This is a genomic window from Nocardia caishijiensis NBRC 108228 (assembly GCF_001612825.1).
GTDB lineage: Bacteria > Actinomycetota > Actinomycetes > Mycobacteriales > Mycobacteriaceae > Nocardia > Nocardia caishijiensis.
On the sequence record NZ_BDBE01000038.1, the window covers coordinates 173,014 to 230,684 of the forward strand.

General features: G+C 66.8%; 51 protein-coding genes (1 of these 51 running past the window's edge). 33 read left to right on the forward strand and 18 right to left on the reverse strand.

Features of this window, described 5'->3' with window-relative positions:
- Positions 1-28 precede the first annotated feature (28 nt).
- A complete protein-coding gene (locus tag NC7_RS21050; RefSeq protein ID WP_067985741.1) occupies positions 29-742 on the forward strand; it encodes an MBL fold metallo-hydrolase in 714 nt (237 codons plus the stop codon).
- 49 nt (positions 743-791) lie between these two features.
- On the opposite strand, the gene NC7_RS21055 is transcribed toward NC7_RS21050, so the two are convergent.
- Positions 792-1,889 carry a branched-chain amino acid aminotransferase gene (locus tag NC7_RS21055; protein WP_067985743.1) on the reverse strand — a complete coding sequence of 366 codons (1,098 nt, stop codon included), beginning with the start codon at positions 1,887-1,889 and terminating at the stop codon, positions 792-794.
- Positions 1,890-1,915: 26 nt separating this feature from the next.
- On the reverse strand, positions 1,916-3,016 hold the full coding sequence (gene gcvT, locus NC7_RS21060) for a glycine cleavage system aminomethyltransferase GcvT (RefSeq protein ID WP_067985745.1): 1,101 nt from the start codon (positions 3,014-3,016) through the stop codon (positions 1,916-1,918).
- A gap of 100 nt (positions 3,017-3,116) precedes the next feature.
- Between gcvT and NC7_RS29295 the strand changes: the two genes are divergently transcribed.
- From NC7_RS29295 to NC7_RS21070, 3 genes are all read left to right on the forward strand, one after another.
- Positions 3,117-3,296: a hypothetical protein gene (locus tag NC7_RS29295; protein ID WP_157102109.1), complete on the forward strand. Its 180-nt coding sequence runs from the start codon at positions 3,117-3,119 to the stop codon at positions 3,294-3,296.
- Positions 3,297-3,390: 94 nt separating this feature from the next.
- Entirely contained in the window at positions 3,391-4,941 is a 1,551-nt protein-coding gene (locus NC7_RS21065; protein ID WP_236573691.1) for a bifunctional phosphatase PAP2/diacylglycerol kinase family protein, read from the forward strand.
- Positions 4,942-5,030: 89 nt separating this feature from the next.
- A complete protein-coding gene (locus tag NC7_RS21070) occupies positions 5,031-5,672 on the forward strand; it encodes a nucleotidyltransferase domain-containing protein (RefSeq protein WP_067985748.1) in 642 nt (213 codons plus the stop codon).
- Here NC7_RS21070 and NC7_RS21075 read toward each other — a convergent pair.
- On the reverse strand, positions 5,662-6,693 hold the full coding sequence (locus tag NC7_RS21075) for a glycoside hydrolase family 18 protein (RefSeq protein ID WP_067985750.1): 1,032 nt from the start codon (positions 6,691-6,693) through the stop codon (positions 5,662-5,664). The genes NC7_RS21070 and NC7_RS21075 overlap by 11 nt on opposite strands.
- Before the next feature lie 121 nt (positions 6,694-6,814).
- On the opposite strand from NC7_RS21075, the gene NC7_RS21080 reads away from it, so the two are divergent.
- Complete coding sequence (locus NC7_RS21080; protein ID WP_067643043.1) at positions 6,815-7,066, forward strand: hypothetical protein; 252 nt, start codon at positions 6,815-6,817, stop codon at positions 7,064-7,066.
- 50 nt (positions 7,067-7,116) lie between these two features.
- Here the strand turns inward: NC7_RS21080 and NC7_RS21085 are convergent, their stop codons facing one another.
- On the reverse strand, positions 7,117-8,154 hold the full coding sequence (locus tag NC7_RS21085) for a hypothetical protein (RefSeq protein WP_236573692.1): 1,038 nt from the start codon (positions 8,152-8,154) through the stop codon (positions 7,117-7,119).
- Positions 8,155-8,272: 118 nt separating this feature from the next.
- Complete coding sequence (gene msrA, locus NC7_RS21090) at positions 8,273-8,785, reverse strand: peptide-methionine (S)-S-oxide reductase MsrA (protein ID WP_067985752.1); 513 nt, start codon at positions 8,783-8,785, stop codon at positions 8,273-8,275.
- A gap of 201 nt (positions 8,786-8,986) precedes the next feature.
- On the opposite strand from msrA, the gene NC7_RS21095 reads away from it, so the two are divergent.
- From NC7_RS21095 to NC7_RS21105, 3 genes are all read left to right on the forward strand, one after another.
- Complete coding sequence (locus NC7_RS21095) at positions 8,987-9,403, forward strand: carboxypeptidase-like regulatory domain-containing protein (RefSeq protein WP_159372902.1); 417 nt, start codon at positions 8,987-8,989, stop codon at positions 9,401-9,403.
- 106 nt (positions 9,404-9,509) lie between these two features.
- Entirely contained in the window at positions 9,510-11,465 is a 1,956-nt protein-coding gene (locus NC7_RS21100) for an FAD-dependent oxidoreductase (protein ID WP_067985755.1), read from the forward strand.
- A gap of 38 nt (positions 11,466-11,503) precedes the next feature.
- Positions 11,504-13,015, forward strand: a complete 1,512-nt coding sequence (locus tag NC7_RS21105) for a leucyl aminopeptidase (protein WP_067985758.1) — start codon at positions 11,504-11,506, stop codon at positions 13,013-13,015.
- Here NC7_RS21105 and NC7_RS21110 read toward each other — a convergent pair whose 3' ends face one another.
- On the reverse strand, positions 13,016-13,366 hold the full coding sequence (locus NC7_RS21110) for an oxidoreductase (protein ID WP_067985760.1): 351 nt from the start codon (positions 13,364-13,366) through the stop codon (positions 13,016-13,018).
- 257 nt (positions 13,367-13,623) lie between these two features.
- Between NC7_RS21110 and sucB the strand changes: the two genes are divergently transcribed.
- The 4 genes from sucB (at position 13,624) to NC7_RS21130 (ending at position 18,249) form a co-directional block, all read left to right on the forward strand.
- Positions 13,624-15,369 carry a 2-oxoglutarate dehydrogenase, E2 component, dihydrolipoamide succinyltransferase gene (gene sucB / locus NC7_RS21115; RefSeq protein ID WP_067985762.1) on the forward strand — a complete coding sequence of 582 codons (1,746 nt, stop codon included), beginning with the start codon at positions 13,624-13,626 and terminating at the stop codon, positions 15,367-15,369.
- A gap of 12 nt (positions 15,370-15,381) precedes the next feature.
- Complete coding sequence (locus NC7_RS21120; protein WP_067985764.1) at positions 15,382-16,278, forward strand: TIGR01777 family oxidoreductase; 897 nt, start codon at positions 15,382-15,384, stop codon at positions 16,276-16,278.
- 8 nt (positions 16,279-16,286) lie between these two features.
- Positions 16,287-16,793, forward strand: a complete 507-nt coding sequence (locus tag NC7_RS21125; protein WP_067985900.1) for a GNAT family N-acetyltransferase — start codon at positions 16,287-16,289, stop codon at positions 16,791-16,793.
- Positions 16,794-16,905: 112 nt separating this feature from the next.
- Positions 16,906-18,249 (forward strand): TIGR01777 family oxidoreductase, encoded by a 1,344-nt coding sequence (locus NC7_RS21130; protein WP_067985766.1) that lies wholly within the window; start codon positions 16,906-16,908, stop codon positions 18,247-18,249.
- Positions 18,250-18,267: 18 nt separating this feature from the next.
- On the opposite strand, the gene NC7_RS21135 is transcribed toward NC7_RS21130, so the two are convergent.
- A complete protein-coding gene (locus NC7_RS21135) occupies positions 18,268-19,161 on the reverse strand; it encodes a MerR family transcriptional regulator (RefSeq protein WP_067985768.1) in 894 nt (297 codons plus the stop codon).
- A gap of 252 nt (positions 19,162-19,413) precedes the next feature.
- On the opposite strand from NC7_RS21135, the gene NC7_RS21140 reads away from it, so the two are divergent.
- The 7 genes from NC7_RS21140 (at position 19,414) to ppnP (ending at position 24,266) form a co-directional block, all read left to right on the forward strand.
- Positions 19,414-19,995: a lipocalin family protein gene (locus NC7_RS21140; protein ID WP_067985901.1), complete on the forward strand. Its 582-nt coding sequence runs from the start codon at positions 19,414-19,416 to the stop codon at positions 19,993-19,995.
- Positions 19,992-21,335 (forward strand): cryptochrome/photolyase family protein, encoded by a 1,344-nt coding sequence (locus NC7_RS21145; RefSeq protein ID WP_067985770.1) that lies wholly within the window; start codon positions 19,992-19,994, stop codon positions 21,333-21,335. Before NC7_RS21140 ends, NC7_RS21145 begins: the two co-directional genes overlap by 4 nt.
- 83 nt (positions 21,336-21,418) lie before the next feature.
- Positions 21,419-22,168: a lipoyl(octanoyl) transferase LipB gene (gene lipB, locus NC7_RS21150; RefSeq protein WP_067985903.1), complete on the forward strand. Its 750-nt coding sequence runs from the start codon at positions 21,419-21,421 to the stop codon at positions 22,166-22,168.
- Positions 22,165-23,187: a lipoyl synthase gene (gene lipA / locus NC7_RS21155; protein ID WP_067985772.1), complete on the forward strand. Its 1,023-nt coding sequence runs from the start codon at positions 22,165-22,167 to the stop codon at positions 23,185-23,187. Before lipB ends, lipA begins: the two co-directional genes overlap by 4 nt.
- Before the next feature lie 64 nt (positions 23,188-23,251).
- Entirely contained in the window at positions 23,252-23,551 is a 300-nt protein-coding gene (locus NC7_RS21160) for a nucleotidyltransferase family protein (RefSeq protein ID WP_201449937.1), read from the forward strand.
- Positions 23,538-23,927, forward strand: coding sequence for a HepT-like ribonuclease domain-containing protein (locus NC7_RS21165; protein WP_067985774.1), 390 nt, complete (start codon positions 23,538-23,540; stop codon positions 23,925-23,927). The genes NC7_RS21160 and NC7_RS21165 overlap by 14 nt, the downstream gene beginning before the upstream one ends.
- Positions 23,928-23,954: 27 nt before the next feature.
- Positions 23,955-24,266, forward strand: a complete 312-nt coding sequence (gene ppnP, locus NC7_RS21170) for a pyrimidine/purine nucleoside phosphorylase (RefSeq protein WP_067985776.1) — start codon at positions 23,955-23,957, stop codon at positions 24,264-24,266.
- A 36-nt stretch (positions 24,267-24,302) separates the two neighbouring features.
- Here the strand turns inward: ppnP and NC7_RS29300 are convergent, their stop codons facing one another.
- From NC7_RS29300 to NC7_RS21185, 4 genes are all read right to left on the reverse strand, one after another.
- Complete coding sequence (locus NC7_RS29300) at positions 24,303-24,746, reverse strand: hypothetical protein (protein WP_157102110.1); 444 nt, start codon at positions 24,744-24,746, stop codon at positions 24,303-24,305.
- A 91-nt stretch (positions 24,747-24,837) separates the two neighbouring features.
- A complete protein-coding gene (locus NC7_RS21175; protein ID WP_067985779.1) occupies positions 24,838-25,566 on the reverse strand; it encodes an SDR family oxidoreductase in 729 nt (242 codons plus the stop codon).
- 73 nt (positions 25,567-25,639) lie between these two features.
- Positions 25,640-26,173: a hypothetical protein gene (locus NC7_RS21180; protein WP_067985781.1), complete on the reverse strand. Its 534-nt coding sequence runs from the start codon at positions 26,171-26,173 to the stop codon at positions 25,640-25,642.
- A gap of 104 nt (positions 26,174-26,277) precedes the next feature.
- Positions 26,278-26,814, reverse strand: coding sequence for a VldE C-terminal domain-containing protein (locus NC7_RS21185; RefSeq protein WP_084458657.1), 537 nt, complete (start codon positions 26,812-26,814; stop codon positions 26,278-26,280).
- Positions 26,815-27,309: 495 nt separating this feature from the next.
- Here NC7_RS21185 and NC7_RS21190 point away from each other — a divergent pair, with 495 nt between their 5' ends.
- The 3 genes from NC7_RS21190 (at position 27,310) to NC7_RS21200 (ending at position 30,892) form a co-directional block, all read left to right on the forward strand.
- On the forward strand, positions 27,310-27,525 hold the full coding sequence (locus NC7_RS21190) for a hypothetical protein (RefSeq protein WP_067985908.1): 216 nt from the start codon (positions 27,310-27,312) through the stop codon (positions 27,523-27,525).
- Positions 27,522-29,030, forward strand: a complete 1,509-nt coding sequence (locus NC7_RS21195; protein WP_067985782.1) for a hypothetical protein — start codon at positions 27,522-27,524, stop codon at positions 29,028-29,030. Before NC7_RS21190 ends, NC7_RS21195 begins: the two co-directional genes overlap by 4 nt.
- A 62-nt stretch (positions 29,031-29,092) precedes the next feature.
- Positions 29,093-30,892 carry an outer membrane protein assembly factor BamB family protein gene (locus tag NC7_RS21200; RefSeq protein WP_157102111.1) on the forward strand — a complete coding sequence of 600 codons (1,800 nt, stop codon included), beginning with the start codon at positions 29,093-29,095 and terminating at the stop codon, positions 30,890-30,892.
- Positions 30,893-30,904: 12 nt separating this feature from the next.
- On the opposite strand, the gene NC7_RS21205 is transcribed toward NC7_RS21200, so the two are convergent.
- Positions 30,905-31,501, reverse strand: coding sequence for a hypothetical protein (locus NC7_RS21205; protein WP_157102112.1), 597 nt, complete (start codon positions 31,499-31,501; stop codon positions 30,905-30,907).
- Between the two features lie 187 nt (positions 31,502-31,688).
- Here NC7_RS21205 and NC7_RS21210 point away from each other — a divergent pair, with 187 nt between their 5' ends.
- From NC7_RS21210 to NC7_RS21225, 4 genes are read left to right on the forward strand one after another with little or no spacing between them, the layout of a single operon-like run.
- Positions 31,689-32,465, forward strand: a complete 777-nt coding sequence (locus NC7_RS21210) for a hypothetical protein (RefSeq protein WP_067985788.1) — start codon at positions 31,689-31,691, stop codon at positions 32,463-32,465.
- Entirely contained in the window at positions 32,462-33,547 is a 1,086-nt protein-coding gene (locus NC7_RS21215) for a hypothetical protein (RefSeq protein ID WP_067985789.1), read from the forward strand. The genes NC7_RS21210 and NC7_RS21215 overlap by 4 nt, the downstream gene beginning before the upstream one ends.
- Positions 33,544-35,007: a hypothetical protein gene (locus tag NC7_RS21220; RefSeq protein WP_067985792.1), complete on the forward strand. Its 1,464-nt coding sequence runs from the start codon at positions 33,544-33,546 to the stop codon at positions 35,005-35,007. Before NC7_RS21215 ends, NC7_RS21220 begins: the two co-directional genes overlap by 4 nt.
- Positions 35,007-36,314: an AAA domain-containing protein gene (locus NC7_RS21225; RefSeq protein WP_067985794.1), complete on the forward strand. Its 1,308-nt coding sequence runs from the start codon at positions 35,007-35,009 to the stop codon at positions 36,312-36,314. Before NC7_RS21220 ends, NC7_RS21225 begins: the two co-directional genes overlap by 1 nt.
- A 273-nt stretch (positions 36,315-36,587) precedes the next feature.
- Here the strand turns inward: NC7_RS21225 and NC7_RS21230 are convergent, their stop codons facing one another.
- Together NC7_RS21230 and NC7_RS21235 are read right to left on the reverse strand one after the other, a co-directional pair.
- Entirely contained in the window at positions 36,588-37,994 is a 1,407-nt protein-coding gene (locus NC7_RS21230; RefSeq protein WP_067985796.1) for a serine/threonine-protein kinase, read from the reverse strand.
- Entirely contained in the window at positions 37,991-38,305 is a 315-nt protein-coding gene (locus tag NC7_RS21235) for a hypothetical protein (RefSeq protein WP_157102113.1), read from the reverse strand. Before NC7_RS21235 ends, NC7_RS21230 begins: the two co-directional genes overlap by 4 nt.
- Before the next feature lie 611 nt (positions 38,306-38,916).
- Here NC7_RS21235 and NC7_RS21240 point away from each other — a divergent pair.
- The 3 genes from NC7_RS21240 (at position 38,917) to NC7_RS21250 (ending at position 46,947) form a co-directional block, all read left to right on the forward strand.
- Positions 38,917-41,781, forward strand: coding sequence for a helicase-related protein (locus NC7_RS21240; RefSeq protein WP_067985799.1), 2,865 nt, complete (start codon positions 38,917-38,919; stop codon positions 41,779-41,781).
- Positions 41,782-41,783: 2 nt separating this feature from the next.
- The gene (locus tag NC7_RS21245) at positions 41,784-46,385 is read left to right on the forward strand and encodes an Eco57I restriction-modification methylase domain-containing protein (RefSeq protein WP_067985910.1); all 4,602 of its coding nucleotides are present in this window, start codon (positions 41,784-41,786) and stop codon (positions 46,383-46,385) included.
- Between the two features lie 109 nt (positions 46,386-46,494).
- A complete protein-coding gene (locus tag NC7_RS21250) occupies positions 46,495-46,947 on the forward strand; it encodes a DUF4352 domain-containing protein (RefSeq protein ID WP_067985801.1) in 453 nt (150 codons plus the stop codon).
- Between the two features lie 18 nt (positions 46,948-46,965).
- On the opposite strand, the gene NC7_RS29305 is transcribed toward NC7_RS21250, so the two are convergent.
- Positions 46,966-48,402 (reverse strand): hypothetical protein, encoded by a 1,437-nt coding sequence (locus NC7_RS29305; protein ID WP_157102114.1) that lies wholly within the window; start codon positions 48,400-48,402, stop codon positions 46,966-46,968.
- A gap of 656 nt (positions 48,403-49,058) precedes the next feature.
- Complete coding sequence (locus NC7_RS30585) at positions 49,059-49,955, reverse strand: YbaB/EbfC family nucleoid-associated protein (RefSeq protein ID WP_084458659.1); 897 nt, start codon at positions 49,953-49,955, stop codon at positions 49,059-49,061.
- A gap of 182 nt (positions 49,956-50,137) precedes the next feature.
- Here NC7_RS30585 and NC7_RS21265 point away from each other — a divergent pair, with 182 nt between their 5' ends.
- From NC7_RS21265 to NC7_RS29310, 3 genes are read left to right on the forward strand one after another with little or no spacing between them, the layout of a single operon-like run.
- Entirely contained in the window at positions 50,138-50,449 is a 312-nt protein-coding gene (locus NC7_RS21265) for a hypothetical protein (RefSeq protein ID WP_157102115.1), read from the forward strand.
- Complete coding sequence (locus tag NC7_RS21270; protein ID WP_067985808.1) at positions 50,446-51,642, forward strand: hypothetical protein; 1,197 nt, start codon at positions 50,446-50,448, stop codon at positions 51,640-51,642. The genes NC7_RS21265 and NC7_RS21270 overlap by 4 nt, the downstream gene beginning before the upstream one ends.
- Positions 51,639-52,079, forward strand: coding sequence for a hypothetical protein (locus NC7_RS29310; protein WP_157102116.1), 441 nt, complete (start codon positions 51,639-51,641; stop codon positions 52,077-52,079). The genes NC7_RS21270 and NC7_RS29310 overlap by 4 nt, the downstream gene beginning before the upstream one ends.
- A gap of 155 nt (positions 52,080-52,234) precedes the next feature.
- On the opposite strand, the gene NC7_RS29315 is transcribed toward NC7_RS29310, so the two are convergent.
- Together NC7_RS29315 and NC7_RS21280 are read right to left on the reverse strand one after the other, a co-directional pair.
- Complete coding sequence (locus NC7_RS29315) at positions 52,235-52,684, reverse strand: hypothetical protein (RefSeq protein WP_157102117.1); 450 nt, start codon at positions 52,682-52,684, stop codon at positions 52,235-52,237.
- Positions 52,685-53,123: 439 nt separating this feature from the next.
- Complete coding sequence (locus NC7_RS21280) at positions 53,124-53,561, reverse strand: hypothetical protein (protein ID WP_157102118.1); 438 nt, start codon at positions 53,559-53,561, stop codon at positions 53,124-53,126.
- 361 nt (positions 53,562-53,922) lie between these two features.
- On the opposite strand from NC7_RS21280, the gene NC7_RS21285 reads away from it, so the two are divergent.
- Positions 53,923-57,671, forward strand: the 5' portion of a protein-coding gene (locus NC7_RS21285; protein WP_067985813.1) for a DEAD/DEAH box helicase. The gene runs 2,581 nt beyond the window's last position; 3,749 of the gene's 6,330 nt are visible here — the first part of the coding sequence; its start codon is at positions 53,923-53,925; its stop codon lies off the right edge, out of view.

Here is a 57,671-nt window from a genome sequence, read left to right on the forward strand (position 1 = left end):
GCACACCGGTGGCAATACAGTGGACGCTATGTCTTCCGAGCGCCTCTACTTCCGTCAGCTGCTGTCGGGCCGGGATTACGCCGTCGGCGATCCGATCGCGACACAGATGCGCAATTTCGCGTATCTCATCGGCGACCGGGAGACCGGCGAGACCCTCCTCGTCGACCCCGCCTACCAGGCCGCCGACCTCGTCGACGTGGCCGCCGCCGACGGCATGCGCGTCAGCGGCGTGCTCGCCACCCACCACCACCCCGACCACGTCGGCGGAACCATGCTCGGCTTCACCCTCGGCGGCGTGCGCGAATTACTCGAGAAGACCAGCGTGCCCGTGCATGTGAACAAGCAGGAACTCGACTGGGTCGCCAAGACCACCGGCATCGCCCCGAGCGAACTGACCGGCCACGACAACGGCGACACCGTCTCGGTCGGCGCCTTCGACATCGAACTGCTCCACACCCCGGGCCACACCCCCGGCAGCCAGTGCTTCCTGTTCGACGGCCGTCTCATCTCCGGTGACACCCTGTTCGTCGACGGCTGCGGCCGCACCGACTTCCCCGGCGGCGACTCCGAGGAGATGTTCCGCAGCCTGCGCCACCTGGCCGGGTTGAGCGGCAATCCCGTTGTCTACCCGGGACATTGGTACTCCGAGGCGCCGAGCGCCGAGCTGTCCTCGATCCGCGACAACAATTATGTGCTGCGCCCTCAGTCGCTGCAGCAGTGGCAAGCCCTGATGCCGGGTTGACAGATGAAAAGAGCGGGCCCACGATCAGGGCCCGCTCTTTGTCTGTCGATTACAGCGTGCGCAGCCACCCGTGGGTGTCGGCGAAGGTGCCACGCTGGATCCCGGTGAGCGTGTCGCGCAACGCCATCGTCACCTCACCGGGCTCCCCACCGCCGATCGCGAATTCGCCGTCGTGGGAACGCACCCAGCCGACGGGGGTGATCACCGCGGCGGTTCCGCACGCGAAAACCTCACTGATCTCACCGGATTCGGCACCCTTGCGCCATTCCTCCACCGACACCTTGCGCTCCTCCACCGGGTAGCCGGAGTCGGCGGCCAGGGTGAGCAGCGAGTCGCGGGTGATGCCGGGCAGCAGGGAACCCGACAGTTCCGGGGTCACCAGCCGGGCCTGCGATCCGGTGCCGTACACGAAGAACAGGTTGTTGGTGCCCATCTCCTCGACGTAGCGCCGCTCGCACGCGTCCAGCCACACCACCTGGTCGCAGCCCTTCTCGGTGGCTTGGGCCTGGGCGAGCAGGGACGCGGCGTAGTTGCCCGCCACCTTGGCCTCACCGGTACCACCCGGCGCGGCACGCACGTACTCGGTGGACAACCACACCCGCACCGGCTTCACCCCGCGCGGGAAGTACGCACCCGCGGGCGAGGCGAGCAGCAGGTACTTGTAGGCGGCGGCGGGCTTCACGCCGAGACCGGCCTCGGTGGAGAACATGAACGGACGCAGGTACAGCGAGTCCTCACCACCGGCGGCGGGCACCCAGTCGGCGTCCACCTCAAGCAGCTGCCGCACCGACTCGATGAACAGTTCCTCGGGCAGTTCCGCCATGGCCATTCGGGCCGCCGACCGGCGGAACCGCGCCGCGTTGGCGTCGATCCGGAAGGTGGCGATGCCGCCGTCGGGCTGACGGTAGGCCTTGAGACCCTCGAAGATCGCCTGCCCGTAGTGGAAGACCATGGTGGCCGGGTCCATCGACAGCGGGCCGTAGGGCTCGACGCGCGCGTTGCCCCACTGGCCGTCGGTGTAGTCGATCGACACCATGTGATCGGTGAAGTACCGCCCGAAACCGGGCGCCGCCAGTACCTGTTCCCGCTGCTGCGCCGAGATGGGCGCGGGGTGCGGAATACGGGTGAACTGTGCAGCGACTGTCATGATGCGATCCTATCCGGCGGTAACTGTTACTTGGTGTTGGTGTCGACGAACGGCGGCTTGACGACCTCGCAGCGCAGGCGGCGCCCCCGCACGTCGACCTCGACCTCGTCGCCGGGCGCGAGTTTCGCGTCGGTGTCGAGCAGGGCGAGCGCGATGCCGACCTTCAATGAGGGCGAGAACGTCCCCGAGGTGGTCTCACCGACCGGTGCGCCGTCGCGCAGCACGCTCTGGCCCTGTCGCAGCACGCCACGGTCGAGCGCTTTGAGACCGAGCAGGGTGCGACGCGGTCCGTCGGCCTTCTCCTTCGCCAGCGCCTCCTTGCCCCAGAACTGCGGCTTCTGCCAGCCGACGGCCCAGCCGGTGCGGGCCTGGTTGGGGGTGATGCCGAGGGACAGTTCGTGGCCGTGCAGGGGGTAGCCCATCTCGGTGCGCAGCGTGTCGCGGGCGCCGAGCCCGGCGGGCTGACCGCCCGCGGCGCGCACCTGGTCGACCAGCGCGCGGAACACCGGTTCGGCGTCGTCCCACGTCGGCAGCAGCTCGTAGCCGTGTTCGCCGGTGTAGCCGGTGCGGCACACCCGCACGGGCCGACCATCCCATTCGGCGTCGGCGTAGGCCATGTACTCCATGTCGGTGGGCAGGCCCAGCGCGGCGAGCACCTCGGTGGATTTGGGCCCCTGCACCGCGAACACCGCGTAGTCCCGGTGCTCGTCGGTCACCGTCACGCCCTCGGGTGCGCTCTTGCGCAGTTCGGCGACGACCGCCGCGGTGTTCGCGGCGTTCGGGACGAGGAACACCTCGTCGTCGCTCACGTAGTAGGCGATCAGGTCGTCGATCACGCCGCCGTCCTCGGCGCAGCACAGCGTGTACTGGGCCTTGCCCGGGCGGATGCGACCGAGATCGTTGGTCAGCGCCGAATTCACGAATCGCGCGGCGCCCGGCCCCGCCACCGTCGCCTTGCCCAGGTGACTCACATCGAACAGGCCGACCGCCGTCCGCACCGCGGTGTGCTCGCCGACGGTGCCCGCGTACTGCACCGGCATCTCCCAGCCGCCGAACGGGGCGAAGGTCGCCCCCAGTTCGACATGAACGGCATGGATGGGACCTTCGAGCAGGACGTTGTCGGTCATGGGGCGAGCTTATCCGGCGGACCCGACATCGCGGCGTGCCCCTGCATTTGGGGGCTCTCACCAGGCATCTCGGCACACCGGAGCATGCGAGGATCACGCCATGAATCTCCGTAGACCCGTCTCCGTCCTGATGTTCGCCAGCGCGGCGGTGCTGCTGACCCAGCCGGTCGCGCACGCCGAGACCGGCAGCAGCCAGATCAATGTGGGCTGCATCCTGCAGTCGCTGTCCGGCGAGAGTCCGACCGCCGACTGCGACCCCGTCCAGATCCCGGTCCCCTGATCGACAACCGTCGTGACCCGGCTTCGAGGGGTGCGCGGGTCGCGACGGTCGCGAGCGAAAGATGAAGACGGGCAACGGCGGTAGTGTTCTCGGTGTGAGTGATCTGCCCCGCGCCCGGTTCGGTCATGTCGCCCGGATGGACGAGACCATGAGCCGGGCAGTGTCCCGCATTCCCGAAACCGCCATCGATCGCGGCATGCTGCGGCTGACCCGCTCGGCGAACACCGGCGGCCTGTGGCTGGCGACGGCGGCGGTGCTCGCGGCCACACCCGGCCCGCCGCGCCGGGCCGCGCTGCGCGGGGTGATCGCGCTGGCGGGCACGAGCATCGCGGTGAATCTGGTGCTCAAGACGCTGATCCCCCGGCGTCGGCCACCGGCCGAGTTGATGCCGCACGGTCGTCGGCTCGTCGACGCGCCGGTGTCGTCGTCGTTCCCGTCCGGGCACAGCGCCAATGCCGCCGCGTTCGCCACCGCCGTCGCGCTCGAGAGCCCGCGCACCGCGCTCGCCGTGGCGCCGGTCGCGGCGGCGGTCGCCTATTCACGCGTCCACACCGGCGCGCACTGGCCCTCCGACGTGCTGGTCGGCGCGAGCGTCGGTACCGCCGTCGCGCTCACCACCCGCCGCTGGTGGCCGATCCGCGAATCCGACGAGGCCGAGGCGCACGCCGTGCAGGACGCACCGATCCTGGCCGACGGCAAAGGCCTCGCGCTGCTGATCAACCCGCGCTCCGGTGACTCCACCTACGACCCGACCGCCGATATCGCCGAGGCGCTGCCCGCCGCGAAACTGCTGCACACCGTGCCAGGTCGCGACGCCGCCGAGGTATTGCAGGAGGCGATCGACCCGTCCGTGCTCGCGGTCGGCGCCGCCGGGGGCGACGGCACCATCGCCGCGGCCGCCGCGGTCGCGATCCGCAACGATCTGCCGCTGGTCGTCGTGCCCGCGGGCACTCTCAACCACTTCGCGCGCGACCTCGGCGTCTACGACCTGCGCGAGGTGGCCGACGCCACCGGGACCGGTGAAGCGGTCGAAGTCGACATCGCCGCGGTCGAATTCGACACCCCCGACGGTCCGCACACCCATCACCTCATCAACACCGCCAGCGTCGGCGCCTACCCGGAACTGGTGCGGTTGCGGGAGAAATGGGAGGACCGCTGGGGCAAGTGGCCCGCCTTCGCCGCCGCTCTCGTGGTCACCCTGCGCCGGGCCGAACCGATCCACATCCGTATCGACGACCGCTGGCACGACATGTGGTTCCTGTTCATCGGCAACGGCCCCTATCACCCGCACGGCGCGGTGCCCGCTTTCCGTTCCCGCCTCGACGAGGGCCTGCTCGACGTGCGTTGGCTGCGTGCCGACGTCCGGTTCTCCCGGACCCGCGCGGTGATCGCGTTGATGCTCGCCGCGATCGGGCACAGCCGGGTGTACGGCGAACGCCAGACCCACGAACTCACCATCACCTCGCGGGCCCCGATCGCGGTGGCCGCCGACGGTGAAGTTGTCGGCACGGCGAGCACCCTGCGGTTCTCGGTGGCCGGTCGGGTGACGGTGTACCGCCGCGACGAGGAGAACCCACGCTGGGAGAACCGCGCCCGCCCGCACCACCGTCGACCACTGGCCTGGCTCACCGATCGACGCCGCTGAACCGGGTTTCTCACGAACCCGTCTCACCTCGATCACCATCGCCCACAACAGCCTTGCGCCACCGCGTCGGGTTGTGCACATGATGGGTCATGAGCCTTCCGGACGGTGGACGTCCGATCACCGAGTTCGAAGCCACCCGCCGCTGGGATCCCTGGACGCCGAGCGTGGTCGCCGCTCGTCTCGGTGCCTGCGCGGCACCGTGGGCGGTGGCGGGTGGGTGGGCCCTCGACCTGTTCGCCGGAACCATCTCCCGCGCCCACGCCGACATCGAGATCGCCGTTCCCCGTGCGGCTTTCCCGACGATCGCGGCCGCCTTCCCCGAGTACGAGTGGGATGTCGTGGGCGACGGCGCGCTGTGGTCGCTTGCCGCCGCCGAACACGCGGACCTGCACCAAACCTGGTTGCGTGATCCGTTCACCGGCGCCTACCACCTCGACGTGTTCCGCGAACCACACGACGGTGACACCTGGATCTGCCGCCGAGACCCCACCATCACGCTCCCCTACCGCGACCTGATCCGCACCACCCCCACCGGCATTCCCTATCTGATCCCCGAAGCGGTCCTGCTGTTCAAGGCGAAAGCCGACCGCCCCAAGGATTCCGCCGACTTCCACCACGTACTGCCACTGCTCACCCCGGAACGTTCGACCCGGCTGCACGACTGGCTGACCCGAGTCCACCCCGGCCACCGCTGGCTCGCCGAACTACCGGCCCCTTCGACTACGCAGTGACGCACCACCCCTGCCGATAATCGGCCCAATCCTGGGGCGTGGCAGCGAAATCCACGTACAACGCCACCCCGAAGTTCGCGCGACCCACATCGGTGCGCGTCTGCCCTAATCGGATCCCACGCACCGCCGCCGCCACGGTCTCCGCCGCCCCGTGATGGCCGGGATCATCGGCCCAGAACGCCGGTGCGCCCATCAGCAGATCGACCGCCGCGGGCGTCACCTCCAGCGCCAGCTCCGTCTGCTGCGCGACGTAGCCGCTGTAGAGCGCGCGCGTCGGCATCGCGGTGTCGTAGGACATCACCGCCACCTGATCGACCCGCCGCGCCACCTCCGCGAAATACGCCTGGCTCCACCACTTCCCGTGATCGGCCACCGCGATCCCCACCGAGTGCAATCCGGGAAGCGGATCGATCACCGGCGCCGACACCGACAAGGTCACCTCGGCGGCCGCGGTCATCACGCGGGTCTGCTCGAGCAGGGCCAGGTATCCCGGCGACCCCGATCGGATGGGTTCCAGGTCGTAGTGCACACCGTCGAACCCGTAGTCGAGCACCCGCCGCGCCGACGCGACCACCCGCTCCCGCGACGCCGCCGATTCCACGTCGAGACCGTCGAATTCGGGCTGGACGATGTCGCCGAGCCAGGACTGCACCCGGATACCGGGCAACTTCGTGTGCACCGCGTCGACGAACCAGCGGGCCCTGGGTGCCAGATCGTCGCGCAACGACCCGTCGTGCTCCAGCGGACCCGTGTGGACGTACAGATCACGAATGCCGGTGCCCGCCAGCAACTTCGCGAGCCCGTCGATATCGGCGTCGGTGCGGCGCCCGTCGACCCAGGCGTGGCCGAGCCAGAACGCGTCCTTACCCCGGCTGCGCGCCTGCTCGGATTGCTCGCCGACGTTGTACACCAGCAGCGCGGTGAGTATGCCCGCGACCGGCACCGATACCACCGCCACCAGCGCGAGCACGACGACGACGCCACGCATCCACCACGACCACGCACGCCACTTCCCCCGCATTGTCCCTCCCCCCCCATCGACGACGCCCCGATACTACCGGCCGGTACCGACAGGGAAAATTCCGGCAAATCGCCCACGCGTGAAACACTGTGCGCCGCTGCACAACTGAACGGAGCACCACATGAAATTCGCCGTCACTCTCGGGTCCGCCGCCGTCGCGGCCTTCGCCTTCGCGATCGCGACCCCGGCCGTGGCCAGCGCCCAGCAGTCCTCGGACTGCCACGGCTCGTACTCTCCCTGCCTACCCATCGTCAGCGACGTCGACTGCGAGGGTGGCAGCGGCAACGGACCCGTCTACACCGGCAAGGTGAAGGTCATCGGCCCCGACGATTACGGCCTCGACCGCGACGGCGACGGATACGGCTGCGAGTAGACAGCACGAGGGGCGTGCGATGACGGATCATCGCACGCCCCTCGGCGTAATCAGCGGTTTTCGGGCCTGCCCCAACCCTCGTCGCCGGGCTTACCGAGATCGGGCCCCGAGCCTGGGCCGCCGTAACCCTGGTCACCGGAACCGGGCCCGCCGTAGCCGGGCTGTTGCCCCCCGAACCCGGGCTGACCATAACCGGGACCACCGGGTTGCTGACCACCGTAGCCGGGCTCCTGACCACCGAACCCGGGCTGACCGTAACCGGGACCGCCGGGCTGCTGTCCACCGAAGCCGGGCTCACCGTAGCCGCCCGTACCCGGAGCGCCGTATCCCGGCTGCTCACCGAATCCACCGGCGGAACCGCCGTACGGCGGATAACCCGGATCGGCGACGCGCTGACCACCGGCCACCGGCCCACCGGTGATCACCCGGTAGGCATAGGCCGTCGCCAACACCGACAACGGAATCGTCACCAACAGACCGAGACCGCACAGCAGCGCGCCGACGATATTGATGCCGAACAGCGCGAGCGCCAACAGCAGTAGCGGCCCGGCATTGGCCGAGATCGCCGAGAAACTCGACTTGATCGCGGTGATCGCGTCCTGATTCCGGTCGAGCACGAAGTACAGCGTGAACCAGGTGAAGAACGCGACCACGATGCCGGGCAGGATGCAGAGCACGAAACCGATACCGGTGGCGATACCGACCAGCAGCGAGGCCACGATCACCGCACCGACATTGGTGAACTTGAAGAAATCACCGAATCCCGGTTTGCGCCCGTCGGTTTCGTGCAATGCGCCGCGCACCATCGCCGCGGAGATCAGATAACCGACGACGGTGCTCACCACACTGCCGATGAACTGCCAGATACCGAATCCGACGCTGAAGTTGCCGTTGTAATCGGTATCGGTGGAATTGCCGAGCCCGAAGAGGAACGTGAGCGCCGCCTGGATCACCGCGAAGATCAGGACGATACCGATCCAGACGACGACATTGTTCTTGTATTTCTCCCAGGCGTACCCGAGTGCGGCGCCTACGCTGAGATCCGGTCTCGCCGGAGGATATCCGGGTTGTTGCTGTCCATACGTCATCCGAACCGCATCTCCTCATCGTCCGCGGCGACCACGGTCGCCGTCATGAGTCATTCCGATCCGGCGTCATCGCGCTCACGCCGACATCGCCGATCATGGCATATGCGGGCGTCGGTTATCAGCTCACATTCTCGCGTTTGGGCAACTTCCATCCCGGGCGCGGGAAATGGCAGGTGTATCCGTCGGGATAACGCTCCAGATAATCCTGGTGTTCGGGCTCGGCCTCCCAGAACTCACCGGCCGGAGTGACCTCGGTGACCACCTTGCCTGGCCACAGCCCCGACGCGTCCACATCGGCGATGGTGTCCAGCGCGACGCGCCGCTGATCGTCGTCGAGATAGAAGATGGCCGACCGATAACTCGCGCCGATGTCGTTGCCCTGGCGGTCCTTGGTGGTCGGGTCGTGGATCTGGAACAGGAATTCGAGCAGCGCCCGGTAATCGGTCTGCTCGGGGTCGTAGACGATCTCCACGGCTTCCGCGTGACCGGGGTGGTTCCGGTAGGTCGGGTGCTCGTTCTCGCCCCCGGTGTAGCCGACACGAGTCGACAGAACCCCCGGTCGACGGCGGATGAGGTCCTGCATGCCCCAGAAGCAGCCACCAGCCAGAATCGCCGTGCGGGTCTCGCTCACAGATCCTCCTCGATGAGAGTTGGTGGTCGCACGAACATCGCACAACCGTAGCGAGTGCAACGCCGAATTCATCTCCGGAATTCCACTCGCTACAGTCTCGGCCCGAGAGTTCACGCAACACCAACCCCAGTGTTAGCCACAGTCGAGGAGGAATACGGCGCGATGCCACGGTTCGGGGTTCCACAGTGTTCGGCGATCGCAGTGATCGCGACAGCTCTTCTCACGAGTACGGCGGGCGGTGCGGCCGCGCATCCCGGAGCGCACGACGACACCGTCGGTCAGACCACCACCAGCTGCGAACAGGGCGGTGAAACGCTCTATCACGACCGCTACACCCGCGCGGCGGTCGGCCAGATCGACGCCCTGCTGGTCGAGGCGGACACGCAGGCACCGGTCGCGGGCGGCAAGGTGATGTTGGTCGGCGTCGATGCCTGCGGTGATGCGATCCATCGTCATCTCGTCACCGGCACGTCCGGCCAGGCCAGTTTCCGTGGTCTGCAGCCCGGGCGCTATCAGCTCACCGCCTACACCCGCGGTTCCGACGCGCAGCCGATCACGTCCACCGAGGTCGCTCTCGACACCCCGAGCACCAAGACGGTCCGCTTCGTCGCGGGCTGACGGGCCGGGCCGGGCGATCGCGTCCGGCCCGAAACCCGTTGACAGCCAGCGCGTCCAAGCGGCCCGTGATAGACATCACCCGAAGTGGAAAAGGGGTGGTCTCCGCATGGAACCGACGGCCGCACAGCGCGCGACACTCGCCGCGATCTGCAACACGTTCATACCCGGCGACGCGAGCGGGCTACCGAGCTCCGCCGACCTCGGCGCGGTGGACACCATCCTGACGATCCTCGGGCGCAATCCCCGCGCGGCCGACCGCAAGCAATTCGCGACCCTGCTCGATCTGTGGGACACCCGCGCCTTCGGCGCGATCACGGGTACCGGTTTCCGGCGCTTCTCCACCCTCCCGCAGGAACAGCGCGAGGCAGCCCTGCTGCGGCTCGCCGATTCCCGGCTCGCCCCCGTCCGGGCGATCTTCCAGGCCCTCAAACAGGCCACCCTGCTGGCCTACAACGTCACCCCCGGCCCCACCGGCACGAATCCGCTGTGGGAACGGATCGGCTACCCGGCACCGACCGGCCCCTCGGCCGACGCCGCGGCGCCGCAGCTGAAGCCGGAGCGCTTCACCGCGCCGACCACCCTCGACTGCGATGTCGTCGTCGTCGGATCGGGCGCCGGTGGTGGCACGGCCGCCGCCGTGCTCGCGCGGGCCGGGCTGGACGTGGTCGTCCTCGAGCGCGGCGACTACTACGACGACAAGGACTTCGGCGGCGGCGAGCTCGCCGCGCTGACCACCCTGTACGCGCCCGGTCCCGCCACCACGGCGGAGGGGCAGCTCACGCTGGTCGCGGGCAGCTGCCTCGGCGGTGGAACCGTGGTCAACTGGAGCACCTCGCTGCCGGTCCCCGACCGGGTACGCGCGGAATGGGCCGACCTCGGCGTTCCCCAGTTCACCGGCGACGAGTTCGGGAAGGCGCTCGAAGTGGTGAGCGAGCGGATCGGCGTCACCCGCGCCAAATCGCCCATCTCGGCCCGTGACGGCGTGCTAGAACGCGGCGCGCGAGCGCTCGGCTGGGACGTCGACACCCTGCCGCGCAATGTCGGTGACGCCTGCGACGCGGCGGTCGAGTGCGGGCGCTGCGGTTACGGTTGCCGCCTCGGCGCCAAGCAGTCGGCGACCAAGACCTGGTTGCGCGACGCCGCCGAGCACGGCGCCCGGCTGGTCGTCGACGCCGATGTCCGCAGCATCGCGGTGAAAGCGGGTCGGGCGGAATCGGTTTCGGCGCGCACCTCCGAGGGCGTCGAGATCACGGTGCGGGCCCGTGCGGTGGTCGTCGCGGCGGGTGCCGTGCAGACGCCCGCGCTGCTGCGCCGCTCGGGTCTGCGCAATCCCAATATCGGCAGGCACCTGCGCCTGCATCCCGCCGCCGCCGTGTTCGGGGTGTTCGAGGAGGAGATCCGCCCCTGGGAAGGCGCGTTGCAGGCGCGGATCAGCAGGCACCACGCCGACCTCGACGGCGACGGCTTCGGCGTCATCTACGAGACCGGCCCGGTGCATCCCGGCCTGGCCACCGGATTCATGAACTGGCGTGGCGCGCGCCGGCACCGCGACGCGATGCTCGAATTCGCCCGCACCACCTCGATCGGCGTCATCACGCGCGACCGGGACCCGGGCACCGTGACCGTCGACCGCGGCGGCGAACCGGTGGTGAAATACCGGCTCTCCGACTACGACGCCCGTCATCTGCACACCGGCATCGTCGGTGCGGCGACGATGCTCGAAGCCGCGGGCGCGCAGCGGATCTACTCCGGCCATCAGGCGGGCATCTCGTTCACACCGGGCACCAGCGGCTCGCTCGCCGAGTTCGAAGCCGCGTGCCAGCAGGCCGGGTACGGTCCGGGCCGGTGCTCGATGGGCGCGCTGCACATCATGGGCTCGGCCCGGATGGGCGGCACGGCCGGGCAGTCCGCGACGGACCCCGACGGCGCCACCTGGGACGTCGGCAACATCGTCGTCGCCGACGGCTCCTGCTTCCCCACCGCGCCCGGCGTGAACCCGATGGTGACCATCGAGGCGATCGGCTACATGAACGCGACGCGGCTCGCGGCGAAGCTCACCTAGCCGTGCGCGCGCGGCGGCCCACCACATAATCTGGGGCGATGACCGCTGTCGCAGATCGTTCACTCGGACCGGAACTGGCACGCATCGAATCCCTCACCGCGGATACCGATGTGCTGGTGATCGGCTTGACCTCCTCGGAGAACGGACCGGCCGTCGCCCCGGCCGACCTGTTCGGCGACGTGCTCACCGAGGAGGTCCGCGCGGAGCTGCTCGACGCGCTCGGCGCGGTCGGCGCCAAGGGCAAGCCCGAGGAGCTCACCCGGGTGCCCGCACCGGCAGCCCTGGACAACGTCACCAGCGTGCTCGCCGTGGGTCTCGGCGCCGCCGACAAGATCGACGCCGAGCAGGTCCGCCGCAGCGCGGGCGTCGCGGCCCGCGCGCTGTCGGGGACCGAACTCGTCGCCACCACCCTGTCCGGCATCGACCTCGGTGCCGCCGCGGAAGGCTTCTACCTCGGGGCTTACACCTTCTCGGCGTTCAAGTCGGCCAAGAGCGCACCCAAGCCCGACGAGCAGCCGGTGGTTCGCGTCGAGTTGCTCGTCCCGGAACCGGAGTTCGGTGTGCTTGACCTGTTGCGCGCCCAGCTCGTCGCCGAAGCCGTCGCCACCGCCCGCGATTTCGTGAACACCCCGCCCAGCGCGCTCTACCCCGCCGAGTTCGCCGACCGGGCCCGGGTGCTCGCCGAAGCCGCCGGGCTCGAGGTGGAGGTGCTCGACGAGAACGCGCTGGCCGCAGGCGGTTACGGCGGCATCATCGGCGTCGGTCAGGGTTCCTCGCGGCCGCCTCGGCTGGTGCGCATCACCTATGCCGGTGGTCCGAAGAAGGTCGCGCTGGTCGGCAAGGGCATCACCTTCGACACCGGTGGTATCTCCATCAAGCCCGCGGCGAACATGGAGAACATGACCTCCGACATGGCCGGTGCGGCGGCGGTCATCGCGACCGTGCTGCTCGCCGCGCGCCTCGGTCTTCCGGTCACGGTCACCGCGACCGTGCCGATGGCCGAGAACATGCCGTCGGCCACCGCGCAGCGCCCCGGCGATGTGCTCACCCAGTACGGCGGCACCACCGTCGAGGTCATCAACACCGACGCCGAGGGCAGGCTCATCCTCGCCGATGCCATCGTGCGCGCGGTCGAGGACAACCCCGACTACCTCATCGACGTGGCGACCCTGACCGGGGCGCAGATGGTCGCGCTCGGCACCCGCACGCCCGGGGTGATGGGCACCGAGGACTTCCGCGACCGCGTCGCCGAGATCTCGCGCGCGGTCGGTGAGAACGGCTGGGCCATGCCGCTGCCGAGCGAACTGCGCGCGGACCTGAACTCCAAGGTCGCCGACCTGGCCAACGTCACCCCGCACCGGTGGGGCGGCATGCTCGCGGCGGCACTGTTCCTGAAGGAATTCGTGCCCGAGGGCGTGCAGTGGGCGCACCTGGACGTGGCCGGTCCGGCCTACAACACCGGTGGTCCGTTCGGCTACATCGGCAAGGGCGGCACCGGTGTCCCGGTGCGCACACTCATCGCGGTGATCGAGCAGATCGGCGCGGAGTAGTCACTCCCCCAGTTCGGCGTCGCGGGCCCGCCGCTGCTCGATGCGGCGGCGGGCGTCGAAGTCGCGCATCCGTTGGGGGTAGCCCGTCTTGTTCACGTCGTACACCGGCACCCGCAGGGCGTCGGCGAGGCGACGCGCACCGTGCTCGCCGACGATCCGGCGCGTCCATTCACCGTCCGCCGCCACCAACACCGCTGTGACATCGGTCACAGTAGTCTTGGGTTCGATGAACGCCTCGACCCCGTGCCGCGTCCGCGCCCACTGCGCGAGCGCGCGCACCTCCGAGGCGCTCTCGCGGGCGACTGACCTGCTCCGGCCCCGCACCCCGCGGAAACGATCCAGCAAACCCACCGGTCCAGCCCTTCTGCTTTCCGACGGAATTCTGCTCACCGCCGCACATTCCATGGTGCCAGCTCCGCACGGATTGCCGCCCAGCGCCACAGACGCGGCGGGCGAGTGCAAGGATGGTTGCCGGAACAAGAACCAACGATTCCCGGGAGTCCCGCCACACGGTCGGGGTGGACACACGCCGCGACCCGCGGCGCACTGCCCGCCGGGGTCGAAGCACTGTTGTATTACCCGTCGAACAGTCAGAGGAGTCAGAGGACATGGCCTTCTCCGTCCAGATGCCGGCTCTTGGTGAGAGCGTCACCGAGGGAACGGTGACCAGGTGGCTGAAGCAGGAAGGAGACACGGTCGAGGTCGACGAACCGCTGCTCGAAGTCTCCACCGACAAAGTCGATACCGAGATCCCGTCGCCCACCGCCGGTGTGCTGTCGAAGATCGTCGCCCAGGAAGACGATGTCGTCGAGGTCGGCGGTGAGCTCGGCGTGATCAGCGACGCCGGTGAGGCGCCCGCTTCCGCCCCCGCGCCCGCCGAGGAATCCGCGCCCGCCGAGGAATCCGTGGCCGCGGAACCTGAACCCGAGCCCGAGCCCGCCGCGCAGGCACCGGCCCCCGAGCCCGCCGCCGCGCCCGCTCAGGCCGACGCGTCGTCCGGCACCCCCGTGAAGATGCCCGAGCTGGGCGAGTCCGTCACCGAGGGCACCGTCACCCGCTGGCTCAAGGCCGTCGGCGACGAGGTCGCCGTCGACGAGCCGCTGCTCGAGGTCTCCACCGACAAGGTCGACACCGAGATCCCCTCGCCGGTCGCGGGCACGCTGCTCGAGATCTCCGCGCAGGAGGACGATGTCGTCGCCGTCGGCGGTCAGCTCGGTGTGATCGGCAGCGGCAAGCCCGCCGCCGCCCCCGCCCCCGCGCCCGCGCCGAAGCCGGAACCTGAACCCGAGCCGAAGCCCGAGCGCAAACAGGAAGCCGCACCGGCGCCCGCGCCGAAGCCGGAACCCGCTCCCGCGCCGAAACCCGCGCCCGCCGCCAAGCCCGCGCCCGCCCCGGCCGCGTCGTCCGGCAACGGCAGCACCCCGTACGTGACCCCGCTGGTGCGCAAGCTGGCCGAGGAGAACGGCGTCGACCTGTCGGCCCTCACCGGTTCCGGTGTCGGCGGCCGTATCCGCAAGCAGGACGTGCTCGCCGCCGCCGAGGCCAAGAAGGCGCCGGAGCCCGCGCCCGCCGCCGCGTCGGCCCCCGCCGCGGCCCCGGCCAAGCAGTCGGCGGCTCCGAAGCTGGCCGGTCTCGTCGGTTCCACCCAGAAGGCGAGCCGCATCCGGCAGATCACCGCGACCAAGACGCGCGAATCGCTGCAGACCACCGCGCAGCTGACCCAGGTCCACGAGGCCGACGTCACCAAGATCGCGCATCTGCGGCAGCTCGCGAAGGCCTCGTTCAAGAACCGCGAGGGCGTCAACCTGACGTACCTGCCGTTCTTCGCCAAGGCCGTCGTCGAGGCCCTCGGTGTGCACCCGAACGTGAACGCCTCCTACAACGAGGACACCAAGGAGATCACCTACCACGCGTCGGTGCACCTGGGTATCGCGGTCGACACCGAGCAGGGTCTGCTCTCGCCGGTCATCCACAACGCCAGCGACCTGTCCCTCGCAGGGCTGGCCCGGGCGATCGTCGATATCGCCAACCGCGCCCGCAACGGTGGACTCAAGCCGGACGAGTTGTCGGGTGGCACCTTCACCATCACCAACATCGGTTCCGAGGGCGCGCTGTTCGACACCCCGATCCTGCTCCCGCCGCAGGCGGGCATGCTCGGTACCGGCGCGATCGTGAAGCGTCCGGTTGTCGTCACCGACGAGACCGGTGGCGAGTCCATCGGTGTGCGGTCGATGGTGTACCTGCCGCTCACCTACGATCACCGGCTCATCGACGGTGCCGACGCGGGTCGCTTCCTCACCACCATCCGGCACCGGTTGGAAGAGGCTGCGTTCGAGGCCGATCTCGGTCTGTAGCACGGCGATTCGATGAAGGTGGTCATCGCCGGTTCGTCCGGTCTGATCGGGACGGCGCTCGTCGCGGCACTGCGCCGCGACGGGCAAGAGGTGTCCCGGCTGGTGCGCCGCGCTCCCGCGGCACCGGACGAATTCGCGTGGGATCCCGCGCGCGCCCAGCTCGACGAGCGGGCGTTGCGCGGGGCCGACGCGGTGGTGAACCTGTGCGGTGCGAGCATCGGTGCGCGCCGCTGGAACGGCGGCTACAAGCAGTTGCTGCGTGACAGCCGGATCACCCCCACCGATGTCCTCGCCACAGCGGTCGCCGCCGCCGGGGTGCCGACGCTGGTGAACGCCAGCGGCGCACAGTACTACGGCGGCACCACCGGCGACTCGATCGTCGACGAAACCGCGTCGAACGGAACCGGATTCCTCGCGACCCTGTGCCGCGACTGGGAGGCGGCCACCGCCCCCGCGGCCGACGCCGGGGTGCGCACGGTGCTCGTGCGCAGCGCGGTAGTGCTGTCCCGCAACGGCGGGATGCTGTCGATGCTGCACCCGCTGTACTGGCTGGGCCTGGGCGGGCGCCTCGGCAGCGGCCGCCAGTACACACCCTGGATCTCCCTCGACGACGAAGTAGGCGCCATCCTCTTCGCCCTCACCGACCCCGAACTGTCCGGCCCGGTCAACGCCGTCGGCCCGGCCCCGGTCACCAATGCCGAATTCACCCGCGCGCTCGGTCGCGCGCTGCACCGCCCCGCTCCGCTCCTCGTGCCCGCGTTCGCGTTGCGAGCGGCGATCGGTGAGCTCGCGGACGAGGCGCTGCTCACCGGCCCGCGAGCCATTCCCGCCGCGCTGGAGAAGGCGGGCTACACCTTCCAGCATCCGACCATCGGCGCCGCCCTCGCCGCGACCATCGGCCGATCATGAACGCGCCCATGCTGATTCGTGACGCCGACAAAGCCGACCTGCCCGCCGTGCTGGAGATCCACAACGCCAACATCGCGGAATCCACCGCGATCTGGGACACCGATCAGGTCGATCTGGACGACCGGCTCACCTGGTTCGCCGACCGCACCGCGGCGGGCATGCCGGTGCTGGTCGCCGAAATCGACGGCGCGGTGGCCGGTTACGCGTCCTACGGCCAGTGGCGACCCAAAACCGGCTACCGCTTCTCCGTCGAGAACTCCGTCTATGTCGGCGAGCGTTTCCAGCGTCGTGGTGTGGCCACCGCTCTGCTCACCGAATTGATCGTGCGCGCAACCGATTCCGGGCGTGTGCACGCGATGATCGCCGCGATCGAGTCCGGCAACGCCGCGTCGATCGTGCTGCACGAGCGTTTCGGGTTCCGTGTTGTCGGCGAATTGCCCGAGGTGGGCCACAAATTCGGCCGATGGATGGATCTCACGCTCATGCAGCGTCTGTTCCCCCTCGAACCGCACTGAGCCGCCGACCTTTTCGCGTCTACTCCACCCCGCGAACCAACGCTACGTCGTCACCGTCATAAACGATGCGTAAACGTTTCAGCTTCCGCTCGCTGCGGGCTACAGTCGAGTGATGGGCATCGATAGTTCGAGCGTCGTCACCGCACCTCGCGCCGAGGTGTTCCGCTGGTTCGAGCGGCCGGGGGCTTTCGCCCGGCTCGCGCCGCCCTGGCAACCGGTGCGGCTCCTGGCGGAATCCTCGAACCTGGGCAGCGGCGCCGCGGTCCTCGGTCTTCCCGGCGGGTTGCGCTGGATCGCCCGGCACGACCCCGCCGCCTACGATCCGCCCGCACGCTTCGCCGACGAGGTCGCCGTCGACGGTGCGGCCTCGGCGCCGCTCGGCCGTCTGCTGCCGTGGCGGCACACCCACGAGTTCGCCGAGGTGGACGCCGAGCACACCGAGGTGATCGACCGCGTCGACACCCCGATTCCCACCCGCCTGCTCCAACCGATGTTCGACTACCGCTATCGCCAGCTCGCCGGTGATCTCGCGGCGCATCAGCGCGCTGCCGCAACAGGTTTCGCCGCTCGCACGATCGCGGTCACCGGTGCGTCCGGGCTGGTCGGCACCGCCTTGTGCGCGTTCCTGTCCACCGGTGGTCACCGGGTGATCCGCCTCGTCCGCCATCGAACCGACGATCCCGGCGAACGCCACTGGAATCCCGACGATCCCGCAGCCGACCTGCTGCGGGGCGTCGATGCCGTCGTCCACTTGGCGGGCGCCGGAATCGCGGGTCGTTTCACCGACGAGCACCGCCACGCGATCGCCGACAGCCGCATCGGCCCCACCCGCGCCCTCGCCGAAACCGCCGCCCGCTGCGGTGTCGCCACCTTCGTCTCCGCCTCCGCCATCGGCTATTACGGCTACGACCGTGGCGACGAGGTCCTCACCGAGAACTCCACGCGCGGAGACGGTTTCCTCGCCGACGTGGTCGCGGCCTGGGAGGCGGCCACCGAACCCGCCGCGCACGCGGGCGTCCGCGTGGTCCGCATCCGCACCGGCATCGTCCAATCCCCCGCAGGCGGCACCCTGCGCCTGCTGCGCCCCCTCTTCACCGCCGGCCTGGGCGGCCGTATCGGCCCCGGAACCCAGTGGCAGTCCTGGATCGGCATCGACGACCTCCTCGACATCTACCACCGCGCGCTCTGGGACACCGGGCTCGTCGGTCCGGTCAACGCGGTCGCCCCGAACCCCGTCCGCAACACCGACTACACCCACACCCTGGCCCACGTCCTCCACCGCCCCGCCCTGCTACCCGTCCCCTCCTTCGGCCCCGCCCTACTCCTCGGCCGCCAGGGCGCCCGCGAACTCGCCGAAGCCGGTCAACGAGTCGACCCCACCCGCCTCACCACCGCCGCCCACCCGTTCCGCACCCCCGACCTCGAACAAACCCTGCGGCACCTGCTCGGCCGCTGACCCAGACCGGCCTGGGCGTCACTGTCGTCGATTCGCGGCGGCTTCGGTGTCGGTGAGTCGAGAGGCGTCCGCACCGAGCAGAGCGACCGCCTCGACCAGCCCGTCGACGCGTTGCACCCCGGTCGGCAGCAGCACCTCCTGCCACCCCGGCCCGCCCACGAACACCCGCGCCCCGGCGGCTACGCCGGCGACGACTGCCGAGGTCAAGGCGGTGGATTCTCGTTGTGACCAGAGCAGCACCGAGGTCGGCCCGCCCGGTCGAGCCAGTGCGTCGGCGAGGGCGACGGTCGGCACATCCGCGCCGAGCATGCGCGCGCCCACCCCCTGCTCCGCCAGGGCGGCGCGCAGCACTTCGAGAGGCAGCGAATGGGTTTCGCCACCCGTGCAGGCCAGCAAAATGGTGTGGTCGGGGCGAGCGGGCGGGGCATGGGTGCGCTGCATGACAGACGTGATGCACCACGACAGCAGGTGTTCGACATCGATGCAGCCCTCGCCGTCGGTCTGGCGCGCGACGACATCGGCGAAGGCGGGTCTGCACAAACCGTCCCAGGTTCCCACGATGCCGACAGCGCGCACATGCGCCTCGAGCAGGGCGATCACCCGACCCGAGTCGAGAGCGAAGGCCGCATCGAGCAGCGGTAAGCGATCGCCGGGCAGCACAGCGATGCCACGCACGGTGGCGGCGGCACCGGCTGGGCTCGCACCGCCACGAATCAGCGCGAGCATGCGTTCGAGCGCGGCGATGTCGGCCTCGGTGTAGAGGCGGTGCTTGCCCGGGCGATCCTGCGCGGGACCGATGTCGTAGCGCCGGTTCCAGCTGCGCAGAGTGGCGGTCGGAATCCCGAGCCGGTCCGCCACGGCGCGCACCGTGTAACCGGCCGCATCGGAAACAGGGGCTGAACCGGCGGACATCGCTCCATTCTTGCCGATAACCCGATCATCCCGCCTTACCGACGTACCCCGACGCCGCCCACCGGGACCCGCCGCTCACAGAACGCGCTCCCGCGATCGAGTCGCAGAGCGCTCTTTGCTGCCCGTCGGGCGTCGATATGCCGACGTCGGGCTGCCGGTGGAACCCCACCCGAGGATGCATCGTTTATGCATCGCTTATTGGTAAGCTATCGCTACCGACAATTTCGAGGAGCCCTTGTGCGTATCGCCCTGATGTCCGCGTTCCGCCGTTCGGCGGCGACCGCCCTCGTCGCCTTTGCGGCCAGCGCTGTGTCCTCGGCCACGGCGGCCGCGGCACCCCCGACTCCCGTTCCCTCCCTCGATCTGGACCGGTACCTCGGCGTCTGGCACCAGCTGGCCGCCGTACCCCAACCGTTCAACCTCGCGTGCGCGCGGGACACCACCGCCACCTACTCGCTCGACGAGCGAGGCGATGTCGCCGTGCACAACCGCTGTCATACCTGGTCGGGCGGCATCGACGAGATCCGTGGCACCGCCACCGTCACCGATCCCGCCACGAACGCCCAGCTGAACGTCTCCTTTCCCGGCGTACCCGGCCAGGACGGCGAAACCAACTACATCGTCACCGCGCTCGGCCCGGAGTACGCGTGGGCGCTGGTCACTTCGCCGAGCCGCCTGTCCGGTTTCGTCCTGTCCCGCACACCCACCCTCGACACCGCCGCGTGGGACGACATCCACACCGCGATCGAGGCGGCGGGCCAGAACACCTGCCTGTACCTGACCACCCCGACCACCGGCGGGCGCGCCGACATCGCTCCGCTGTGCACCCGATGACCGCCTCGATCGCCCTGTTCACGCGCGACCTGCGCCTGGCCGACAATCCCGTTCTCGACGCCGCCCGCCGGTCCGCCGACACGGTCGTGCCCCTGTTCGTCATCGACGACGGCATCGTGCCCGACCGCTGCCCACCCAACCGGGCGGCGTTCCTCGCCAGCGCCCTCGCCGAGCTCGACGCGGGCTTGCGCGAGATCGGCGGACACCTGGTCGTGCGCCGTGGCGATGTCGCGACCGAGGTCGCCCGGGTGGTCGCGGAAACCGGGGCGGAGTCGGTGCACGTGGCCCAGGACGTCAGCGCCTTCGCCGCCCGGCGCGAAGAAGCCCTGCGTGCCGCGCTGTCGAACAGTGCCTCCTCATCGCGAGAGACGCCCTGCGCGGTGCACCCGCACTCGGCGGTGATCACCGCCGTCGACCCGTCGGCCCTGGCGCCCGCCACCGGTCGCGACTACTACGCCGTGTTCACCCCGTACTTCCGCCGGTGGGTGGACACCCATCGACGCCGCCCACTCGGTCGCCCGCACCATCTCGCTGTGCCTGACGTTGCCAGTGCGACACTGCCTTCCGGCACCGATCTCGCGCCGGGAAAACCCTCCCCGAATTGCCCGACCGGTGGCGAGCGCACCGGTCGGGCGCTGCTGCGCAAGTGGCTGGCCGGTCCGATCGACGACTACGCCGAGCGCAACGACGACCTCGCCGCCGACGCCACCTCGCATCTGTCGCCGTACCTGCACTTCGGCTGTCTGTCCCCGGTCGAGGTCGTGCACCGCACCGATCTGTCGACCGACGGCGGTCACGCCTTCGCCCGTCAGCTCGCGTGGCGCGACTTCCACCATCAACTGCTCGCCGCCCGCCCCGACACCGCCGCCACCAGCCTGCGCCCCGGTCCGTTCCCCGTGCGTCGTGATCCCCAGGCTGTCACCGCGTGGCAGGAGGGTCGCACCGGATACCCGATCATCGACGCGGCGATGCGTCAGCTCGTCACCGACGGCTGGATGCCCGGCCGCGCCCGACTCCTCACCGCCTCCTTCTTCACCAAATCCCTGCGGCTGGACTGGCGGATCGGCGCCGCCCATTTCCTGCACTGGCTCGTCGACGCCGACCTGGCCAACAACCAGCTCAACTGGCAGTGGGCCGCGGGCACCGGAACCGACACCCGCCCGAACCGGGTCCTCAACCCGCTCCGTCAGGCGGACCGGCACGATCCCGACGGCGCCTATGTCCGCCGCCATCTGCCCGAACTCGCCCACCTCCCGGGCGCGTCCATCCACCGTCCGTGGCGCGCGGACGTGCCCCACTCCACCTATCCCCCACCGCTGCTCGACGTCGCGGGCATGTGAACCCGGCAACCACCTGGCTGGGGCGACACGGCGGTCGCGACCATCCGTTGGCGTCGTCGGTCGCCGGGCGTAACGTCAGGATCGTGAACGACACGCGCCCCTCCGCGTCCGCCCGATTCGATACGACCCCGATCGTGGTCGAGGATCTCGGACTCATCGACTATCACGCCGCCTGGGAGCTGCAACGGCAGATCGCCGACGAACGCGCCGCAGGCGAGGGCACCGACCGCCTGTTGTTGCTCGAGCATCCGTCGGTCTACACCGCGGGTCGCCGCACCGAGGCCGATGATCTGCCCATCGACGGCAGCCCGGTGGTGCAGGTCGATCGGGGCGGCAAGATCACCTGGCATGGCCCAGGGCAGCTCGTCGGCTACCCGATCGTCCGGCTGGCCGAGCCCGTCGATGTGGTGCAGTACGTGCGTCGCCTGGAGGAGGCACTGATCGAGGTGATCTCCGGCCTCGGCATCGTCTGCGGACGGGTCGAGGGTCGGTCAGGCGTGTGGCTGCCCGCCACCGACTACCTGGCCGAACGCAAGATCGCCGCGATCGGCGTGCGCGTGCAGCGTGGTGTCGCCCTGCACGGCATCTCGCTCAACTGCAATTCCGCCCTCGACGGTTTCCAGGCCATAGTGCCCTGCGGCATCAAGGACGCCGGTGTCACCACACTGACTCGCGAGCTGAGCCGCGAGGTCACCGTCGCCGAGCTCAAGCCGCTGGTCGCCACCGCGATCGTTGCCGCGCTCGACGGAGAAATTCCCGTTCGCCCGCATGAGATCGATCGCACCACCGCCCCCGCCCCCGAGCGGGCCCCGAGCGTAGAGTCGGTGCGGTGAGCTCCGTAGACGCCTCTGCCCCCGCCGGACGCAAGCTGCTGCGCATCGAGGCGCGCAACGCGGAAACGCCGATCGAGCGCAAACCCAAGTGGATTCGTACCCGCGCCACCATGGGCCCCGAGTACAGCGAGCTCAAGGGCCTGGTGAAACGCGAAGGCCTGCACACCGTCTGCGAGGAAGCGGGCTGCCCCAACATCTTCGAATGCTGGGAAGACCGGGAGGCCACCTTCCTCATCGGCGGCGAACAGTGCACCCGCCGCTGCGACTTCTGCCAGATCGACACCGGCAAACCCGCCGCCCTCGACCGCGACGAACCCCGCCGCGTCGCCGAGAGCGTGCAGGCCATGGGCCTGCGCTACTCCACCATCACCGGCGTGGCCCGCGACGACCTCGACGACGGTGGCGCCTGGCTCTACGCCGAAACCGTGCGCGCCATCAAGGCCCTCAACCCCGGCACCGGTGTCGAGCTGCTGATCCCCGACTTCAACGCCGACCCCGATCAGCTCGCCGAGGTGTTCTCCACCCGCCCCGAGGTGCTTGCCCACAACCTGGAAACGGTGCCGCGCATCTTCAAGCGCATCCGCCCCGCCTTCCGCTACGAGCGTTCCCTCGCCGTCATCACCGCGGCCCGCGAAGCGGGTCTGGTCACCAAGTCCAACCTCATCCTCGGCATGGGCGAAACCCCCGAAGAGGTCACCGAGGCCATGCGCGACCTGCACGAAGCGGGCTGCGACATCCTCACCATCACCCAATACCTTCGCCCGTCGCCGCGCCACCACCCCGTGGACCGCTGGGTGAAGCCCGAGGAATTCGTCGAACACTCCAAGGTCGCCGAGGAACTCGGCTTCGCCGGTGTCATGGCAGGCCCCCTGGTCCGCTCCTCCTACCGGGCAGGCCGCCTCTACGCCCAGGCCATGACCCACCACGGCCGCGCAATCCCCGAAGCCATGAGCCACCTCGCCCAGGAAGGCACCGCCTCCCAGGAAGCCAGCTCGGTCCTGGCCCGCTACGGCAGCTGACACTGCGGCACGCCCCGTTAAGCTGGAATCAACAGCCTGACCTTGCGTCCCCGGAGGAGACGAGATGGCGATCGATTTCGACGCGCTCATGCCGCAGCTGCGGGCGCTGTGCGAGAAATACGACGTTGTCGAGCTGTCGGTCTTCGGGTCTGTGGCCCGCGGATCCGACAGACCGGACAGCGACGTCGACCTGCTCTACTCCCTGAAGCCGGGCACCGATATCGGGCTGGAATTCTTCGGATTCCAAGAAGAGCTGGAGAAGCTTCTCGGCCGAAGGGTCGATGTCGTTCCGAAGAAGTACCTACACTGGTTCATTCGTGATGCCGTCTTGGCTGAAGCGAAGGAGCTGCATGTCGCGGCGTGAAGATCTGTATCTTGCCGACATCGTCACTGCCCACTACAGAATCGCCTCCTACCTCCAAGGCCTCGACTTCTCTGGTTTCCAGAAGGACGACCTCCGCCAAGACGGCGTGATCCGGCAACTGTCGATTATCGGCGAAGCGGCCTCCTCGCTGACGCAGCAGACCCGGGATTCACAACCGGAGATCCCTTGGAAATTGGTGCGCGGCATGCGAAACATGTTGGTGCACCAGTATTTTGATGCCGATCTGATCATCGTCTTCAACGCTGCCACGAAAAGTGTGCCGGAGCTGGCCGCTCGCATTCTGGCACTGTTGGCACAACGCGACCCTGCCGAGGCCGCGCGCGTCATTACACACAAGCCCCCTTGGCTAGACTGAGCCTCCCCTAACTTTCTGGAAGGACCCATGTCGAAGTTCGAGAACGTCTCCGTCAGCAAGAAGGCCAATGTGTACTTCGACGGCAAGTGTGTCAGCTACAGCCTCGAGCTGCCCGACGGCACCTCGAAGTCGGTGGGTGTCATCCAGCCGTCCAGCCTGACCTTCACCACCGGCGCACCGGAGATCATGGAACTGGTCGCGGGCGAGGCGAAGGTGACTCTGGCCGGTGACTCCACCGCGATCACCTACCGTGCGGGCGAGTCGTTCAAGGTCCCCGGCGACAGCTCGTTCGACATCGAGGTCGTCGACACCATGCACTACATCTGCCACTACGGCTGATGTGCCAGGGGTGCCGTCACCACCGACGGCACCCCGTCAGTTGTAGTTGAAGTACCACCCGGGCCCGCGCTCGTAGTCGCCCTCGTGGCATCCGCGCGTGATGAAATTCGCCGAGCCGACAAGTACCTTGTCGAGCTCGCTCTGGCAGACGCGTTCGTTGCCGTACGGCCCGAAATGCAGCGTCGTCGGGCTCGATGATTCCGACGGCAGCGCACCGGAATTCGTGGTCGTTCCGGTCGACGGCGCGCTCGTCGTCGCCTGAGCGGACGTGGTCGGCGCGGCTGTCGTCGACGGCGCGACAGTCGTCGCCTGCACGGTCACCGTCGACACCGGGCCCGTGCCAGCACCCCCGGAATTCGTCGAACACTGAGCCACCCCGACGAGCACCGTAGCCACCACCCCGAGCACTCCGGCCACACTGCCGACGATCGTCCACAGATGTGTCGGTCCACCACCCGTCGGCTGCTGCTCACTCGTCACGGCAACTCCCCCTGTGCTTTTCCGCCCGTCTGCATGTGCAGGCTAATCCAGATCCCGGCGCCGTGCCGGGACCCGGTCCAGGCGCCCGGTGTCAGAAGCTCTTGTGTGGCACGCCGACGGTGAGCCCACCGTCCACCACGAACTCCGCACCCGTCGAGTACGAGGACTCGTCCGAGGCCAGATACGCGACCAGCGCCGACACCTCGTCGGGCTCAGCCGCACGTGCCAGCGGGATCTGCAGGAAGTCGGCCGGGATGCCCTCGGTCATCGGGGTGCTGATGAGCCCGGGGTGCACCGAGTTCACGCGGATCCCGTGCGGCGCCAGTTCCAGCGCCGCCGATTTCGTGAGCCCACGAACCGCGAACTTCGTCGCCGTGTACCCGTGCAGCCCAGGACTTCCCCGCATCCCCTCCACCGAGGAGACGTTTACGATCGACCCGCCACCGGTCATCGCGGGCACCGCCGCTTGCATCCCGAGGAAGGTACCGGTGAGGTTGATGTCGATGATGCGCTGCCATTCAGCCAGCGCGAAGTCGACGAGCAGGTTGCCGTTGACGATCCCGGCGTTGTTCACGAGCACGTGCAGCCCACCGAACTCCTCGACGGCCGTGCGGACGACCGCCTGCCACTGCTCGGGTTCGCGCACATCGAGGTGCTGATAGCGCACGCCGAGTTCGGCGGCGACGGCGGTGCCTTCGTCGTCGAGCACGTCGCCGATCACCACCGAGGCACCTTCGTCGACGAATCGGCGCGCGTGCGCGGCACCCATGCCCCGCGCACCGCCACTGATCACCGCGACCTTGCCTGTCAACCGTCCCATTGCCACGAATCCTTCTGCCTGCCCCTGCCGTTCACACCGTACGAGCGCACCGGGTTCCTCGGCGCGATTCGGGCTATTTCACGAGGAATTCGTCCTTGTAGAGCCGGTTGGGTCGCGGCGCCGTCGACTCGCTGAGCGCCACCTGGAAGTCGCTCTGCCGCATCGTCTTCGGTCGGTAGCTGCCACCGAAGGTCACCATCACCGACCCGCCGACGCCGTTCACGCCGCGCTCGGAATTCGCTTCACGGCCCGCGTTGAACACTGTCGCCACATCACGTCCGTCGTTGCCGACCGCGATGGTCCCGTCGTGGAAGAACTGCACGAAGGTGCCGTTGTCGGCGGCCACCGTCGCGGCGACCGTGTGTCCGAGGTCGGGTGTCAGGGCGAATTCGGCATCGCAGGTCTGGCGCCGGTCCACCGGGCCGGGTACGTCGAGGGTGCGACCGATGCCGAGCAGCACCGTCTCGCCCAGCGCATTGTGCCGTTCGCGGCTCATCTCGGACCAGAGGTGCGTGGTCGACCAGACCTTCACCCGCCCGTCGTCGAAAAGCGACACCCGATCGTCGGTGCCGTTGCTGAACAAGAATTTCGCACTGTTGGGGGCCATCCCCCGATCATGGTCGATCGAGGACGCACACGTTGCCGGGTTCGCCCGAGTGGCACGGTTCCAGCACCGCCCGGAATCCGCGAAACCGCTGGTAACAGGTGATTTCAGCAGGAAATATTCGTGGCACCCGAGGATTCGAACGAGATGTGCACGTGGTCATAGTGATTCTGGGTCGGGCTGCCCCGGTCCTCCATGAACGACCAGCCGCCGCCGTCGTTGTAGCGCTGCTTCCAGATCACGTAGGTGACGCCGAAGCGCTCCTTGTTGGCGAGCACGAATTCGGCGATCGCGTCGCCCACGCCGCCGCTGGTCATCACGTCGAGGGCGAGCCCGGCGCCGTGGTCACCGTCGTAGCGGCCGTGCGCGCCGCCGATATCGCTGATGCCGAACATCTTCTGCAGCAGGTGACTCACCTGCGCCACGTGCGGCCGCACGCCCTTCCACTCCGTGTCACACGGTGTGGTGGCATGCATCAGCGACAGCGTCGCCGACTCGTCGTGGGCGGACACGGGTGCCGGTTCGGGTTCCACGAACGCCGCGGCGGCCGCGATCGGATCGGGGTCCACCGTCGAGGTGGTCTGCGGTTCGACCGCGGCGGCCTCCTGGACCGCGGGTCCCGGCCGGATCGTCATCCACAGCATGGCCGGGACTGTCGCAGCGACACTCCACACGGCAAGCTGAGCGCGCCCACGCGGCGGCGCCGGTTTGCGATGTTGACCACGCACGATGTCGATCACCAGCTACTCATAGAGGACAAGGTCACCGCTACATTACGAAATGGTCGCGGAAATGTCACGCCGCACGCGTGACGTGCGGTTGGAAAAGCATCCCGTATACCGAACGATCGCGCAACCATCACGCGGCGATCTCGATCGAAGGACTACTCGGCGTCCGACGATTCACGTCGATTCCGCACCTCGGCATCGGCCACCCCGCACGGCCCGCGCCCGAGACCGAAGCACCCGACTTCCGTCGTCCGCCACATCGACGTCGACAACGAGCCCGGCCCGGTTGCTGGTCGATTCCACGCCAATCACCTACTGCACGAGTGCTTTTCGCTTCCACCGAAATGCCGAACCGGTCCGGCGCCCACTATCGTCACCGGCACATCATCTACCGATCGAATGGAGACGCCCGTGCCGGACGCTTCGCACCAGCTCACGACCACGCTCGGCACCCCACCCCCACCCGAGTTCGCCGCCCTCACCCCCGACGAGCTCACCCTCCTCGACACCTACGTCCGTGGCGCCTTGGACCAGCGCAAAGCGGCCCTGGACGACGCACTCGAGTCCGGCATGCGCCTCATCCCCCGCCTGGCCCGCCCCGCCGTGAAGAAGGTGCTCGGACTATGACCGCCTCCCACCACACCGCCGCCGAGATCGCTCGCCTCGCCGCCGCGCTGGGCCGCCCCGCCGCCGACCTCGAGTTCCTCGCCGCGCTGCCCCCGTCCGCTCTGCGCACCTTCCGCGAGCAGATCAGCGACCGGATCTCGGCGCGCGAAGCCCGACGGATGCAGAAGACCGCCGCGGCCGCCGCATTGGTGCCGCCTCGGCTCGCCGCCAAGATCACCGAGGCCGCCTTCGGGCCCGTCCTGGCCGCGGCGATCGCGGGGTCGGTCGATCCGGCGCGCGCCGTCGCCATCGCGAGCGCCCTGTCCCCGATATTCCTCGCCGACGTCGCCGTCACCCTCGACCCCCGCCGCGCCGCCGAGGTGATCGCCGAGATCCCCGATCGGATGGCCGCCGACGTCGCCCGCGAATTGCTGGGCCGCCGTGACTATCTCACCATGGGCCGCCTGGCTGCCTCGGTCCCCGACGACGTCCTGCGCGTAGCCCTGCCCCACGCCGCCGACATCGATCTCCTCCACGTCGGCTACCACCTCGACGACCCGGCCGCCGCCGACCGCCTCCTGTCGCTCATCACCGACCGCGTTCCCGGCCTCATCCAGGCCACCAACGCCCAGGGCCACTGGCCCGAAGCCATCGCCCTGCTCGACACCCTCGGCCCCACCGAACGCTCCCGCCTGGCCGACGAGGTCGCCGCCGAGGACACCGAGATCCTCGACGGTCTCCTCACCACCGTCACCACCCTCGACGCCTGGGACACACTGCTGCCGGTCGCCGCCGGAATGAAACCCGAAGGGCTGCGACGCCTGGCTGCCCGGCCGTCGATGCAGGACCCCGCCGTCCTGACGACCATCGCCGACCTCGCGCTCACCCACGACCTCTGGCTCGATCTGCTCCCCCTCGCCGAACATCTCACCGCCACCCAACTCCGCACGGTCGCCGCCCGGATCTCCACCGAACCCGACGACGTCCTCACCACCCTCATCGAACAGGCCCGAAACCATTGGGAAACCCTCTTCCCCGTGGCCTTGGCCCTCGAGCCCGACGCCCGCCGCCGTTTCGCGTCCCTGCCCGTCGTGCACCGCTCCGACACCCTGACCACCGCTGTCACCACAGCAGCCACCCACGATCTCTGGGCCGAAGCGCTCCCCCTGCTCGGCATCCTGCCCGACGCCACACACGACACCCTCGCCACGGCGATCGCCGACCTGTCCGACGACAACTTCATCGCCGCGATCGCCGCCGCCCCGGCCGCCGACTGCACCACGACCCTGGTGCGGATCGCCCTGCGCCAGGACGCCACCGCCCGCTCGCGTTCCCTCGCCCTCCTCGACGAATCCGGCGACGTCGAAGCCCTGGTGGCCACGTTCACACCGACGGACTCGTCGGTGTGGGAAGCCGTGGTCGACATCCGATCCGAGCTTCCGGATCGTCTGCGGCACCTGCTCGCGGTGCAGGCGAAACGGTGCGAACAGAACGAATTCGCCGACCTGCTGTCCGACGGAAGGTAGCGGCGCCGACTATCCTGTGCACGGCCGTACCGCCGACCGCGCACCGGCCGGGAGGGGATTTCGTGGGGGACACCGAAACAGTGGTGCGCGAGGGAGCGTTGCCGACGCTCGCCCGTGACCTCGGCCGGACAGCACGATTCCAGGCGCTGGCGGCGGCTGTCGGTGCGGGCATCCTGGTCGGCGCTGTCGGCCTCGGCCTCTACGGCTGGTTCGGTACCAGGTCGGTCCCGGCGGGCGCCGAAGTCGGAATCTTCGCGGTCCTCGCCAGTCTGCTCGGCGGACTGGTGCTCGCGATCGCCGTCGGGGCGTGGTTCACCGGTCGTGCACGGACGGTCGACCTGTGGAGCACGCATCATCGCTGGGAACTCGGTGCCACCGCGGCCGTCGTGCTCGCGCTCGTCGTCCTCGGCGCGATGTCGTGGAGCAAGCATCTTCCGAGCCGCTACACCACCCTGCGCGCCGAGTGGCCGTATTTCGCGCAGCTCACCACCGCTGTCGGCGCGACCGTGTCGGTCGCCGTGGGCTCGATCCTGGTGTTGCCGCTCATTTTTCACATGGGTGTCGCCCGTACGATCGGTCGACGGACCTCGACGGCGGCGGTGGTCGTCGGCCTCGTTGTCGCCGCTGCGGCGGGTGTCCTGGCAGTGCGCGCCGGGGACGACAGCGTCAACGTCGACCATCGCACCGTCCCCCACACTCGGATCCCCGCCACAGCGGACAGATTCGGCACCGAGGCCTTTCGGCTGCGGCTGCCACCGCTGAACAATCGGCCGGAGGCCACCGGCCGTGCCGTCATCCCGGCGGGCACCGGCTTCCTCGTCATCGGCATCGAGGGCCTCCGTGCCTACGACGGCGCGACCGGCGAACCACGCTGGCACTATGTGCGTCGCCCACAATCCGGTACTCGCACACTGCGACTCGACCGCGATTCGGTCTTCACCTCCGCCGACGGGGCCGTCGTGACGACCCGCTGGTCCGGCCCGAGCGGTTTCGAGCGCATCACCACCTTCGACGCCGTCACCGGGCACCTGCTGTGGACCTCCGCCGACGACACCGATTTCACGTCCGACGATCCCGAACAGTCCGCCCGCCTCGTGGCGGCTCCCGCGGCGGAGACGTTGATCGTGGAGACCGATTCCGACGTCAAAGGTTACGACCCACGCACGGCGTCGCGGCGGTGGCTGACACCGATCACCGACGGCGACTGCCGTCCGACGAGAATCGGCACGGTGGCCAGCGAGAATGCCGTGTATCGCCTGCTGCGGTGCGGTGATTCGACATGGCGGGTCGTGGCGATCGACACCGGCACCGGCCACGTGGTCGGCCACCGAGACCTACCGCGTACCCGATCCCACGAGCCGAGACTCACGCTGTTGCACAACACCGTGCTCATCGACCTGTGGTCCCCTGACCACGACACGCATCTACTTCTCACCGAACCCGACCAGCTCGCCACCACCCCGATCCGAACCTCGGGCGGCCCGTTCGCGGCGGCCGTCGACGGCTCCGACATCCTCGTCGGACGTTTCGACCCGACGACTCGCCGCTTCCATGTCGACTCGACCACCGTCGACAACTCCACGACGACGCCTGTCCCCACCATGGCACCGAGCGACCCGAACAACGGCACCGTCCAGATCCTCACCGACGAAATCCTCAGCCTGGAATACCACACCTCGCTCCGACTCTCCCGCTGGCCACGCCGAAACCCGGCCTCGCCCACCGTTCTCCCGATCGAGAGCACCTGCCGCCCCGAAGCAACCCAACCGACCCTCCTCCCCGCCCCCTCATCGATCCTGGTGATCTGCCAGAACAACGAGGAAATCGGCGACGCGACCCTCGACATCATCGGCTACCACTGATCCCGCCGGGCGTCATCGGCGACTGCACAACCGCACACAGATCGCCACGATCATCGGGGCGACCAGAAAGCCCGCGACGAAGACGACACCGCTCGCGACCGCCCATCCCGGTCCCGGGTCGTCGCGGTGGACGAACGTCAACAGCGACGCGGGAAGACCCGGCCACACACCGCAGGCCACCGCCGTGACCAGCCCATCCCGGATCTTGCCGTCGACCAATTCCCGTGCGGCCAGCGCACACACCGTCACCGCGTAACCGGCGACGAGCACCGCCCCGACCGAAACGCCGAACCAGGAATCGGGTGGCGTCGGTTCGTCTGCCAGAAACAGCCCGGCGAAGATGTACTGATACAAATTCCCCCACACCACCGCACTGACAACCCACGCCATCGGCACCACCATCGACACCGCGGCAACCCCGATGCGTAGCCCGTTGCCCAGCAGATCATCTCGTGCGGCGAGCAGCCCTATCCCATGCCGCGACGCCCGCACGATGCCAGCGCCGAGCGCCACCCAGCTGAGCAGCCCCGCACCGAACACGACCCATGGCTGATCGCTGAACAACTCCTGGATCAGACTCCAGGCATCAGGCGCAGTCGAAGAGAACACACCTGTAGCGATGCCTTTCGACCGTCCTCGGGTTCACCATGATCGTCGCCGTCGCCACACTGTTCGCGCACACCCACCGGCTGATCGTCCGACCCGGCCGTGGTCTGCGAGTACCTCCCGACAGCAACGTCGTCGCTATTACTGGAAAATACTGGACATCACTGGAAGTTCCACATACTCTCGCCCCATGTCAGAAGCTGCGGAGCAGCTGGAAGCCCGCATCAACGAGCTGCGCGCGGCAGTTCGACGCGCCGTCGCCACCGGTGACCGCTCGGCTGCCCGCCAGTTGCGCAACGCCTTGCGCGCGGTCGAAACCGAATGGGACGAGGCCGTTCTCGGTCCCGGCGAAGCACCCGCCCCCGACCCGAACGTCCCGGTACGCGAGCACGTGCACCGCGCACTCACCCTCCTCGGCGCGCCCTCGGCACCGAAACTGGTGATGCAGGTCCACACCGCGTTCTTCTCCGGCGACCTAGCCCCCGCACGGCTGACGAGCTTGCGTCGCGACGAGGAACGGTCGTTCCGCGCCGCCCCTTTCGCCCGTCCGTACTACCTCTGCGCGGCACTCACCACCGACCTCCTCGCTCCGGCCCGAGGACTTCTCGCCCTGAGCAGCTGGACACTGCCCCACCGCATGATCGGACCGCTGAGTCCCCGGGTGAACCTGCTGACCTCGGCGGTCCGCCTGGCCGACCACGTCCGAGGCCAGCCGGACATCTCCCCGGACGGCATCCGCTTGATGTGGCGCCTGGCCAACTCCATCCCCGGCGTAACAGGCACCCCCGACTCGATCGATGCCGAGGACGTGAAGGCCGCCGCGCAGCGAGAACTGGCGGTCCATGAAGAAGACGACGCTTTCCAGCGGCAGCAGGCCGCGACCAGGGCGGCACAGCAGCTCGATCAGCCCGCCCAACTGTTCGGCACCCGGCTGAGCCTGGCCGCCTCACGAAAAGAGATGGGATGAAGGAACTTTCGGCCCGCCTGCAGGAGCTGCGCGGTGGCGCCCCGTCGATCCGCCACAATGCCAGGACCATCGCCGCGCTCACCGCGAACCCCGGTTGCGCCCGGCGCGCGCTCCTCGATGCCGCCGCTGTCGACAAGGCCGTTGTCGCCCGGGAACTCGGTCATCCGCCCCAGTACGGTCAGTCGTCATTCGCCATCACGCGCGGCAACGCCTTCGAGTCGATGGTCAAGGCGAACGGTTGCGCCGATCTGCTCGCGCTGCTGCGTGATGTCCTCGGCCTGACCATCCCCGAAGTGGCATATCACAACCTCGAGGCGGTCGGCGAGAACAACGGAAACGCGGTGCGCTATCAGCGCACTCGGCAACTACTCGGGCAGGCGCTCGACACCGGCGAGGGCACCCTGTTCGACCACCCGATGCTGCGCCTGGACATCGCCGGTGCGCTCGCCTATCTGGAGCCGGATCTGGTCGCCCTCCAGATCGAGGGCAAGTTCCACATCGTCGAGATCAAGTCGTTCCCCATGATCGACGGTCAGGCCGACCCCGCACAGGTCGCGGCCGCGGCCCGGCAGTCCGCGGTGTACGTGATCGCGTTGCGGCGCCTGCTCGAGGATCTGGGTGCCGACCCCGAGAAGCTGGTCTCCCACAACGCGATCCTGGTGTGCACCAAGGACTTCTCGAACCGTCCCACCGCGTCATTCGTCGATCTGCGCAACCAGCTGTCCGTCGTCTCCCGCCAGTTGTCGCGCCTGACATCGATCGAGTCCCTGGTCGACCTGGTGCCTCCCGGAGCGACGTTCGAGCCCGGCCCGCGATTGGACGAGGTGATCTCCGCGATCCCCGCCCGCTTCGCCCCCGAATGCATCTCCACCTGCGAACTCGGTTTCCTCTGCCGTTCGCAGGCCCGTGCCTGCGGCTCCGTGGACGCCCTCGGTCGCGGCGTCCGCGACGAACTCGGCGGCCTGCACGACATCGACGACGTCCTCGCGCTCGCCCGTGGTTCGCGCGCGCCGACCCAGGACCAGGCAGACATCGCCGAACTGCTGCGCACCGCACACCGCCTGCGTCAGGAGATCGCGTGAGCGTGCTGTCGGCCCTCGCCAAAGTCGAGGCGGTCGACGCGGGCCGCGCTGTCCGAACCGCGACCGTCCGACACTGTCACCTCGCCGAACAGCCCCTCGTCGTCATCCCCCTGCATCTCGCGGGCGAGGCGGCCGCCCCGCTGGCAGTGCTCGTCGGCACCGACCCCGACAATCCCCGGCTCCTCGTCGTCCCGCAGCCCCGCGACCGCGTCCTGCGCCTGCGATTCGCCGAGCAACTGGCCGAAATCCTGCTGCCCCACATTGACAGGTACGCCGACGACACCGAACCCGTCGTGATCGACAAGAAGACCAACGAGACGATCGACCGCTGTGTCGACGCCCCGCAGATCTGGGTGCCCAACCAGGCCGCCGTCACGTTCTTGAAGCTCCTGGGCCGGTCCCTGCGTTTCCGCCGCACCGAAGGCGAGGACGCGGTCGCCCCGGCGATCCCGCTGGTCGGCCGGTGGCTCACCTGGTTCTGCGACCGCGCCGAACACCCAGGCTCGACCGCGCTGGCAGCCCTCACCACACAGTTGTGCACGCACTGGACCACCGGGCAATCCGCGCTAGAGGACGCCAACCTCACCGCCCTCCTGGGCTGGATCGCCCCGCCCGACAACCTCACCGGCCCCCAAGCCGCCGCCCGCGCCGAGGACCCGACCATCTGTCCACCGGCCGGTCCGGCCACCGACCCCGGCTTCGACAATGTCGTTCTCGCCCCGCTCATCAACGCCTACGACACCGTCGCCGACGACATCGCCCGCACCCGCGCCGTCCAGCGCCTCGAACAGGCACTGCGCACCCAGCTGGAACCCACGTGGCAGCTGATGTGGCAAGGCATCTCGCTCCTGCGCGCCCTCCCCGAGGGCGCGAGCGTGCCCGCCCGCTGGGCCGAGGACGTGCGCTCCTTCTCCTACTACACCGAGATCGCCGAAACCCAGGCCCAGTCGCGGCGCGATTCCCCCACTTCCGCCGTCCGGCGCCTGCTCGCCCGCGAACAGGCACTCGAACGGCTCACCGCCGCAATGGCTTACGACGACCCGTACGTGATGATCGAACGCCGACTGGGTGGCGAGGCCTGCCTCGCCACCGTCATCGACTCCGAGCCAGCCCGAATCACGCTGAGCGACAAGGGCAAAAACGTTCTACGCCCCTTGCTCCGCGTCACGACCACCGACCCCTTCACACCGACCGTCGGCGAATCGCTGCACAACGCCGCCGTCAAGAACCAACAGGCCAAGGTGCTCGAGGTCGACGACGACACGATCGTCCTGGAACTCAGCGGCGGAATGGGCCGCAGCACAAAGGTTCCCGCCGAAGGCACCGTGAACGTCGAAGGCGACCGCATCGTCCTGGCCCGCTTCGGCCCCAACGGCAATTTCCGCGCCGCCACCCTCCCGCCCCCGGAGGAAACTCCCTGGACCCACGGCGGCCCACCGGAAACCGACGAGGAGAACTGATGTCCGCCGCACACGCCGCTGATACCACCGTCAGCAACATCCTCACCGACCTGGCCGACGCCTCCCACAAGGCGATCGTCGTCGACTCACCGCCCGGCGCAGGCAAATCCACACTCGTCGTGAAAGCCGCCGGTCAGCTCGCCCGAGACGGCACCCAGCGCATGATCGTCGCCCAGACCAACGAACAGGTCGACGACCTCATCGCCCGCCTGGCCGCCGCCCACCCCGACCTCCCCATCGGCCGCCTGTCCGCCCAGGACTACCGCCCCAGCGACCGCATCGCCCTCCCGAACGTCCGCGCCGCCGCCAAGGTCGACGACCTCGCCGACCGCACCATCCTCATCGGCACCGCCGCCAAATGGGCCACCCTCACCGAGGGCACCTGGGAACACGCCATCGTCGACGAGGCCTACCAGATGCGCTCCGAAATGCTCCTGCGCATCGCAGGCCGCTTCGACCGCGGCCTCTTCGTCGGCGACCCCGGCCAACTAGACCCCTTCGCCACCGTCGAATCCGACCGCTGGGCAGGCCTGGACTGGGACCCCACCCGCAGCGCAGTCCCCGTCATGCTCGCCAACAACCGCGACCGCCACATCCCCATCCACCGCCTCCCCGTCTCCTGGCGCCTCCCCACCAGCGCCGCCGACGTCATCTCCGCCGCCTTCTACCCCTTCACCCCCTTCACCGCAGGCACCGACCCCGGCACCCGCCAACTCACCTACGTCACCCACGGCCTGCGCACCCCCGTAGACCGGTGCCTCGACGAAGCCGCCGACCACGGCTGGGCCCTCTACGAACTCCCCGCCCGCAACACCCTCCGCACCGACCGAGAAGCGGTGTCCGCCATCGCTTCTCTCGCTGTCCGCATCCTCGAACGAGGCGCCACCGCCACCTCCGAACAGGGCACCCACCCCGTCACCGCCGACCGCCTAGCCATCGGCACCGCCCACCGCGACCAAGCCGAAGCCATCCGCCTGGCCCTCCGAGGCACCCTCGCCGAACCGGTCACCGTCGACACCGCCAACCGCCTTCAGGGCCGCGAATACGACATCACCATCGTCCTCCACCCCCTCTCCGGCCGCCGCGACGCCAGCTCCTTCCACCTCGAAGCCGGACGGTTGTGCGTCCTGACATCCCGCCACCGCCACGCCTGCATCGTGGTCGCCCGAGCAGGGATCGCTGAGCTCCTGGACGCCTACCCGTCCACGGAACCAGTCCACCTGGGCGTCCCGGTCAAATTCCCCGACGGCTGGGAAGCCAACCAGTCCATCCTCAGCTACCTCGAACCTCACCGAATCAGCATGTAGGGCAGCACGTTCAAATCTCTGAATCACTAAAGCCGCCTGTCGACGACGGCCACCGCTCGACCGACAAGCCGTGTCTACTTTGCGCACCCGTCTTTATCCTGAGGCACAGCGACTTTCACCACCTCGGGACAGCTAGCAGGGTTCCGGCTAGCCCGGGCGGAAGCTCGATGCGCGATGGTCATCTCCGTGTCAGTGACTACGTGCGGAGCGGCGGACGAACGGATCTAGCGATAGCTCGCTCGTTCGGTCTCGCGACTGGTTACCCCACGCCGGTCATCGATTCCCAGCTCGGATCTGAGCGATCATCTCAGCCAACTGCCCCACCCTCGGATCATCCTCCCCATGCCAAGCAGCCAACTGCTCGTGCAACCGCCGCAATCGAGTCAACGCCGCACGCACCTGCCCGTTGTGCACCTGACAGTTCGCCATTTGCCGCTGGCAGAACATCACTTGGTCGTCGTACGGTCCCCGTTCGGCGGTGAGGTCGTCTATCAGTTCGCTGTAGTGAGCGATGGCCTGCTTGTAATCCCCTGCCTCCATGCACAGATCAGCCAACCGCACCCGAGCGTCGACAACATCGGCATCACGCGCACCGAGTTGCGGCACTGCAACTTCGAGCACAGTGTTCAGCTGACCGATGGCCGGCACATACCGTGATTCGTCGGCGAGATCGCGCGCCTGCCGAACGGCCCGCTCGAGGTCGCCACGAGTGAAGTCCGACTCAGCCGGGGACTTCGGGGCACGATGATGGTGGGTAGCCGCCGTCCTCGTCGCTGCCGAAGCGCCGACCGCTGTGGCGTACAACCGAGTAGGACTGGTCGGATCGGGGTTTTCATGCAGCCCGTCCAAGGCGCCCACGTAACGCATCACCACCGAGTACACGGCGGTCGCATCGGCCGGACGGTGCGTGTGATTTTTGGCGAGCATGCTCGTGATCAGTACGCCCAGTTCCTCTGGTACCTCACCGCGCGCGTGATGGACCACCGGCGGGTCCGCATTGATCTGGTTGATCATGGTGTCGATCTCCGAAGCGCCAAGCATGGCACGTACTCCGGTGAGAAGCTCGTACATGACCAGCCCGAGTGAATACAGATCAGTCTGCGGCACAACCGTTTTCCCACGAACCTGCTCGGGCGCCATGTACTCGGGCGTCCCGATTCCCGATCCGGTTCTGGTCAGCCGGGTCTGGTTCGCATCCATCGCGACGGCGATTCCGAAGTCCAGCACCTTAACCGTCCCATCGGGACAGAGCATCAGATTCGACGGCTTGAGATCGCGGTGAAAGATGCTGTGGTTGTGAGCTTCCGCGAGGACCGCGGCGGTTTGCGCGGCAATCGACGCGACCGCGCCGACGGGCAGGCTGCCACGCTTGGCCAGAACGCTGTCGAGCGTGATCCCCTCGATGTATTCCATGATCAGGAACGGCTGCTCCGGGGGACCGGCGTCGATGCCCGCGTCGAAGACGGTTGGCATCCCGGGATGACTCATACGCGCCATCAATTCGGCTTCCCTGACGAACCGCCGCTCCCACTCTTCGCTGTCAGCCAGGCCCGGATGGATGAACTTCACTGCGATCCGTCGTTTGAGCTGCCTGTCAAACCCTCGATAAACCTGCCCCATTCCGCCTCGACCGATGATTTCGATCAGTTCGTATCGCCCAGCGACGATGCGGGGCGTCATGCCGTCGACCCCGGCGACAACCGACCTCCGGCGAGCCCCGCGATTCCCTCGCGTACCAGCTGCTCGACAGCGGACCGCTGATGCCGCCACGCGTCGTCGAGCGCCATCAGCTCGACAACGCTGGCGCCTGCGAGGCGTTGCTCGGCGAGCGGCATGCGGGGAAAGCCCACGGCGAACAGATCCGGCAGCTTGCCGTCTTCACTGTCTGCCGCGGCCTGGAGTACACCGGCGAGGAATCGGTGGTCGACCACTGCCGGGTTGGCCCGAACCAGCGCCACTCGCGGCGCAAGCAGGGCTGAAATCGTGCACACACGAACGATTGTCGGGCCACTGCCGGTAACCACAAGGACGTCGCCGGGTCGAGTGGTGACCGCACCGGGAACGCTGGGGTCGCCCGATGTGGACGGCGACCTGTCGACCCGAATATCCTTGGCGCTCAACATCGGACTTCCGGTGTCGACGGGGAGGAGCGTGGGCGGTGATTCGAGTACCTCCACTGTGCCCGCTCCGACGAGCTCACCGATCGTCACTGCCGGCAGCACACGAGGGCGGATCTCGAGCTCGGGTACCGATGGCAGGGAGAACGCAACAACATCGGCGCGACGAGCGACATAGGAGTTGTCGCCCGGCTCGGTCGGCGCGCTGGCCGAGTCTCTAACCACCGATCGCTCACCTTCCTCTGAACGCATAACGGTAGCAGCGCCAGGTGCGTCTGGCGGGTGCCGAACCCATCGGGTGAATGCGAAAACTTTGCCATATTAGCGATTGCCATAGTTTTCACTTCCACGTAGCGTGGCCGTCGGCGACCCTTCCATCAGCCAGATCCCACACAACGCGAACCTAAACATGCAGAACGGCGAATTACTCCCGAATGGGTACTAAGTTGGACCGTTCTACCGTCGACCAACCAGGAGTACCCCTGATGACCAACGCCGTCGAGCCGCGCCCGCTCAACGTCGCCCCCGGCTCGATCGTCGTGGTTCGTGACGAGGAGTGGCTGGTCACCTCAGCGGAACAGGGCTCCGACGGTTGGCTGCTGCGCGTGCGCGGCCTGTCCGAACTCGTCGCCGACACCACGGCGACGTTCTACGACAGCCTCGACGACATCGAAGTTCTCGATCCAGCCCAAGCACGAGTGATCGCCGACGGGTCCTCGGGCTACCGGGATTCCCGCCTCTGGCTCGAAGCACTGCTGCGCAAGACGCCCTTCCCCTATGGCGATCAAACCCTTACCGTCTCCACGCGCATGCTCGCCGATTCGCTCGGCTACCAGCGCGCCGCTGTCGCCAAAGCCCTCGACCCCCAACACATTCGGCCACGTATCCTGCTCGCCGACGCGGTCGGTCTCGGCAAGACCCTCGAGATCGGCATGATCCTGTCCGAGCTGGTGCGCCGTGGCCGCGGTGAGCGCATCCTGATCGTCACCCCCAAGCACGTGCTCGAGCAGATGCAGCACGAACTGTGGTGCCGCTTCGCCCTGCCGTTCGTGCGCCTCGATTCGACGGGCATCCAGAAGGTCCGCCAGAAGCTGCCAGCCACCCGCAACCCGTTCACCTATTACAAGCGGGCGATCATCTCGATCGACACCCTCAAGAGCCCCCGCTACAAGGCCCACCTGGCTCGCCAGCACTGGGACGCGGTGGTGATCGACGAGTCGCACAACCTCACCAATGTCGGCACCCAGAACAACGAGCTGGCCCGCGTGCTCGCCCCCAACACCGAGGCCCTCATTCTCGCCTCGGCGACCCCGCACAACGGTCGCGAGGAGTCCTTCGCCGAACTGCTTCGCCTGCTCGACCCCACCGCCGTGGCCGCCGATGGTTCGTTCACCAAAGACGATGTGCAGAACCTGCTGATCCGCCGCCACCGTCACCACGACGAGGTCGCCGCCGAGGTCGGAAGCGACTGGGCCGAACGCGCGGAACCAGTCCACAAACTCGTCACCCCCTCGCCCGCCGAAGACGCCGTCGCCCGCGAACTTTCGCAGGTCTGGTTGCACCCCGAGAACGGCAGCCCGTACTCCGGTGAGACCAAGGGCCTGTTCCCGTGGACGCTGGCCAAAGCCTTCCTGTCCTCCCCCGCTGCCCTGCGCGAGTCGATCGACCAGCGCCGCGCCAAACTGCGCGACGGCACCCCGGAGCAGCGCATCGAATTGGAAGCGCTGAACACCCTCGCCGACCTCAACGACAAGGCATTCACCGAATCAGCAGGCAAGCAAGCGGCCTTGGTGGATCGGCTGCGTGAGATCGGCGTCGGCCCGAAGTCCGCGATGCGGGCGGTAGTGTTCGCCGAGCGTGTCGCCACGCTGAAATGGCTCACCGAATCCCTGCCCGCCGCATTGGGTTTGAAGTCCGAGAACATCGCGATGCTGCACGGCGGCCTGTCCGATGTGGAGCAGCAGGAGATCGTCGAGAGCTTCAAACTGGAGACCTCCCCGATTCGCGTGCTCGTCACCGGCGATGTCGCCTCGGAGGGTGTGAACCTGCACGCCCAATGCCACCACCTGATCCACTACGACATCCCGTGGTCGCTGATCCGAATCGAACAGCGCAACGGACGCGTCGACCGCTACGGCCAGAAGTTCTCGCCGGTCATCTCCTCGCTCATCCTCGAACCGTCGGACCCGGAGTTCTCCGGCGACCTGCGGGTGCTGTCACGCCTGCTGGAACGCGAGAACCAGGCCCACACCACCCTCGGCGACGTGGCCTCGCTGATGGGCAAACACAGTGTGACCGAGGAGGAATCGGCGATCCGGGACGTCCTCGCGGGCAAGGCCGAACTCGACGCACAGGTCCGAACCATCGACGACGTCCTCGACGGCGACGATTTCGATTCCTTCTTCGCCCAGCTCGAGACCGACTTCACCCCGACCCTCCCCGAGCTCCCCCGCCAGAGCCTCTACCCCGACGACGTGAGCTACCTCGACGAAGCACTGCGCGCCGCGTTCGACGATGTCCCCCAAGCCGAACCCGGCAAGGGCGGCGTCGGCTGGACCGTGCACGCCAATCACGGTATCGCCGAACTGATTCCCCCCAAGGACCTTCGCCAGCGTCTGTCGCAGCTCCCGCAGAACTACCGCGAGAAGGGCCAGATCGACAAGCGCCTCAAGCTCGCCACCTCCACCCAGGTCGGCGATGCCCAACTGCGCGCCGCCCGCCAGGGCAAAGGCATCAACGACACCACTTGGCCCGAGGCCCACTACCTCGGCCCGCTGCACCCGGTACTCGACTGGGCAAGCGACCGCGCCCTGTCGGCCCTCGGCCGCAATCAGATCTTCGCCATCCGCGGCAAGGTCGACGCCGTCACCGTCGTGCTCATGGGCACTCTGATGAACCGCCGCGGCCAGCTCGTGTCCCGCGTGTTCTCCACCGTCGAGTTCCCCGACCCGGCCCGACCGAACTTCGCGATCGCCAGCCCGCTGGAGAGCCTCGACTTCTTGCTCACCGAGACCGGTTTGAAGCCGAACACCGCCAACCCCGGCCCGATTCCCGAGCCGGACCGTTTCCAGTACCTGATCCCGGTAGCCGTCGACAAGGCCACCCAGTCGATGAAACTCGTCCTCGACCAGCAGGAACGCTCCGCCAACGAGCGTCTGGCCCAATGGCGCCAACGCGCCGACCGCTGGTATTGCGGCGCCGAACAACTCGAACTGTTCGGCAGCCAGAAGAAGAAGGTCGACACCTACGCCCGCCGCATCGCCGAGGAACAGCGCCTCGCCGAATCGCTCGCCCCCACCCAGCAGCTGGTGCGCCCGCTGCTGGTGATCGTCGCAGACAAGGACCAGTGATCATGGCCTCTTTCGATTCCATCGTCGTCGGCGAGGATTGGATCAGCGAACACTACTTCACCACCGATTCGGTAAAGGAGTCGTTCCACGGCAAGGTGATGGAGCTGCGCAAAGGGTGGGACGTCGAGGCCAAAGAGGGCCGCAAAACAGTCCGCAGCTCCCTGCTGTCCAGCGCCGGTGAGCTGCACACCGCCCTGGGCGCTCTGGCCGAGAACCCCGAAGCCGCCCCGAAGGCGCACGCCCAGGTGCGCGCCGGCTTCGGCTTCGACGGCGAACTCACCCCCTTCACCGCCGAACGCGCCGGATCGGAACTACTGATCCCCGACGCCCAACTCGTCGGCACCCCGAATGTGCTGTTCCTGCAAGCCAATCCCGTCGAGTCGATCGAAGACTTCCTTGGCACCGGCACCCTGATCACCACTGCAACCGAAGACGGAAGACCGCTCGAATCGGCCTCCAAAACAGTGTCGGCCGCCTTCCGCTCTGACACTCCACCCGCCTTCATCGTCGTCCAGGCAGGCCGCTGGCTCCTGCTCGCCGAAGCCGAACGCTGGGCCGAAGGCCGCTACCTCGCCATGGACCTGCTGGTGGTCGTCGAACGTCGTCACGAGGCCCGCGGTGGCGAAATCGACCGCGCCGCAGCCATCTTCGGCCACCAGTCCCTGCGCCCCGACGCCGACGGCAACATCTGGTGGACCGGCGTCCTCGAAGACTCGGTGAAACACACCGTCGGCGTCTCCAAGGACCTGCGCGAAGGCATTCGCCTGTCCATCGAAATCATCGCCAACGAGGTCGTTCGCCGCCGCCACGACCGCGGCCTGACGATGGACGGCATCGACGGCAACGAACTCGCCAAACACTCCCTGCGCTTCCTGTACCGAATCCTGTTCCTGCTCTATGCCGAAGCATCACCGGAAATGCAGGTATTGCCCACCGGCGCAGCCGAATACGAAGAGGGCTACGGCCTCGACCGCCTCCGCGAACTCACCCTCACCGAACTCGTCTCCCACCACGCCCGCACCGGCACCCACCTGTACGAGTCGCTCAAGCGCCTGTTCGACCTGGTCGATCAGGGCCACAAGCCCGCCGTCCGCGAGAACGTCACCGACGACCCCGCCCCCGGCCTCGAGTTCAACCCTCTGCGCGCAGACCTGTTCTCCCCCAAGGCAACCGCCCTCATCGATGAAGTCGGCCTCGGCAACGAAGCCACCCAACAGGTCCTCGCCCACCTGCTGCTCACCAAGGAATCCAAGAACCGCAAGGGCGCCGACCGCGGCTTCATCAGCTACGCCGAACTCGGCATCAACCAGCTCGGCGCCGTCTACGAGGGCCTGATGTCCTACACCGGCTTCTTCGCCGATGAAGACCTATACGAAGTAGCCAAAGACGGCAATCCCGAAAAGGGCTCCTGGGTAGTCCCGGTCCACCGCACCGACCATCTCTCCGAATCCGACTTCGTCCGCGCCGAAGACCCAACAACCGGCGAACTCAAACCAGTCCTGCACCCCAAGGGCACCTTCGTCTTCCGCCTCGCCGGCCGCGAACGCCAGCAATCAGCGTCCTACTACACCCCCGAAGTCCTGACGAAGTTCGTCGTCTCCCAGGCCCTCGAGGAACTCCTCGACCAAGACGGCCACCGCACCACCCCCGACGAAATCCTGTCCCTGACCATCTGCGAGCCAGCCCTCGGCTCCGGCGCCTTCGCCATCGAGGCCGTCCGCCAACTCGCCGCCGAATACCTCAAGCGCAAGCAGGAGGACCTGGGCGAACTGATCGACGCCGACCAGTACACGGTCGAGTTGCAGAAAGTGAAGGCGCACATCGCGCTTCACCAGGTGTATGGCGTCGACCTCAATGCGACGGCAGTCGAACTGGCCGAAATCTCGCTATGGCTGGACACCATGGTCGCCGGTCTGCAGGCCCCCTGGTTCGGCCTGCACCTGCGCCGGGGCAATTCCCTCATCGGCGTGCGCCGGGCCGTTTACGCCCCGAGCGAGTTGTCCAAAAAGGCCTGGCTCAAATCCGTCCCGAAGGATGCCCCCCTCGGTTCCGAGATCGGCGAGGGCATCCACCACTTCCTACTCCCCGCCGAAGGCTGGGGCGCGATCGTCGACACCGCCGAAGCCAAAACCTACGCCCCCGACCAGCGCGAAGAACTCCGACTGTGGCGCAACGAGATCCGCAAGTCGCCGTCCAAGGACATCACCAAACGCCTCGCCTCGCTGGCCCTGCGTGTGGAGACCCTCTGGGAGTTCACCCTGCGCCGCCTCACCATCGCCGAGTCCGAGATCCGCCGCGACCTGCACCTATGGCGCAGCGAACCGGTCGAGCATGCCTCCGCGGTGACCCGCGAACAGATCGAAGCGGTCCTCAACGACCAAAACGGCTCCTACCAGCGCTTGCGCCGGGTGATGGACGCCTGGTGTGCCCTGTGGTCGTGGCCGGCCACCGGCAATGTCGCGGCACCGGATTGGGACCAGTGGGTCGGCGGCCTCGAGGCCCTACTCGGCACCACCGCCAAAGCGGGCAAGTTCGAGAAGTACGGCCAGACGAGCTTCGCCTCCGACCTGGACTGGAACGAACTCGACATCGCCGAGGACAACGACCGCGTCTTCGCCCAGGCGAAATCCATCGCGTCCGCAGTCGCCGAGTTCCCTTGGCTGACCATCGCTTCCCGGATTGCCCAGGCGCAGGGATTCCACCATTGGGAGCTGGATTTCGCACCAGTCTTCGCGCGCGGGGGTTTCGACCTGCAGGTGGGTAACCCACCGTGGGTGCGGCCCGACTGGGACGAGTCCGGGGTGCTGGCCGAGTTCGATCCGTGGTGGCAGTTGGCGCACAAACCGTCGGAGGCGGAGAAGAAGGCCAAAGCGGCGTGGGCGCTCGCCGTTCCCGCTGTACGGGCGACGCTGCTCGATGAGCGAGCGGATCAAGCTGGCCAGGTCGAGTACCTGGCGTCTGCCATTGACCATCCGATCCTTGCAGGTCTCCGACCAGACCTTTACCGCTGCTTTATGGAGAGGACCTGGCGATCGTCGTCCACGCGGGGCATCACGTCACTGATCCACCCCGAGAGCCATTTCACCGAAGCGAGGGCGCACGGACTTCGGCGAGCCTGCTATCGAAGGCTCAAGCGGCACTGGCAGTTCCGCAACGAATTCAAGCTTTTCACTGAAATCAACAACACCCGTCAGTACGGCGTCCATGTCTACGGTAGCGACTCCGATGTCCGATTTCTCCAAGGCTCGGCGCTGTACCACCCCGACGTCCCCGCCCGCTCCCTCCAGGCCCGCCGGTCGGGCTACGACAGCTCCACCATCGTCCCCGGTGTGAAAGATCCCGACGGAAAGTGGGACGTCAGGCCCCACCCCGAGCGCATAATTGAGATCACCGAATCCGATCTCGCCGGCTGGGCCACCCTCATCGACGAACCCGGCACTCCAGGCGCCGAGGCGCGCATGCTCTACCCAGTGAACCGCGCGAGCGCGGCGGTCCTCGACAAGATCTCCGAATCCCCCCGACTCAGTGACATCGGATTCCAGTGGACATTCGGCTGGAACGAAACGACTGACCGCAAGCTCGGCTTCTTCGAATCCCGCTCCGCCATCCCGGATACCCTGGACAACACCATCCTCCAAGGCCCCCATCTCACCGTCGCCACCCCGATCTACCAGCAGGGCAACCCGACGATGCGCAGCAACGTCGACTACTCCCCCATCGACCTCACCTCGATCCCCGCAGACTTCATCCCGAGAACCAACTACCAGGTGGCCTGCCCCTTCCCGGAATACCAAGCCGCCTACCCGAAGTGGAATAACGAACCAAGCTCCTCCTACTTCCGCCTCGCCTGGCGAGCTATGGCCGACCCCGCCACTGTCCGTACCCTCCACTCCGCGATCCTGCCACCGGGACCAGCCCATGTTTTGGGGCTCTTCTCGCTGACCTTCGAGAACCTACGCGACATCCCTATCGCCGCTGGGTTCACCGCGTCGATCCTGAGTGACTTCGTTGTCAAGCTGACCGGCGTCGCGAACCTCAAGATCGGGATCATCAGCCGCCTTCCCCACGTGGTCGGACACGCCCTCGAGTCCGAACTGCTCCACCGAGCCCTACGCCTCAATTGCCTCACCAGCGCCTATGCCCCGATGTGGTCCGAGCTCTACAACCCCCAGTGGTCGACCGACAGCTGGACCCACGGCATCAACCCCGGCTACCCTCGCGCAACCGCCCTCGCCAGCACCTCCCGGGACTGGACCTGGCACACCCCCCTCCGCACCGACGCCGACCGCCGCCAAGCCCTCATCGAAATCGACGCCATCGTCGCCGTAATGCTCAACATCACCGCCGCAGAACTCCTAACCATCTACCGCACCCAATTCCCCGTCCTCCAAAAGTACGAACGCGAAGCCCTCTACGACGCCAACGGCCGCCAACTCCCCACCAAACTGGCCTCCGAATACCGCAAGAAGGGCTCCCTTCCCTACTCAGACCTGACAGTCGACGGCATCACGTACGTCGAGCCGTTCACCGGCGTAGACCGCGAGCGTGACATGCTCCTCGCCCACGAACACTTCACCCGCCTCGACGCTGCCCAGACCACCTGAACGCGACGACACGACAGACAAACGAGATGATGAATCAACAACCACCACCGGGCAACTTCCCTCATTACGTCAGCCGAATTACTATCCGCCGCGCCCTCCTGCACGGGGTGTGCCGAGGTGGGCAGTAGTCCTGATCTTCGTTGTCGTTGGCTTGATTTGTATTGGATCTCTCTTCGACGCCAACGGGAACTCGAAGACAGCGGCGGCTGGCTCAGCGGTTCATGATGACGGGATAAGATTCGAAGTCATATCGTGGGGGCAAGGCGCTACCGAGACCCGCGATGGTCTTCTTTTCGACGAAGCCCAGGGCGAGTTCGTAATCGTGAAATTCACCGTGACAAACGTCGCGAAAGAGCCGAAATCCTACTCCCTGAGCAGCCAGAGGCTCATCGATGGCGAGGGGAGGGAGTTCGAGCCCATATCATCGGGCCACACAAGCCTGAATCCTGGCTTCTCCGAAGAAGAGTCGATCGCATTCGATGTTCCAAAGGGGACCACACCGAAGCTCGTCATATTCAAGAGCGGATTCTTCAGCTCCGGCGCTCGCGTGAATCTCGACTGAGACCCACTCTAATTAACGTCAAATGTTACGCGGTAGATCGGAAAGATCACGTAGGAGGTCCATACTGATATTGTACCTACCGAAAAGCGCACGTAGCTCACACAGAGATTCACTGGTGGCAGGCCTTCCCACCATGACCTCCAGCGTGCGGTGCCGACATTCCCAATGAAGGACCGACCCTATTCGCTGCAACCAGCCGAAGAACGACTCTTCATCTCCCAGAGAATCGAACTGAAGGTCTGCAATAGTCAGAATTGACATTTCATCGGACAACGCGCCTACGCCGTCGTGCCCTGTCGACGCATCCTGTCGGTCGCCCTGCGCAGGGGCGGGTAGGCACTCCGCTGCGGCTATGGCGCCCAACGCTGCTCGTATTTCCGGCGGAAAACCCGCGACGACCAAGCGACCGAGATTGTGATGTACGGTCGCGACATTTTCCTCACCGACGATCTCGCCGAACCCGATATCATCCCGATGGCGTGTGGCAACCGTCATGATGCCGCCACTCGCGGTTCTATAAATGTCGAAGCTGGCAATGTCATCTGCTTCGATAGAACACTTGACACCAAGGCGCGGAAAGTCAAAAGAACTGAATCCTAGAACTCTCGAATTGGTGATTGCTACCCGGTCTATCATCCGCTGAACCCCCTGAACCGGCACCAAAGCCCAAAGCTGTTCGCCAGGGTACAATTCGAACGCCAGCTGCTCTTCCAATGTACGTGGAAGCTGGAATCGCGGGGCCACGACTCCAGATGAAGATGGCGCAGTCTGAAGTTTTGCTGGATACACGTCCAGCGATACCCCCTCCGCCACGAGCGAGATTTGCCCAGGCCGCCAGCTGTATCGTTTTCGCACTGTCGCGCAATAGTCAGCACCGTCTTTGAGTAGCCGACCAGATGCCAATGCTCGATCCTTCGCCATCAAGAGGTGCGCGCGAGCCTCATCAGAGATCCTGCGTTGCCCGAATACACGCAACACCGCACGAAAGAGTGCTTCTTCTGTGAGACCTACCGGCGCGTTCGATGCAACTGCACACAATGCATTGACAATTTCTTCGGGGCAAATCCATTCCAGCGTTCGACGCGTGCCGGGAGGGCTGGCCCGGAACCCGTACCACGTTTTCGGATCCAGATTTGGCGGCCATACATATAGCCCGCGTCTTAACTCCTGCGGAATGGCAACCAGCACCGGACCCCTTCGCTTGTCCGACGTCCGCTCCCAGCCGAACCTATATACAATTTTATCCATCAGCGGATAGATGCCTAGCGGCCCCTCGACAGCAATTGTCTCCAGAACAGCGTTCTCGATAATCGGCTGTAGTCGGTTATAGCCAGTCAGGTCTAAATCATCTCGGGTGCCTAGCGGTGACTGATCACTTTCCACATACCACATCCCGTCTTCCGGCCACAAATGTCGAGATGTTGCCAGGCTGAGATCCATCAAGAAAGAATACATCTGGCGTGCATACGAGTCTGCTCTATTCGGCATCAGTTCGGTCAAACTGTCCGACCCGCACTGCCGCCAGTCGTAGACGTCCGAGGGGACGGGTCGCGTCCATCCACTCTCGCATCAGCATCCCTTGGTGGTGGTAACGAGCACCGATCCGATCATTCGGGCCGCACCTCTCCTCAAATTCGAAGCTCAGAAGTCGAAGCTCCTCGGCGATCGACTCCTCCCAGACTGCGGCGTTATTCGCCAACGCGCTGGGTATGGCCGTCGACAGCCGCCGCCCGGGCAAGCGCGCGATCATCCATCCAGACCAGGGCGTGCAGTACGAGAACGCAATCATTGTGGCATGAGGTCTAACAACGTGACTCCGTGAAACCGGGGGAAGACCAAGTCGACTCGAAGTCGGAAACAGCGCCGTCGTCGCTGTCGAGCGGGGGAACGAGACAACGCGTGAGCGCCGGACCAGGATCAGACAGCGTTCGAGCAGTTCTGGCAGGCGTAACCGGTTGCACCACATGGAGAGTCCAATGGGCGACTGAATCGCCCAGCTGGTCAGAAATCCTAATCGCCTCGATCTCAACGACTGATCGTCGACCGGAGCCCGGACGACGATCTCCAGATCGCTAATAGCTGACGAAGACTGCGCCTACCGGCGACCGCCGTCAGTCAGTGGAGGGCAAAGCCCACCATTCCCAGGAAGTCGGGACATAGTCGTCCTGCGGCCAGGATGCCCAGGCGGCATCGGACTCGTCCGCCGGATCGCCCCACGCGGCGGTTGAGTCCCTGGGCGCCGAGTCGACAGTGTCATGATCGGCTTGGCCTACGTCATTCATCTGCGCGGCAATGACCCGATCGGCTTCCGGCGAAGTCCGATCCGCGTCGGCAGTGAGTTTCGAATCGAGCGGTCTTCGGTCGGTGCCATCGATGTGCGGTTCGGAGTTCTTCACATGACGACTGGCCGTCGGAAGGAACGCGACCGGGTCGAAGGGGGATACCGAGCTCGTCCTGGTGCCAGTGCGACTTGGTGACCGCGATTGGGGTGCGGTGCGAGATGCCGAGGGCGACGGCGATCGTATGATCCTGGGCGCAATTTCGCGATCTCGGCCGCAGCCTGTGTCCTGCGCCGGTCCGGGCACAGATACCCGACGCGCTGACGGAGTCCTGCTGTCCTCCGCTCCCCCACCGTTCGGTAAAACAGCCGATGCGGAGGAAACCGGTTCGCTGGAGCCTCCATTCGCCGATGGTGGCCGGGCCAACTGATCGACAATCTCTTGACGGTCTTCCCGCAAACGGGGGTCGCTACTCAGCGAAGCAACAGCGTCGCGCACCGATGCCGACGCGTCGACAGTGGCTTGTCGATGTAGTTCAACGATCATCTCGACCAACTGTTGCGGTTCGAGATCCTCTCCGCCAACGCCCAATTCGATACGGTGCAGAGTACCGTTCGCGCCGACCTCCACCCGCACTGTTCCGTCGGCACTGGTCGCCGTACCGCGGGCATCGGTGAGGGCGCGTTGGAGCCTTTCGATCTGCCCCGAGACCGGGTCGATATCCCCCATACAGCTACCTTCTCTAGCTACTCCACCGCTGAGCCTACCGCTTCTGCAACGACGCGTGGCGGGCTGAGATGATCACCACGAGTTGAGTGTTCGTGTTTGTCGGCTGATCCGTCAACTGTTGCGACGGCGTTGAGCAGCCGATAGCGTAGCCGCCGACCGGGGAGCGTGCGAAGGGGGAAATCGTGTCTGATTCAAAGGGTCTGGATCTCGATCCGGTACGAACACGGGAGCTCGCGACAACTCTTGCCAAGGCCGAGTCCGAGGTGACGGCGGTGTTCGCCGGGGAAACCGAGAATACTGCGCTGACGTTTCCCGGCACAAAGATCCCAGATGCGGCGACCACTGCGCTCAGCAAAATCGCACAGGCAGCGCAGTCGTTGGTCATCGAGTACGCGGCATTGTCGACAGCTACCTCGACCGCAGTCACGGAGTTCCAGAGCAAGGACACCCAGAACGCCGGCAATATTGCAGCAGCACAGTCGGCGCTGTCGTGACGACACTTGGCACCACCGAGCAGCAGGCAGTCGCCGAGGCCACCGGGTTGACCGTTGCGCAGGTACTCGCGTGGGACACAGCGACTTTGACCGCGCGGGCCGCTGCCTGGACCACCCAGGCGACGAAGCTGCTCACCTTCGACGACAACCAAGATCGCGCTGTCGATGCGGGACGAGATTTCTGGACCGGAACCGCGGCAGAAGCAATGCGAACCAAGCACGATCAGATCCGCACATCAGCCAGGACCTTCATAGCGGCCCTACAGGACGGCGCGGCGGCGGCCCAGTCGGGTGCGAGCAGCTTGGAGTCGGCCAAATCTGCCGTCGTGAACGCGGTGAAAACCGCAGAGGCAAACGGCTATGAGGTCGCTGACGACGGCACAGTGACGATCTCGGCCAGTACACACCAGACGTTGCTGTCGCAGTTGCCGGACGCGTCGTCGTACTCGACCGCAGCCGGAGCACTCCAGGTGGACGCGGATGCGTCGACAGTCACGGTGAAACAAGCACTGACACAGGCACACTCGGCTGCGGCAGCCGTCGACGAGGCGATCACCACAGCGTTCACGAATCTTCCCGACGCGTCGCCGATCATTGCTACCGGCGCACCGCAGTCGATAAACCGGGACATCTGGGATACCACGTCCGATGAGCAAGGCCGCGCGATCCTGGCGCGATACCTGACCGGCGGCGGGGATTGGTACATCAACAGCGACCCCAAGTGGTCGGAGTACATGATGAACAACCAACTGCTCCGCAACCAGCTCGAAGAACCGGTCACGACAGCAGCAGCGGCAGCAGTGCAAGGGTATTTGCAGAACGGCAACGCATCCCAGGCCGGCACACCACAACGACTCCAAATGGAGATCGAGAATGGTGAGCAGATCATCGGATACCAGTACCTCCATGGCACCAACGACGACGTCGGCGGCTTCACATTCGTTCCGAATTCCACCGTCCGCGACAGAGGCGACGCCACGTATGAAGTGACGATGTTCAACAGCTACACCTGGAACGACACGATCGATGCCAACAAGCAGTACGAGTCCGACCAGGACAAGAACAGAGTTGCAGAAGCGATCAGCCTCGGACAGGCGGATCCGTACGACATTCACATCAATTGGAATGCCAACACGACCCTGATCATGGACGCTTCGGGACGAGTAATCAGCCAGACCGGGTACCCGAAATGAGTAGATTTCGACTGGTCGCCCCCTTGTTGGCGCTCGCCACGGTGAGTGCGACAGCGTGTGCAGGCCCGGATCATTCGCGGGCCAATGGTGTTGAGACGACGACAGAGGCGCCTCTGCACAGCACTTTTGCGCAGCCAGGCAAACCCGCGGTGTCGCCGAGTGGGCGGTTCCAGGCCGAGGTGAACCCGAGCGAGCCACTTTCGATGTTCGTGTCCATCACCGATACTGGAACCGGTCAGATCGTCTTCCGTGACACCGACCAGTACAGCACCAGTCGGCATCACCGTTATGTCGTCGGCTGGATTTCGAGCGAGCCCGAGCAGCTGTGGGTCTATTCAGGAGACGTGGGGACCTCCCGATTCGATCGTCAGGCCGATGGCAACTGGCTCAAGGTCCGTAGTCCACAGCATATTCCGGCCGAGATCGACAGCTGGTAGCACGTGATACCCGGGTGTAGGCGACAAGGTGCCTACGCTGTCGATCAGCGCCACCCACGACGGTTTCGCCGCGAATCTCGGCCAACGCCTCTTGGGCTCGGCGAACCTTTGATCCGAGTTGGTCCTCGCTCCCTGGCACACTCATTGCTCCTCCTTCAGTCCACTGTGTCGATGAGGAGCGTCTGCCCATCAGCTTGTAAGTACACGCTGGACTTCCATCCATTCACGCTGAATGCAGAATTTATTTCAGGGCCGGACACATAACTCACCGATGGCACACTCGATTCAAGCGCGGGCTCGAACGGCTTCGGTTGCGAGGAGGAGAGTTTGAACGTCGATCGCATCTCGTCGGCAATCTCGGGTCGCAACTCTACGACAGCTTGGATCCAGTAGGTAGTCGGGCCAGGCACACGACCCCCCTCGTTGTTCCAAGTGATCCAGCTGACCGATACGGGTTCATCTATCAACGGGAACCGCTTCGTCAGCGGCTCTTGGTCATGACGAACCTCGGCGGAGGGCTCAGATGATTCCGAGGCCGGTGAGCTACAACCCATTGCAGCCAAGAGCATCGCCGCCAGAAGCGGAACGAGTTGTCGTGCAGTCATTTTAGTGGCCTTCCAGATTCGTCGTTGTTCTCGACCGGCGTTCGGGGTCCACTGGAGTCACGGTTGTCTACTCGATCTTCTCGCCCCGGATTACGCTCTGTCACGGATGTTTCCGACACGGTCGCAGCCGACGGAGGTTGACCAAGCTCCCAAGACACGGTCCTCGTCACCTTTCCATTGGTCTCGGAATCGTGAGCCCATCCCACTCCTTCACATCGGGGTGGCACAAGAATCTGGCAACGCAACTCCGGAAAAGCCGGGGAAGACCAAGCCTCCGAGAAAGCAGGGGAACCTCAAGGCCACCGAATTCGGCAAACCGATTTCACTGCGGATCAGTTCCTTGCCTGGACCACGGCTGCCACGACTTCCTGACCAATGGAGTCTTCCGATCCCACGCCCCGGCCTTCGGACACTGCGGCCGCGACCACGAAACCCGCTGTCAGTCAGGGAGATAGCGGATCGGGACCGGGATGGGGATGTCGGCAGCTCGGAGCTCGTCGAGCGTGAAGGTTCGGTCGAGATTCTCACCGTAGAGGCCGCGCAGGAGGACGGCGATCAGGTTGTGGTGTTCTCGCTCCGAGTCCTGGGCCAACCGACTGATCTCGCGGCTGATGGACATGGCCGACTCAGTGATGCCCGCGCTGTCGAACTGCCGGATGATGAGCCCGCCCTCGAGGATCCCGCTCCACGGTGTGGTGATCGAATGGAAGGAGTCTGCTGTCCTGAACAGCATGTAGCGCAGCATATTTCGGCTCTCCATGCCCGGCCGCTCCACTGGAAGGTCCACCTCGAACAACCGCTGCAGTCCTTCGAAATGAGCGCGGCGATCATCCTTGCCGGGGAGGTTCTTGCGGCGTAAGTCGAGGATCGCGTCCAAGTACGATTCGATGAGCTGTCGCTGACCGAAGGCTGCCGGTGGGGGTGGGGCGAAATCGTAGTGGTCGAACGACATTCGGCAGATCCCTTCGAGGCGCACAGGCTCCAATCCGGAGACCCGCGGTGCAGATACGACGAAACCGTAAGACAACGGGAAAACATTGTCAACCTACTAAAGGTTGGTGTACGTTTACCGGCAATGGGCGTTCGAGATCATCCTCCGCAGTCAGCGAGCCGCCGACCGCGATCGAGAAATCCCGAATCCCGTAATCAACTAGCATCCGAACCCGATAGTTCCAGATGAACACAGGTCGACACCCGACCGAACCGCATGCCGGTCACGCACGATGAGGAGCACACACGTGGGGGCGCTGCTTCCGACACTGCAGGCCGAACGGCTCAGGGAAGGGTTGACCGACTACCTGACCACCACCTTCGCGCTGACCGATCCGGACACCCAGGGTGCGCTGACCGACTTCATCGGCGATCCCGCGGACGGACTTTTCAAGGGTCCGTATGTGCGCTTGCGGCTGCCTTTCGCCCCGGCGCGCGGCAACTGGGGCATGCACCTGGACTGGTGGCCGAAGTATTTCGAACCATACGGTCATCAGGCCGCCGCGTTCGAACGGCTGTCGACGAAGTTTCAACGCCGGCCGCTGCCCACTCTGGTCACCACGGGCACCGGATCCGGTAAGACCGAGTCGTTCCTCATTCCCATCCTCGACCACGTGCTGCGGGCCAAGAAGGCAGGCGTGGTCGGGATGAAGGCTTTGATCATCTATCCGATGAATGCCCTGGCCAACGACCAGGAGCAGCGGCTGGCGAAGATGATCACCGAGCATTCGGAGCTGTCCGGCATCACGGCGGGTCTGTACACGGGTGAGCAATCCTCCGGCGGCCGCACGATGGTGTCGGAGTCGGGGCTGATCACCGATCGCCGGCTGATGCACGATTCTCCGCCCGACATCCTGCTCACCAACTACAAGATGCTCGACCACATGCTGCTGCGGCCGGACCGGGCGGCGATGTGGCGGCAGTCGGCGGACTCGCTGCAGTACGTGGTGCTCGACGAGTTCCACACCTATGACGGTGCGCAGGGCACGGATGTGGCGATGCTGCTGCGACGGCTCGGTCTGACCGTCAAATCACACTGGAACGCCGGTTCCCCTGTCACAGAAGCAGATCGGGCGCGGCCCCTCGGGAAGATCACGCCGGTTGCCACCTCCGCGACATTGGGGTCCAAAGGATCGCCGACGTCGATGCTCGACTTCGCGAAAACCGTTTTCGGCGAGACGTTCACACCCGAGACCCTCATCGGCGAAACGCGGCTCGATACCGAGGACTGGCTCGCGCAGCGCCGTCGCGACCTGGATCGCACATTCTCACCAGTCGAGCCGGTGATCGATCAGGCCCTTGCCGAACTCGACCGCACCACAGCACAAACCGTGACGAACAAGCGACTCACGGCGGCGGTACTCGCCACGCTGTTCCGGCACACCTCCGACATCGACGACACCCACGAGCGGATCACCGCGAGCCTGCACAAGCTCGACGAATCCGAGATGCTCGATCTGATCAAACGGCACGGAACCTTCGCGCGGGTCCTGCGTAGTGCGGTCGACGCCATCTCGACCGCGAAATTGGCCGCCACCGTTCTGCCCGCCCAGACCGGCGAACGCGACCTCACCCGTGGCCTCGCGAACCGCGAGCGCTACGTCGGCTATCTCCTCGCCGCGCTCTCGCACGTGCGCGCCGAGGTCGGCCGGTCGGCACTGAATGTCGATGTGCACCTGTGGCTTCGGGAGCTGTCCCGGATCGATCGTGCGGCCGAGGTGACCCCGCAGTTCCGCTGGCCGGACGACGGAAAACTCGACGGAACCACCGTCGACTACTACCCCTCCCTCTACTGCAGGCATTGCGGTCGGTCGGGCTGGGGTGTTCGGCTGGGACCGACCGGCCACACCTTGGATGCCGGTGACGAAGACGTGCGCAGCTACCACGCGACCGGTGGTCCACGGTTCCGAGCGCTGATCTCCGCGCCCGCCGAGGCCGAAATCGACACTCCGGTCGAGGGATTGCGCTGGTTCCGCGTCGACGACCGGGAGATCGTCGACGAACGACCCGATGCCGACAGCGATGAGGTACTCGACGGGCGGGTGCTGCCGGTCTTGTTCCTGAACGGCCCTGAGGCGGACGAGAATTCGCGTAGGGACGTGTGCCCGGCGTGTGGTGCCGACGACGGCATCCGCTTCCTCGGCAGCGCGATCGCCACCCAGTTGTCGGTGGCGCTGTCGAACCTGTTCGGTGACGCGAAACTGGCCGACGGCGAAAAGAAGGCCCTCGTCTTCACCGACAGCGTCCAAGACGCCGCCCACCGTGCCGGATTCGTCCAGGCCAGGTCGCACACCCTCAGCCTCCGGTCGACCCTACGGACTGCCCTGGGCGACAAGGTGAGTGGCGAGCAGATGCTCACCCTCGCCGAGCTCTGCGATTCGGTACTCGACCGGGCAGGTGAAGACGCGCGACGGCGCTATCACCTCCTCGCGCCCGACATCGTCGAGCGTGACGAGTTCGCTCCGTTCTGGGACCCAGACAGCACCGCCCAGGCTCGACGGAAGGCGGCCAGGACTGTTGCCCGGCGCCTGCAATTCGATATCGACCTCGAGTTCGGCCTGCAGTCTCGCCTCGGTCGTACGCTCGAGCTCACCGGCAGTGTGGTGTCGGAGGTGGATCTCGGCTCTCCCCGGCGCGTCGCGCAGCTGGGCGCCGACGCGCTGAAGCGAACAGAACATCAGCTCGCCTTTTCCGAGCCCGACGAGGCCGCGGTGACCCAGTGGGTTCGTGGTGTCGCCGAACGCATGCGCACCCGTGGCGCGATCGCCCACGATTGGTTGACGAAATACGTTCAGCGCGACGCGAACCGACGCTGGGTGTGGGGTGGCCGCCCCAAGGGCCAGGGCATGCCCGCCTTCCCCAAGGGACGCCCCGCACCGGCCTTCCCGGCGCTCGGCGGCCGGACCATCCCTGACGGCTTCGACCCGATCACCGTCTCCGCCTCGTGGTACGCCCGCTGGGCTTCGCGCTGCCTGAACGTCTCGCCCATCGAGGGTGGATCACTGGCACGCGCGCTGTTCGAAGTGTTCGCCGAAGAACGCGTGGTGATCACCGAGAACACCGAGAAGTCGCTGACTGCTTATCTTTTGACGCACGACTCGGTCCTGGTGGGTATCCCCGACCCGGCCGGGCTCACCGGGATGCGGTACCTGCTCGTCTGCGATGTCTGCCAGACGCCCACGCCGGGCAGCGCGGCCGTCGTCGACCAGCTCGACGGTGCTCCCTGCCTGTTGACCCGATGCCCGGGCAGGCTGGCACGGGCCGCCAAACACAACAACTTCTACCGCGACCTCTACGACAACTCGGAGATGAAGCGGGTGGTCGCGCGTGAACACACCTCCTTGCTTCCCACCGCGACACGGCTCGAGTACGAGAACAAATTCAAGGCCACGGCCAGCGATCCCACCGCACCGAACGTGCTGGTCGCGACGCCGACTTTGGAGATGGGTATCGACATCGGCGACCTGTCGACGGTGATGCTGGGCTCCATGCCGCGAACGGTGTCGTCGTATCTCCAGCGAGTCGGCCGCGCAGGACGCCTCACGGGTAACTCACTCGCGCTCGCCTTCGTCCGCGGACGCGGCGAGCACCTGCCGAAACTCGGTGACCCGACGTCGGTGATCCAAGGGGAGGTGCGTCCCCCGGCAACCTTCCTCACCGCGGAGGAAATCCTGCAGCGCCAGTACATCGCGCACATCATCGACCGGCTCGCGCGGCGTGCGGGAGCCGAAGATCCCGGCAACGCGACCAACGTGCTGTCGAGTTTCGACTCCGGTACCTGGATGGGCACCCTCATCGAGACCGCTGACGACGACGCCGACCTGTTGGTCGACGAATTCCTCGGGCAGTTCGGCGATCTGCTCCGGACGGAAACCGCAGCGAACCTCCGCGACTGGGCGACCCCGCCAGGGCTCGGCGAGCACAGCGGCCTCGGAGCATTGCTGCGCGACGCCGTGCATCGCTGGAATCGAGATGTGAACGAGTTGCGGCACCGGCG

Excerpts from the sequence above, each read along its gene's own strand:
- NC7_RS21050 (WP_067985741.1), top strand. The coding sequence starts at position 29 with ATGTCTTCCGAGCGCCTCTACTTCCGTCAGCTGCTGTCGGGCCGGGAT.
- NC7_RS21055 (WP_067985743.1), bottom strand. The coding sequence starts at position 1,889 with ATGACAGTCGCTGCACAGTTCACCCGTATTCCGCACCCCGCGCCCATC.
- gcvT (WP_067985745.1), bottom strand. The coding sequence starts at position 3,016 with ATGACCGACAACGTCCTGCTCGAAGGTCCCATCCATGCCGTTCATGTC.
- NC7_RS29295 (WP_157102109.1), top strand. The coding sequence starts at position 3,117 with ATGAATCTCCGTAGACCCGTCTCCGTCCTGATGTTCGCCAGCGCGGCG.
- NC7_RS21070 (WP_067985748.1), top strand. The coding sequence starts at position 5,031 with ATGAGCCTTCCGGACGGTGGACGTCCGATCACCGAGTTCGAAGCCACC.
- NC7_RS21075 (WP_067985750.1), bottom strand. The coding sequence starts at position 6,693 with ATGCGGGGGAAGTGGCGTGCGTGGTCGTGGTGGATGCGTGGCGTCGTC.
- NC7_RS21080 (WP_067643043.1), top strand. The coding sequence starts at position 6,815 with ATGAAATTCGCCGTCACTCTCGGGTCCGCCGCCGTCGCGGCCTTCGCC.
- NC7_RS21085 (WP_236573692.1), bottom strand. The coding sequence starts at position 8,154 with ATGACGTATGGACAGCAACAACCCGGATATCCTCCGGCGAGACCGGAT.
- NC7_RS21100 (WP_067985755.1), top strand. The coding sequence starts at position 9,510 with ATGGAACCGACGGCCGCACAGCGCGCGACACTCGCCGCGATCTGCAAC.
- NC7_RS21105 (WP_067985758.1), top strand. The coding sequence starts at position 11,504 with ATGACCGCTGTCGCAGATCGTTCACTCGGACCGGAACTGGCACGCATC.
- sucB (WP_067985762.1), top strand. The coding sequence starts at position 13,624 with ATGGCCTTCTCCGTCCAGATGCCGGCTCTTGGTGAGAGCGTCACCGAG.
- NC7_RS21120 (WP_067985764.1), top strand. The coding sequence starts at position 15,382 with ATGAAGGTGGTCATCGCCGGTTCGTCCGGTCTGATCGGGACGGCGCTC.
- NC7_RS21125 (WP_067985900.1), top strand. The coding sequence starts at position 16,287 with ATGCTGATTCGTGACGCCGACAAAGCCGACCTGCCCGCCGTGCTGGAG.
- NC7_RS21130 (WP_067985766.1), top strand. The coding sequence starts at position 16,906 with ATGGGCATCGATAGTTCGAGCGTCGTCACCGCACCTCGCGCCGAGGTG.
- NC7_RS21135 (WP_067985768.1), bottom strand. The coding sequence starts at position 19,161 with ATGTCCGCCGGTTCAGCCCCTGTTTCCGATGCGGCCGGTTACACGGTG.
- NC7_RS21140 (WP_067985901.1), top strand. The coding sequence starts at position 19,414 with ATGTCCGCGTTCCGCCGTTCGGCGGCGACCGCCCTCGTCGCCTTTGCG.
- NC7_RS21145 (WP_067985770.1), top strand. The coding sequence starts at position 19,992 with ATGACCGCCTCGATCGCCCTGTTCACGCGCGACCTGCGCCTGGCCGAC.
- NC7_RS21160 (WP_201449937.1), top strand. The coding sequence starts at position 23,252 with ATGGCGATCGATTTCGACGCGCTCATGCCGCAGCTGCGGGCGCTGTGC.
- NC7_RS21165 (WP_067985774.1), top strand. The coding sequence starts at position 23,538 with ATGTCGCGGCGTGAAGATCTGTATCTTGCCGACATCGTCACTGCCCAC.
- ppnP (WP_067985776.1), top strand. The coding sequence starts at position 23,955 with ATGTCGAAGTTCGAGAACGTCTCCGTCAGCAAGAAGGCCAATGTGTAC.
- NC7_RS21175 (WP_067985779.1), bottom strand. The coding sequence starts at position 25,566 with ATGGGACGGTTGACAGGCAAGGTCGCGGTGATCAGTGGCGGTGCGCGG.
- NC7_RS21180 (WP_067985781.1), bottom strand. The coding sequence starts at position 26,173 with ATGGCCCCCAACAGTGCGAAATTCTTGTTCAGCAACGGCACCGACGAT.
- NC7_RS21185 (WP_084458657.1), bottom strand. The coding sequence starts at position 26,814 with ATGCTGTGGATGACGATCCGGCCGGGACCCGCGGTCCAGGAGGCCGCC.
- NC7_RS21195 (WP_067985782.1), top strand. The coding sequence starts at position 27,522 with ATGACCGCCTCCCACCACACCGCCGCCGAGATCGCTCGCCTCGCCGCC.
- NC7_RS21210 (WP_067985788.1), top strand. The coding sequence starts at position 31,689 with ATGTCAGAAGCTGCGGAGCAGCTGGAAGCCCGCATCAACGAGCTGCGC.
- NC7_RS21215 (WP_067985789.1), top strand. The coding sequence starts at position 32,462 with ATGAAGGAACTTTCGGCCCGCCTGCAGGAGCTGCGCGGTGGCGCCCCG.
- NC7_RS21225 (WP_067985794.1), top strand. The coding sequence starts at position 35,007 with ATGTCCGCCGCACACGCCGCTGATACCACCGTCAGCAACATCCTCACC.
- NC7_RS21230 (WP_067985796.1), bottom strand. The coding sequence starts at position 37,994 with ATGACGCCCCGCATCGTCGCTGGGCGATACGAACTGATCGAAATCATC.
- NC7_RS21240 (WP_067985799.1), top strand. The coding sequence starts at position 38,917 with ATGACCAACGCCGTCGAGCCGCGCCCGCTCAACGTCGCCCCCGGCTCG.
- NC7_RS21245 (WP_067985910.1), top strand. The coding sequence starts at position 41,784 with ATGGCCTCTTTCGATTCCATCGTCGTCGGCGAGGATTGGATCAGCGAA.
- NC7_RS29305 (WP_157102114.1), bottom strand. The coding sequence starts at position 48,402 with ATGTATTCTTTCTTGATGGATCTCAGCCTGGCAACATCTCGACATTTG.
- NC7_RS30585 (WP_084458659.1), bottom strand. The coding sequence starts at position 49,955 with ATGGGGGATATCGACCCGGTCTCGGGGCAGATCGAAAGGCTCCAACGC.
- NC7_RS29310 (WP_157102116.1), top strand. The coding sequence starts at position 51,639 with ATGAGTAGATTTCGACTGGTCGCCCCCTTGTTGGCGCTCGCCACGGTG.
- NC7_RS29315 (WP_157102117.1), bottom strand. The coding sequence starts at position 52,684 with ATGACTGCACGACAACTCGTTCCGCTTCTGGCGGCGATGCTCTTGGCT.